General features: G+C 76.2%; 46 protein-coding genes (1 of these 46 only partly in view). 24 read left to right on the top strand and 22 right to left on the bottom strand.

Annotated elements, in window-relative coordinates; translation table 11 throughout:
- The 3 genes from ACI79O_RS05530 to ACI79O_RS05520 all read left to right on the top strand — a co-directional run.
- On the top strand, positions 1 to 1208 hold a 1208-nt coding region (locus ACI79O_RS05530), incomplete at its 5' end, for an HNH endonuclease signature motif containing protein (protein WP_456913534.1).
- Positions 1209 to 1658: 450 nt separating this feature from the next.
- Positions 1659 to 1919 (top strand): hypothetical protein, encoded by a 261-nt coding sequence (locus tag ACI79O_RS05525; protein ID WP_456887430.1) that lies wholly within the window; start codon positions 1659 to 1661, stop codon positions 1917 to 1919.
- A 10-nt stretch (positions 1920 to 1929) separates the two neighbouring features.
- Positions 1930 to 2331 carry a hypothetical protein gene (locus ACI79O_RS05520; protein ID WP_456913533.1) on the top strand — a complete coding sequence of 134 codons (402 nt, stop codon included), beginning with the start codon at positions 1930 to 1932 and terminating at the stop codon, positions 2329 to 2331.
- Between the two features lie 52 nt (positions 2332 to 2383).
- Here the strand turns inward: ACI79O_RS05520 and ACI79O_RS05515 are convergent, their stop codons facing one another.
- Both ACI79O_RS05515 and ACI79O_RS05510 read right to left on the bottom strand, forming a co-directional pair.
- Positions 2384 to 4069, bottom strand: coding sequence for a DNA repair helicase XPB (locus tag ACI79O_RS05515; protein ID WP_456913532.1), 1686 nt, complete (start codon positions 4067 to 4069; stop codon positions 2384 to 2386).
- 37 nt (positions 4070 to 4106) lie between these two features.
- Positions 4107 to 6368 (bottom strand): helicase-associated domain-containing protein, encoded by a 2262-nt coding sequence (locus tag ACI79O_RS05510; RefSeq protein WP_456913531.1) that lies wholly within the window; start codon positions 6366 to 6368, stop codon positions 4107 to 4109.
- Positions 6369 to 6432: 64 nt separating this feature from the next.
- Between ACI79O_RS05510 and ACI79O_RS05505 the strand changes: the two genes are divergently transcribed.
- Together ACI79O_RS05505 and ACI79O_RS05500 are read left to right on the top strand one after the other, a co-directional pair.
- Positions 6433 to 6963, top strand: coding sequence for a hypothetical protein (locus ACI79O_RS05505; protein WP_456887426.1), 531 nt, complete (start codon positions 6433 to 6435; stop codon positions 6961 to 6963).
- A gap of 97 nt (positions 6964 to 7060) precedes the next feature.
- Positions 7061 to 7288: a hypothetical protein gene (locus ACI79O_RS05500; protein ID WP_456874903.1), complete on the top strand. Its 228-nt coding sequence runs from the start codon at positions 7061 to 7063 to the stop codon at positions 7286 to 7288.
- 52 nt (positions 7289 to 7340) lie between these two features.
- Here the strand turns inward: ACI79O_RS05500 and ACI79O_RS05495 are convergent, their stop codons facing one another.
- Entirely contained in the window at positions 7341 to 8120 is a 780-nt protein-coding gene (locus tag ACI79O_RS05495) for an endonuclease/exonuclease/phosphatase family protein (protein WP_456887425.1), read from the bottom strand.
- Between the two features lie 26 nt (positions 8121 to 8146).
- Between ACI79O_RS05495 and ACI79O_RS05490 the strand changes: the two genes are divergently transcribed.
- Positions 8147 to 8716 (top strand): nucleotidyltransferase family protein, encoded by a 570-nt coding sequence (locus ACI79O_RS05490; protein WP_456887424.1) that lies wholly within the window; start codon positions 8147 to 8149, stop codon positions 8714 to 8716.
- Here the strand turns inward: ACI79O_RS05490 and ACI79O_RS05485 are convergent.
- Together ACI79O_RS05485 and ACI79O_RS05480 are read right to left on the bottom strand one after the other, a co-directional pair.
- On the bottom strand, positions 8706 to 9005 hold the full coding sequence (locus ACI79O_RS05485) for a DUF202 domain-containing protein (protein WP_456913530.1): 300 nt from the start codon (positions 9003 to 9005) through the stop codon (positions 8706 to 8708). The genes ACI79O_RS05490 and ACI79O_RS05485 overlap by 11 nt on opposite strands.
- Positions 9002 to 9361: a YidH family protein gene (locus ACI79O_RS05480; RefSeq protein WP_456913529.1), complete on the bottom strand. Its 360-nt coding sequence runs from the start codon at positions 9359 to 9361 to the stop codon at positions 9002 to 9004. The genes ACI79O_RS05485 and ACI79O_RS05480 overlap by 4 nt, the downstream gene beginning before the upstream one ends.
- 102 nt (positions 9362 to 9463) lie before the next feature.
- Here ACI79O_RS05480 and ACI79O_RS05475 point away from each other — a divergent pair, with 102 nt between their 5' ends.
- Positions 9464 to 9859, top strand: coding sequence for a cold-shock protein (locus ACI79O_RS05475; RefSeq protein WP_456872889.1), 396 nt, complete (start codon positions 9464 to 9466; stop codon positions 9857 to 9859).
- An 8-nt stretch (positions 9860 to 9867) separates the two neighbouring features.
- Here the strand turns inward: ACI79O_RS05475 and ACI79O_RS05470 are convergent, their stop codons facing one another.
- The gene (locus ACI79O_RS05470; protein ID WP_456887421.1) at positions 9868 to 10374 is read right to left on the bottom strand and encodes a DUF2771 family protein; all 507 of its coding nucleotides are present in this window, start codon (positions 10372 to 10374) and stop codon (positions 9868 to 9870) included.
- The gene (locus ACI79O_RS05465; protein WP_456913528.1) at positions 10371 to 12017 is read right to left on the bottom strand and encodes an MFS transporter; all 1647 of its coding nucleotides are present in this window, start codon (positions 12015 to 12017) and stop codon (positions 10371 to 10373) included. The genes ACI79O_RS05470 and ACI79O_RS05465 overlap by 4 nt, the downstream gene beginning before the upstream one ends.
- 97 nt (positions 12018 to 12114) lie before the next feature.
- Here ACI79O_RS05465 and ACI79O_RS05460 point away from each other — a divergent pair, with 97 nt between their 5' ends.
- Complete coding sequence (locus ACI79O_RS05460) at positions 12115 to 12927, top strand: DUF3027 domain-containing protein (RefSeq protein ID WP_456887419.1); 813 nt, start codon at positions 12115 to 12117, stop codon at positions 12925 to 12927.
- Between the two features lie 15 nt (positions 12928 to 12942).
- Here the strand turns inward: ACI79O_RS05460 and ACI79O_RS05455 are convergent, their stop codons facing one another.
- Positions 12943 to 13380, bottom strand: coding sequence for an Lrp/AsnC family transcriptional regulator (locus ACI79O_RS05455; protein WP_456913527.1), 438 nt, complete (start codon positions 13378 to 13380; stop codon positions 12943 to 12945).
- 131 nt (positions 13381 to 13511) lie between these two features.
- Between ACI79O_RS05455 and ACI79O_RS05450 the strand changes: the two genes are divergently transcribed.
- Positions 13512 to 14825, top strand: a complete 1314-nt coding sequence (locus ACI79O_RS05450) for an ArgE/DapE family deacylase (protein ID WP_456887417.1) — start codon at positions 13512 to 13514, stop codon at positions 14823 to 14825.
- A gap of 3 nt (positions 14826 to 14828) precedes the next feature.
- Here ACI79O_RS05450 and ACI79O_RS05445 read toward each other — a convergent pair whose 3' ends face one another.
- Positions 14829 to 15062, bottom strand: a complete 234-nt coding sequence (locus ACI79O_RS05445; protein ID WP_456887416.1) for a DUF2530 domain-containing protein — start codon at positions 15060 to 15062, stop codon at positions 14829 to 14831.
- Between the two features lie 108 nt (positions 15063 to 15170).
- On the opposite strand from ACI79O_RS05445, the gene ACI79O_RS05440 reads away from it, so the two are divergent.
- From ACI79O_RS05440 to thpR, 5 genes are all read left to right on the top strand, one after another.
- Positions 15171 to 16724, top strand: a complete 1554-nt coding sequence (locus tag ACI79O_RS05440) for an NCS2 family permease (RefSeq protein ID WP_456913526.1) — start codon at positions 15171 to 15173, stop codon at positions 16722 to 16724.
- A 32-nt stretch (positions 16725 to 16756) separates the two neighbouring features.
- Positions 16757 to 17191, top strand: coding sequence for a MarR family winged helix-turn-helix transcriptional regulator (locus ACI79O_RS05435; RefSeq protein WP_456874915.1), 435 nt, complete (start codon positions 16757 to 16759; stop codon positions 17189 to 17191).
- Positions 17188 to 18474 carry an MFS transporter gene (locus ACI79O_RS05430; RefSeq protein ID WP_456887414.1) on the top strand — a complete coding sequence of 429 codons (1287 nt, stop codon included), beginning with the start codon at positions 17188 to 17190 and terminating at the stop codon, positions 18472 to 18474. The genes ACI79O_RS05435 and ACI79O_RS05430 overlap by 4 nt, the downstream gene beginning before the upstream one ends.
- 65 nt (positions 18475 to 18539) lie before the next feature.
- Positions 18540 to 18947: a hypothetical protein gene (locus ACI79O_RS05425; protein WP_456887413.1), complete on the top strand. Its 408-nt coding sequence runs from the start codon at positions 18540 to 18542 to the stop codon at positions 18945 to 18947.
- A gap of 23 nt (positions 18948 to 18970) precedes the next feature.
- The gene (gene thpR, locus ACI79O_RS05420) at positions 18971 to 19519 is read left to right on the top strand and encodes an RNA 2',3'-cyclic phosphodiesterase (RefSeq protein ID WP_456913525.1); all 549 of its coding nucleotides are present in this window, start codon (positions 18971 to 18973) and stop codon (positions 19517 to 19519) included.
- On the opposite strand, the gene ACI79O_RS05415 is transcribed toward thpR, so the two are convergent.
- Entirely contained in the window at positions 19488 to 20456 is a 969-nt protein-coding gene (locus tag ACI79O_RS05415; RefSeq protein ID WP_456887411.1) for an aldo/keto reductase, read from the bottom strand. The genes thpR and ACI79O_RS05415 overlap by 32 nt on opposite strands.
- A 28-nt stretch (positions 20457 to 20484) precedes the next feature.
- On the opposite strand from ACI79O_RS05415, the gene ACI79O_RS05410 reads away from it, so the two are divergent.
- Complete coding sequence (locus ACI79O_RS05410) at positions 20485 to 21297, top strand: thioesterase family protein (RefSeq protein WP_456913524.1); 813 nt, start codon at positions 20485 to 20487, stop codon at positions 21295 to 21297.
- On the opposite strand, the gene ACI79O_RS05405 is transcribed toward ACI79O_RS05410, so the two are convergent.
- The 5 genes from ACI79O_RS05405 to ACI79O_RS05385 form a co-directional block, all read right to left on the bottom strand.
- Positions 21294 to 21854, bottom strand: coding sequence for a TetR/AcrR family transcriptional regulator (locus tag ACI79O_RS05405; protein ID WP_456874921.1), 561 nt, complete (start codon positions 21852 to 21854; stop codon positions 21294 to 21296). The two genes, ACI79O_RS05410 and ACI79O_RS05405, sit on opposite strands and share 4 nt — an antisense overlap.
- A 56-nt stretch (positions 21855 to 21910) precedes the next feature.
- Complete coding sequence (locus ACI79O_RS05400) at positions 21911 to 22687, bottom strand: ABC transporter permease (protein ID WP_456887409.1); 777 nt, start codon at positions 22685 to 22687, stop codon at positions 21911 to 21913.
- Positions 22684 to 23406: an ABC transporter ATP-binding protein gene (locus ACI79O_RS05395; protein ID WP_456913523.1), complete on the bottom strand. Its 723-nt coding sequence runs from the start codon at positions 23404 to 23406 to the stop codon at positions 22684 to 22686. The genes ACI79O_RS05400 and ACI79O_RS05395 overlap by 4 nt, the downstream gene beginning before the upstream one ends.
- 114 nt (positions 23407 to 23520) lie before the next feature.
- Complete coding sequence (locus ACI79O_RS05390; RefSeq protein WP_456887407.1) at positions 23521 to 24921, bottom strand: MFS transporter; 1401 nt, start codon at positions 24919 to 24921, stop codon at positions 23521 to 23523.
- A 97-nt stretch (positions 24922 to 25018) separates the two neighbouring features.
- Positions 25019 to 25975, bottom strand: coding sequence for an NAD(P)/FAD-dependent oxidoreductase (locus tag ACI79O_RS05385; RefSeq protein WP_456913522.1), 957 nt, complete (start codon positions 25973 to 25975; stop codon positions 25019 to 25021).
- Positions 25976 to 26025: 50 nt separating this feature from the next.
- Here ACI79O_RS05385 and ACI79O_RS05380 point away from each other — a divergent pair, with 50 nt between their 5' ends.
- Positions 26026 to 26826 (top strand): TrmH family RNA methyltransferase, encoded by an 801-nt coding sequence (locus tag ACI79O_RS05380; protein ID WP_456887405.1) that lies wholly within the window; start codon positions 26026 to 26028, stop codon positions 26824 to 26826.
- 90 nt (positions 26827 to 26916) lie between these two features.
- Here the strand turns inward: ACI79O_RS05380 and ACI79O_RS05375 are convergent, their stop codons facing one another.
- The gene (locus ACI79O_RS05375; protein WP_456887404.1) at positions 26917 to 27390 is read right to left on the bottom strand and encodes a general stress protein; all 474 of its coding nucleotides are present in this window, start codon (positions 27388 to 27390) and stop codon (positions 26917 to 26919) included.
- A gap of 92 nt (positions 27391 to 27482) precedes the next feature.
- Positions 27483 to 28364 carry a septation protein SepH gene (gene sepH / locus ACI79O_RS05370; RefSeq protein WP_456874928.1) on the bottom strand — a complete coding sequence of 294 codons (882 nt, stop codon included), beginning with the start codon at positions 28362 to 28364 and terminating at the stop codon, positions 27483 to 27485.
- A 200-nt stretch (positions 28365 to 28564) separates the two neighbouring features.
- On the opposite strand from sepH, the gene ACI79O_RS05365 reads away from it, so the two are divergent.
- Entirely contained in the window at positions 28565 to 29818 is a 1254-nt protein-coding gene (locus ACI79O_RS05365; protein ID WP_456887403.1) for an osmoprotectant NAGGN system M42 family peptidase, read from the top strand.
- A gap of 3 nt (positions 29819 to 29821) precedes the next feature.
- On the opposite strand, the gene serC is transcribed toward ACI79O_RS05365, so the two are convergent.
- Positions 29822 to 30937 carry a phosphoserine transaminase gene (gene serC / locus ACI79O_RS05360; protein WP_456913521.1) on the bottom strand — a complete coding sequence of 372 codons (1116 nt, stop codon included), beginning with the start codon at positions 30935 to 30937 and terminating at the stop codon, positions 29822 to 29824.
- Positions 30938 to 30950: 13 nt separating this feature from the next.
- A complete protein-coding gene (locus ACI79O_RS05355) occupies positions 30951 to 32081 on the bottom strand; it encodes a citrate synthase 2 (RefSeq protein ID WP_456887401.1) in 1131 nt (376 codons plus the stop codon).
- 158 nt (positions 32082 to 32239) lie between these two features.
- Here ACI79O_RS05355 and pdxH point away from each other — a divergent pair, with 158 nt between their 5' ends.
- The gene (gene pdxH / locus ACI79O_RS05350) at positions 32240 to 32887 is read left to right on the top strand and encodes a pyridoxamine 5'-phosphate oxidase (protein WP_456874932.1); all 648 of its coding nucleotides are present in this window, start codon (positions 32240 to 32242) and stop codon (positions 32885 to 32887) included.
- Positions 32884 to 34143 (top strand): MFS transporter, encoded by a 1260-nt coding sequence (locus ACI79O_RS05345; protein ID WP_456887400.1) that lies wholly within the window; start codon positions 32884 to 32886, stop codon positions 34141 to 34143. The genes pdxH and ACI79O_RS05345 overlap by 4 nt, the downstream gene beginning before the upstream one ends.
- Positions 34144 to 34259: 116 nt before the next feature.
- Here ACI79O_RS05345 and ACI79O_RS05340 read toward each other — a convergent pair whose 3' ends face one another.
- A complete protein-coding gene (locus ACI79O_RS05340) occupies positions 34260 to 34937 on the bottom strand; it encodes a UdgX family uracil-DNA binding protein (protein WP_456887399.1) in 678 nt (225 codons plus the stop codon).
- A 138-nt stretch (positions 34938 to 35075) separates the two neighbouring features.
- On the opposite strand from ACI79O_RS05340, the gene ACI79O_RS05335 reads away from it, so the two are divergent.
- The 3 genes from ACI79O_RS05335 (at position 35076) to ACI79O_RS05325 (ending at position 38153) form a co-directional block, all read left to right on the top strand.
- Entirely contained in the window at positions 35076 to 36002 is a 927-nt protein-coding gene (locus ACI79O_RS05335) for an ABC transporter ATP-binding protein (RefSeq protein WP_456913520.1), read from the top strand.
- On the top strand, positions 35999 to 37177 hold the full coding sequence (locus ACI79O_RS05330; RefSeq protein ID WP_456913519.1) for an ABC transporter permease: 1179 nt from the start codon (positions 35999 to 36001) through the stop codon (positions 37175 to 37177). The genes ACI79O_RS05335 and ACI79O_RS05330 overlap by 4 nt, the downstream gene beginning before the upstream one ends.
- Positions 37178 to 37292: 115 nt before the next feature.
- The gene (locus tag ACI79O_RS05325) at positions 37293 to 38153 is read left to right on the top strand and encodes a tetratricopeptide repeat protein (protein ID WP_456887396.1); all 861 of its coding nucleotides are present in this window, start codon (positions 37293 to 37295) and stop codon (positions 38151 to 38153) included.
- A gap of 8 nt (positions 38154 to 38161) precedes the next feature.
- On the opposite strand, the gene ACI79O_RS05320 is transcribed toward ACI79O_RS05325, so the two are convergent.
- Positions 38162 to 39061: an SMP-30/gluconolactonase/LRE family protein gene (locus ACI79O_RS05320; RefSeq protein WP_456887395.1), complete on the bottom strand. Its 900-nt coding sequence runs from the start codon at positions 39059 to 39061 to the stop codon at positions 38162 to 38164.
- Between the two features lie 56 nt (positions 39062 to 39117).
- On the opposite strand from ACI79O_RS05320, the gene ppc reads away from it, so the two are divergent.
- A complete protein-coding gene (gene ppc / locus ACI79O_RS05315; protein ID WP_456913518.1) occupies positions 39118 to 41925 on the top strand; it encodes a phosphoenolpyruvate carboxylase in 2808 nt (935 codons plus the stop codon).
- On the opposite strand, the gene ACI79O_RS05310 is transcribed toward ppc, so the two are convergent.
- The gene (locus ACI79O_RS05310; protein ID WP_456887393.1) at positions 41922 to 42854 is read right to left on the bottom strand and encodes a glycosyltransferase; all 933 of its coding nucleotides are present in this window, start codon (positions 42852 to 42854) and stop codon (positions 41922 to 41924) included. The two genes, ppc and ACI79O_RS05310, sit on opposite strands and share 4 nt — an antisense overlap.
- Positions 42855 to 42922: 68 nt before the next feature.
- Between ACI79O_RS05310 and ACI79O_RS05305 the strand changes: the two genes are divergently transcribed.
- On the top strand, positions 42923 to 43839 hold the 5' portion of the coding sequence (locus ACI79O_RS05305) for an inositol monophosphatase family protein (RefSeq protein ID WP_456887392.1). 148 nt of this gene lie beyond the right edge of the window; only the first 917 of its 1065 coding nucleotides appear in the window; it begins with the start codon at positions 42923 to 42925; the stop codon falls past the right edge of the window.

Genomic DNA, 43839 nt, shown 5'->3' with positions numbered 1-43839 from the left:
CGGTGCAGGTCACCCTGACCGTGGTCGCGCCGGTCGGGGCGCTGCTGGGCGGGGACGCCGCGTGCGAGGTCGACGGGCAGGTGGTGCCCGCCGAGCTGGTCCGGGCGCTGCTGGCCGCCCTCACCGGTCACCGGACCGACGCCACCACCAGTGACACCGACATCGGCGACACCGCGGCCGATGGCGAGGCGGCCGACACCACCGCGGCCGACACCACCGCGGCCGACACCACCGCGGCCGATGGCGAGGCGACCGGCACCACCGCGGCCGGCACCGAGCCAGCCGGCACCGACGCGGCCCTGGGGGTCGATGCGGTCGGAGCCGGGGCGTTCCTCACCGAGGACGAGCACTTCGCCCGGTGGGCCGAGGAGCTGGAAGCGCGGATCCTGGCCGGGGAGTTCGATGCCCGCCCCGGGCCCTGCTACCTCGATGAGAACCTGCCACCGGACGATCCGCCCGACGCGCACGACACGGCCGATGCGGATGACACGGCCGACGCCGACGCCGACGCCGATGAGGTGGCCGCACCGGACGCCGATGGCTGGTGGGCGCGCGCCGACCGCGCCGTCGACCACGCGAGCACCGCCCTGCTCGGGCTGCAGCGCGCCCTCGGTCACGCCCGCCGCACGGTGGCCACCGCGCGGCGCGCCGACGCCGCCGACGAGGCGGCCTGGGCCGCGAGCCCCGCCGGCCGGATCACCGCCGCGAGCGACGTCCTCACCCAGCTGGCCGCGGCCACCGACACCGCCCGCACCGACCTCGCCGCGCTGCTCGCCGCCACCGCCGGGGGCGGGCTGACCGACCGACCCCGGATCGCACTCACCCACGCGGCCGGCGGTGCGCTGCTCGCCCTCACCGACCTGCCCGCCCTGCACCGCGCCCACCGACGCGGCCACGGCCTGGCCGCTCCCGGACCCACCGCCGGCTACCGGCCGAGCGCCGCGCTGAACCGGCACGTCCGCGCCCGCGACCGCCGCTGCCCCTTCCCCGGCTGCCGCCGCCGCGTCCCCCGCGGCGGCGAGCTCGACCACGCCACCCCGTGGCCGGCCGGACCCACCACCGCGGCCAACCTCACCGGCTACTGCACCGGCCACCACCGCGGCAAGCACCAGGCCCCCGGCTGGACCCACACCCTCGCCCCGGACGGCACCCTCACCGTCACCACACCCACCGGGCTCACCGCCGCCACCACCCCACCGCCCTACTGACGGGTGACCGGCTTCAGGACCGGGCGGTCGAGCGGATGGTCCACAGCGTGATCATCGCCAGCCGCGAGGACATCGCCGAGATGCTCTGGCTCCGGGACGAGCCGGACCTGCCCGCGCCGTGCTGGACACGGACGACGCGACGTACCGGCGCATCATGGAGGTCGCCGCGCGCCCGGGCACCGGGTCGTGGCTGCACGACCGGGTCGACGAGCTCCTCTCGGCGGCCGCGGTCCGGGTGCTCACCGGAGGTGCACGCCGCCGGGCCCGTCGCTGGCGCGCCCGTTCCCGCGGAGCGTCTGCCCGCTCTCTGGCAGGAGGTGGGGCCGGAGCGGGACCGCCGGCGTGAACGCGACCCGGTCCTCGATGCCCTCCACATCCTGGACGACCACTTCCCGGGCGGGGACTGACGTCAGGGCCCCCGCCGGCCGGCCGCGGTGGGATCCTGCCGCCATGACCGAGCCCGAGTACGCCGCGCTCCGCGAGCGCGTGGCGATGGGGGACCGCGACGCGGCCGACGAACTCATCGAGCTCGCCGGCGAGCGGGGCGACCTGGCGGAGCTGCGGCGGCTGGCCGACCTCGGCAACCGCGACGCCGTCGACGAACTCGTGCAGCGGGCCAGCGAGCTGGGCGACCTCGCCGAGCTGCGGCGGCTGGCTGAGGAGGGCAACGCCGACGCCGCCGACGTCCTGCACGAGCTGACCGAGGACTGACGCGCCCGGCATGACCCGCTTCGTGATCGACGCGCCCACCCTGCTGCACCTGGTGACCGAACGCCTCGACGTGTCACCCGCACACCAGCTGGTGGCGCCGCAGGTGCTGCGCTCGCAGGCCCTCGACCTGCTCCTCGCCGCCGTGCGGCGCGGTGAGCTCGACGAGACCACCGCCCTCGACCGCCACGAGGCGATGACCGCCGTCCGCATCCGGCTCCTGGGCGACCGGGTGTCCCGCCGGGTCGCCTGGGGCCTGGCCGTCGACCACGGCCTCGAGTCGACCACCGTCGCCGAGTACCTGGCCCTCACCCGCCTGCAGGCCGACGCCTTCGTCTCCGTCGACGCCGCGGCGCGGGCCCGGGCGGAGGACATCGTCCCGGTCGGCACGGTCGACCGGCTCACGGCCGGCTGAGACGGCCGCGGCCCCCGGGTCACGAGGACCAGGGGGCCGCGGGAGAACAGCGTCAGTCGGCGGGCTCGTCCACCCAGTCGGGGCCGTTGACCTCGCCCGGACCGGCCAGGTCGGCGGCGTCGACGATCGTGTACGCGTAGCCCTGCTCGGCGAGGAACCGCTGCCGGTGCGCGGCGTACTCGGCGTCGAGGGTGTCGCGGCTGACCACCGTGTAGAAGTGCGCCTGCCGGCCGTCGGCCTTGGGGCGCAGCACCCGGCCCAGCCGCTGGGCCTCCTCCTGCCGCGAGCCGAACGTCCCCGACACCTGCACGGCGACGGCGGCCTCGGGCAGGTCGATCGAGAAGTTGGCGACCTTGGAGACCACCAGCGTCCTGACCTCCCCGCGCCGGAAGGCGTCGAAGAGCTTCTCCCGCTCCCGGTTGGTGGTCGAGCCCTGGATCACCGGCGCGTCGAGCGCCCGCCCGAGCTCCTCGAGCTGGTCGAGGTAGGCCCCGATCACCAGCGAGGGCTCCTCGGGGTGCCGCTCGAGCACCCGCCGGATCACCGGCAGCTTCGACGACGCGGTGGCCGCGATCCGGTACCGCTCCTCGGGCTCGGCGACGGCGTAGGTCATCCGCTCCTCGTCGTCGAGGCCGACCCGCACCTCGATGCACTCGGCCGGGGCGATGTAGCCCTGCGACTCGATGTCCTTCCACGGCGCGTCGTAGCGCTTGGGCCCGATGAGCGAGAAGACGTCGTCCTCGCGGCCGTCCTCGCGGACCAGCGTCGCCGTCAGCCCCAGCCGCCGGCGGGACTGCAGGTCGGCGGTCAGCCGGAAGATCGGCGCCGGCAGCAGGTGCACCTCGTCGTAGACGATCAGGCCCCAGTCCTGGGCGTCGAAGAGGTCCAGGTGGCGGTACTCGCCCTTCCGGCGGGTGGTCATCACCTGGTAGGTCGCGATGGTGACCGGACGGATCTCCTTGCGCTCCCCGGAGTACTCGCCGATCTCCTCCTCGGTGAGCGACGTGCGCGCGATCAGCTCGCGCTTCCACTGCCGCCCCGAGACGGTGTTGGTCACCAGGATCAGCGTGGTCGCCTTGGCCTCGGCCATCGCCGCGGCCCCGACCAGCGTCTTGCCCGCGCCGCAGGGCAGGACGACGACGCCCGAGCCGCCGGCCCAGAAGCCCTCGACGGCCTCCCGCTGGTAGTCGCGCAGGTGCCAGCCCTCCTGGGCCAGCTCGATCGGGTGCGCCTGCCCGTCGACGTAGCCGGCGAGGTCCTCGGCCGGCCAGCCCACCTTGAGCAGCGCCTGCTTGAGCCGGCCGCGCTCGGAGGGGTGCACGACGACGGTGTCGGGGTCGATCCGCGCCCCGAGCATCGGCGCCACCCGCTTGGAGCGGACGACCTCCTCGAGCACCGCGCGGTCGGTGGTGGTGAGCACCAGGCCGTGCACCGGGTTGTTGACCAGCGTCAGCCGGCCGAAGCGGTCCATCGTGTCGGCGACGTCGACCAGCAGCGCGTGCGGCACCGGGTAGCGCGAGAAGCGCACCAGCGCGTCGACGACCTGCTCGGCGTCGTGCCCGGCGGCGCGCGCGTTCCACAGCGCGAGCGGGGTGACCCGGTAGGTGTGCACGTGCTCGGGGGAGCGCTCGAGCTCGGCGAACGGTGCGATGGCCGCGCGGCAGTCGCGGGCCTGCGGGTGGTCGACCTCGAGCAGCAGGGTCTTGTCCGACTGGACGATGAGGGGTCCGTCGTTCACGGGATGGGGGGCCTCTCCTCGGCGGGCGTCTGTCTGGTCAACCGTTGCCGGCGGCCGCTGCTTCCTCGTCGGCCAGCGCCACCGAGGTGATCCGGTGCACCGCGAAGGTGCGGTTCTCCTGGCGGCGCTCGTCCCAGCCCTGGAGGAAACCACCGGCCAGTGACACCGGCTGGACCACGCGCTGGCTGCCGCTGCCCTGCGCGTCGACGTAGCCCAGCCACACCGGCACGCCGTCACGGATCGCCCGGGACAGCAGCTCCAGCGTCCCGGCCGTGGTGACCCCCGGGACCTGCCGCACGGGCGCGGACGGGCGGGCGGCCAGCGCGGCGTCGCCGGCCCGGATCTCCCGCACGGTCGCCGCGGCCTCCGCCTCGGTGAGGGGCCGGGCCGCGGCCGACGGCGGCGGCCCGGGTCGGCGGCCGGCCGCGCGGGGCCGGGCCGGCGGGCGGGTGAGCACCGCGCCGCCCGGCGACTCCCCGGCCGGGGCGTACCCCGCGGCCCGCAGCACCGTGAGCACCTCGTCGGCGCCGAGCCCGCTGACCAGCACGCCCGGCGCCAGCCGGCGCAGCTCCGCGGCCGCGGTGCGCCGGTCGCCGAGCACCTGGGAGAGCAGGCCGTGGTCGTCGGAGCGCACGTAGCACTCGATCGAGCCCACCCGCAGCCGGCCGTGCTGCCGGGCGACGTCGTCGACGAGGTAGTCCAGCGCCTGCGGCACCGGGGTGCGGGAGGCGCGGGAGAAGAACTCGTGCAGGTCGGTGGCCGACCACCCGGCGTCCAGCGCCCTCCGCACGGAGGACTCCGACACCCGGAACACCGTCGCCCCGCCCGAGGACTCGACGTCGGCGACGACCGACAGCGTGTCGGCGAGCCCGGCCACCAGCGGCCCGGGCGCGACCAGCGTGAGGTCGGGCTGGGCGAGCACGTGGTCGACCGGCTCGGGCAGCAGGCCCTGCACGCCGTCGGCGGCCCCCTCCTCACCGCCGGCCAGCAGCCCCCGGCCGCCCGAGGAGAGCACCCCGCCCACCAGCACGCCGATCCGCGCCGCCTCGGCGAGCATGTCCGGCACCGGCGCGAGCCGGTCGGCGCGCCGCGGCGTCCGCCAGCGCAGCAGCGCCACCAGGTCGTCGGGCGCCAGCCCCGAGCCCGGCGGGGAGGCGGCCAGCGCGGCCAGCGCCGCGCGGCGGATCGCCGGCGCGGTGTGCCGCACCAGGTCGGGGGACAGCGGGTTGACCGCCTTGCCCGCCACGTCGCGCTGGCCGACCAGCGAGGGCAGCCGGGTGCTGTCCAGCCAGCCCGCGGCCAGCGACGCCCACCGGTCGGGGAGCGGCTGCTCGCGCCAGACGTCGTAGCCGCGGGTGGGCAGCCACTCGTCGCGGTGCGGGCCGCCGACGTCGAGCAGGCCGGCGGCGAAGGCCAGCTCCAGCAGCCAGGCGGCGTCGGACTCGGACACCGACAGGGCCCGGGCCAGCCGCTTGCGGTCGCGGACGGCGACCCCGCCGCTGCGCAGCAGCCCGGCCGGCTCCTCCTCGAGCACGGCCAGCAGCTCACCGACCCGTCCGACCGCCTCCAGCGCGGCACCGGCGGCCTGCCGGTCGACGGCGGCCCGGTCCCGCTCGACGACGGCGGGCCGCGGCTCGGGGCGCGGCGGGCCGTAGGGCAGGTCGCCGCGCAGCAGCAGGCCGATCTCGCGCGGCAGCTCCACGTTGAGCGCGTCGATGCGCGCCAGCAGCCCCGCCTGCAGCAGCCGCCGCGCCGGGGAGCCCCCGGCGCCGCCGGTGTCGGGCAGGTGGCCCACCGGCCGGTCGCCGGCCAGCCGCTCGAGCACCTGGCGCTCGGCGGGGTCGAGCGCGCCCACCGCGGCGGGCAGGTCGGCCGGCAGCGACACCCGCAGCTCGGCGGCGCGGCGGCCGAGCCCCGCGGGGTACCGGACGGCGCGGCGCACCTGATCGGGGGCGTGCAGGACGTCGTCGCCCCACAGCAGCGCCCGCGTGGTCAGCCGCTCGACCGCCGCGGCGACGACGTCCTCGGGCAGCCCGGGCAGGGACGCGGCGACCTCGGCGGCCTCCAGCCCGTCGGTGGGCGCGAGCAGCACGACGTCGAGCACCTGCAGCGTGGCGGCGTCGAGGTCGTCGAGCGCCCGGTCCACCGACACCGGCACCGCCAGCCGGCCGGCCAGGGCGACGACGTCCGACGGCGCGGGCCGGGCCACGTCGGGACGGGCGGCCAGCAGGTCCGCCAGCTGGGCGTCGCTGCGGGTGCGCAGCCACGCGGACAGCGTGGCGGGACGGTCGGCAGGCATCCGGACCACGTTACGTCCGCCGCGCAGGTGCCGCCCCCGAGGCCGCGGGTGCCAGCATGGATGCGTGCAACCGGCCGCCGACGACCCCCACACCCGCGTCGCGCTCGAGGGCTACCGCGCCGGTGCCCTGCGGTGGCTGGCCGGCGGGGTGATCGCCGTCGTCCTGGCCGTCCTGCTCGGCGCGGTGGCGGTCAGCCTGGCCGAGGACCGGGGCCGGCCGCTGCCGCTGGCCGGGCTCGTGGTGGTCGGGCTGGTCCTCGGTGGGCTCGTCGCCGCCGCCGCGGGCCTGGGCGCGCTGACCCGGGCGCTGCGCTGGCGGCGGGCGCTGGCCGCCGTCCCCTGGCAGCGGGGGCTGCTGCGCATCGCCGGCCCGGCGATCGTCGCCTTCGAGCCCGAGGGCTACGACGAGTGGGACCCCGACGACGAGCCGGTGCGGCTGACCCTGGTGAGCACCTCGGTGTGGCGGACCCGCCAGGTGCAGAACCTCGACGGCGGCGAGGTGCGCGCGGCGCCGGTGGGCAGCGGGCAGTGGGTGCTCACCGCGGAGGGGCTGCCGACGCTCTACGGCGCCCGGGCCGCCCGCCGTCCCCGCTGAACCCGTGTCGCAGGCGGGCCTCGTGCGGGTAGGAGCAGGCGCGCGAGAGGATGGCGCCGAACGCGCACCCCGGGGTGCGCCCGAGCACGGAGGCGAGATGGCCAAGCGCAAGGAGAAGCACGCCCACCTGGTCGAGCCGACCTGGGGGCAGTCGGAGAACGCCGGCCCGCCGGTGACCGAGTTCCTCGGCGAGATGGCCGGTCCGCTGTCCCCGTTCGGCGAGGACCACAGCTTCCCGCTGCCGCCCGAGCGCATCCGCTACGCGCACCCCACCGACAAGCCCAACCGCGCCGGGGTGCAGCTCCCCGAGAACCGGCGCCGCTGACCGCCGCCCGTGCCGCCGGCCGCCGGGGCCGGTGGCACGGGTGCCCGCCGGGTCAGGTGGGCTCGACGTCGACGACGAGTCCCCGGTGGTCCGACAGGGGCAACCGCACCGACTCTGCCGGGCCGGTGGTGGCCAGCCGTCCGCGGACCAGAACGTGGTCGAGCTGGCGGGTCGGCCGCTCCGCCGGGAAGGTCAGCCCCCGGGCGAGGGGGCGCATCCCGCTCACCAGCGTGGCCTTCCGCGGCTCCATGTTGAGGTCGCCCATCACGACCAGCGGCTCGCGCGTCCCCCGCAGCGCCCGCACCAGCCGCCGCAGCTGCACGGAGTTCCAGTACGGCACGAACGACAGGTGCGTGCAGGCGACGGTGAACTGACCGTGCGGGCCGTCGAGGACGGCCGCGACGGCCACCCGCGGCTCCTCGCTGACCAGCATCGGCCGCCGGGCACCGCGGAACCACACCGGCACCCGCCCGGGCAGCGCCGGCAGCCGCACCACCCGCCACGACACTACCGGGTGGCGGGAGAGCAGCGCGATGCCGTAGCTCGCCGCGCCGGGCTGCTCGTCGCCGGTCGCCGCCATCCAGGTGCCGCCGGGCGTCCCCGACAGCGCGGCGACGAACTGCGAGTCGACCGCGCCCATCGCCTCGGCGGCCACGGCCGTGAGGTCGGCGTTCATCGAGCGGGGCTGGTCGCGGTCGACCTCCTGCAGCCCGAGCACGTCGGCGTCGAGCGTCTTGACGGCCGAGGCCAGCCGGTCGACGTCGACCCGGTCGTCCTCCGGGGTGCGGCCGTGCAGGATGTTGAAGGTCGCGATGCGCACGAGGAGTGCCATGCCCGCGCCCGGGTAGCTGCACGCGCGTGCAGCCATCCGACCGCGACGAGATCCGGGACCTCCTCAAGCGCGTCGCCGTGGCCCTCAAGGAGGGCGGCGTGCCCTTCGCCCTGTGCGGCGGCTATGCGGCCTGGGTGCGCGGCGCCCCCGAGCCCGACCACGACGCCGACTTCCTCGTCCCCGCCGCCGAGGCCGAGCGCACGGTCAAGGTGCTGCACGACGCCGGCCTGCAGGTGCAGGACCCGGCCGAGGACTGGCTCACCAAGGTCGTGCAGGGCCAGTCGTTCGTCGACGTCCTGTGGCGCACCTGCGGCCGGCCGGTGGAGACCGACCTCATCGAGCGCGCCGAGGACCGGGCGGTGCTGTCCGTGCACATGCCGGTGCTCGCGGCCACCGACATCCTGGTCACCAAGCTCATGACGCTCGACGAGCACTACTGCGACTTCTCCCGGCTGTTCCCGGTGGCGCGGGCGCTGCGCGAGCAGGTCGACTGGAGCACCGTCCGGCGGGAGGTCGCCGACAACGACTTCGCCGTCGTCTTCCTCGACCTGCTCGGCCGACTCGGCGTGCTCGACCCGGAGGTCGTCAGCGGCTGAGCACGCCCGCGGCGGCGGCCAGGGCCGCGACCATCACCGCCGCACAGGCCAGGGCCACGGGCACCGGTGCCGACGCCGGTGCCCGGTCCAGCGCCCGGGCCCGCCACGGCGCCAGTCCGAGCAGCACGGCGAGCCCGCAGAGCCCGGCCACCGCGGCCGTCACGAAGGGGACCACCGCGCCCGACCGCAGCCCGTGGTGGCCGAGCAGTCCCGCGACCGCCAGCAGGCCCAGCCCGGTGCGCTGCCACGCCAGCCCGGTCCGCTGCGGCTGGGTCTCCGGCCCGCTCACCCGCCGGTGACCTCGACGGCGAGCAGCACGCCGACGAACAGCACCACCAGCACCACCCCGACGGTCAGGGCCGTGGTGGCCGGTCCCGTCGGCAGCGGACGGTCCGCGGCGATGGCCCGCTCGTTGCCGCGCCAGCGCGCGTAGCCGGCCAGCGCGGTGCCCAGCCCGGTGGCGACCAGCGCGAGGCCGACCGCGCCTCCGCCCCACGCCGTTCCGAGGGAGGGCACGTAGGAGGCCACCGCCACGCCCCCGGCGACCAGCGCCAGGCCGGTGCGCAGCCAGGCCAGCAGCGTGCGCTCGTTGGCGAGGGTGAACCGGTAGTCCGGGTGGCCGGGCGGACCGTCGGCGGGTGGCACCCGGCCAGGCTAGGGGCGCGGGGCGGCTAACCTGGGGACAGGCAGCAACACCGTCCGCCGGCCGCCCGGCCGGACCACCCCCGAGCGACCGAGGGATCCAGCGTGCCCACCGGCAGAGTCAAGTGGTTCAACCCCGAGAAGGGGTTCGGCTTCCTCTCGCGCGAGGACGGGCCCGACGTCTTCGTGCACAAGGACGCCCTGCCCGCCGGCACGGCCGAGCTCAAGCCCGGCCAGCGGGTGGAGTTCGGCATCGTCGCCGGTCGCCGGGGCGACCAGGCGCTGCAGGTCCGCGTCCTCGACCCGCTGCCGTCGGTGGCGGCGAAGGTGGCCGAGTCGCGGCGGAAGAAGCCCGACGAGCTGGTCCCGATCATCGAGGACCTCATCAAGCTGCTCGACGACGTCTCGAACTCGCTGCGCCGCGGCCGCCACCCCGACCGCGCCGAGTCGCGCAAGGTCGCGGCGGTGCTGCGGGCGGTCGCCGGCGACCTGGAGGCCTGAGCGGCGGGTCAGCCCGCAGGCGTCGCCGACGGCGTCGTCGGGGTCGGCTCCCCGAGGTCCCCACCGGCGCGCAGGAAGCCGATCGGCCAGGACCCGGTGAGCAGGCACTCGCCGTGCCGGTCCTCGACGACGACGAGGTAGAACGCCGGCGGGACGACGTCGGAGCTGTTGATGCCGTCGAACTCGGTCGTCCCGGTCTCGACGTCGACCTCGCCGAGCTTCTCCTCCAGCGTCTGGTCGAAGACCTGCACCGACCAGCCGTTGGCCGCGACGTCGTCGGGCACGGTGAGGGTGATCGTGGTGTCGGGGGAGACCTCGATGATGGGCGGCGTCGCCCGGTAGGCCTGGCCCTGGCCCTCGGCGCAGTACTGCGTGGGCCGGACGGCGACCTCCTGCGGCCCGGCGCTGACCGTGACGTCGGGCGGGTCACCGGCCGCCGACGAGCCGCACCCGGCCAGCACGGCGGGGAGCGCGCCGGCGAGCAGGACAGCGGCGGCGCGGGGGGACGTCCTCACGGGCGGGGTGCCTCCGGCACGGTCGGGGCGTCGGGCGCGGGCGCGCCGGGGGCGGTGGGCACGCCGGGGACGGTGGGCGCCCCGGGGTCGACCGCGGCCCAGCGGCGGCGCGGGGTCCAGAGCACCAGGCCGACGGCGAGCACGAGCAGCGCCGCGGCGACGGTGAAGCCGAGCCAGCCGATGGGCGGCAGCGCGATGCCGATGGCGCCGCCGACCACCCAGGCCAGCTGCAGCACCGTCTCCGAGCGGGCGAACGCCGACGCGCGCAGGCTCTCGGGCACCTCGCGCTGGATGATCGCGTCGAGCGCCGACTTGCCCAGCGCGTTGGCGACCGCCGCGACACCGGCGACCGCGGCCGCCGTCGCCAGGCCGAAGAAGACCGCGGCGAGCACGGTGACCGCCGCGGCCGCGCCGGCCGACCAGACCACCACCCGGTCGGGGTCGGCGGCGTGCAGCCGGGACCCGATGCCGGTGCCCAGCACGCTGCCGGCGCCGGCGGCCCCGGCGATGGCGCCGAGCGCCAGGGTGGACTCCCAGCCGCCCTCGACGGTGGCCTGCACGAGGAACGCCGAGAAGATGGTCAGGAAGCCGCCCAGCCCGCGCAGCGCCGCGTTGGCCCGCAGCGCCAGCACCACGTGCGGGTTGACCGGGCGGCGCCGCCGGCCGGTGACCGGCACCTCGCCGGTGCTCAGCACGTCGGCGGGCTGCTCGCCGGTGGGGACGTCGACGTGGCGGGGCAGCCGCACCGCCAGCACCCCGGTGACGGTGAACACGAGGGCGATGACCCACAGCAGCGGCGGGAAGCCGAACGCCCACGCGATGCCCGCGCCGAGGGCGCCGAAGACGCCCGCGGTGACCAGGCCGAACACCGACAGCCGGGCGTTGGCGGAGGTCAGCGACATCGCGCCGGGCAGCACCCGGGGGACGACGGCGGCGCGCAGCACGTTGTGTGCCTTCGACAGCACGAGGACGCCGAGCGCCGCGGGGTAGAGCCACAGGTCGTCGTGGTGCGCGGCCATGACCAGCGCCAGGGCCGCCCGGCCGAAGGAGGCCGCGCCGAGCGCCCAGCGGCGGCCCCGCTGCAGCCGGTCGAGCAGCGGGCCGATGACCGGCGCGACCACGGCGAACGGCGCCATCGTCACCAGCAGGTAGAGGGCCACGTTGCCGCGCTGGGCGTCGGAGGCGGCGGCGAAGAACAGCGTGCCGGCCAGCGAGACCGCGACCAGGGCGTCGCCGGCCATGTGCAGGGCGTTGACCCAGAGCAGCTGGCTCAGCCCGCTGTCCCCGGCACCGTCGGCGCGGCTGGCGGCCCGCACGCGGGCGACCCCGGCACGGGTCAGTTCGCGGCTGCGGGCCACGGCGACCCGGGTGACCGTGACCCGCGGCTCGGCGGCGGGCTCGGCCGCAGGCGGCGGCGCGGGGGGCAGGGCCGGCTGCCCGTACGCGGGCGGCGGCGGGCCGTACCCGGGCGGTGGCGGGTACGGCGGCGGGCCGTACCCCGGCGGCGGCTGCGTCACCCGCCCGGGCAGGTCGAGCGGCGCGGTGTCCATCCGGTCGGGGTCGGTGCGGTCGGGCGGGACCGCCCCGGACCGCGCCCGGCGCAGCCGACCCCGGCGGGACCCGGGCGGGCGCGAGGACGGCACGCCCCCATGGTGCCGTACCTCCCTGGCAGTCCGGGGCACACGTGATCACCCCGGCGGCCGGGTCGGCCGGCGCCCCGCCGTCTGGGACGATGGCCCGGTGCACCCGGACCCCGAGACCGCCCCCGCGGGCAGCGACGTGCTGACCGCCGCCGTCGACCCGGCCCGCGCCGCGGCCGAGGAGACCGCCGGCGACCCCGGCCTGGTCGGCGAGCACCTCGGCGCCACCGCGGAGCCGCTGGGCACACCGGCCGCGGGCGTCGACGCCGGCACGCTCGGCGCCGTGGTCACCCACTCCTTCGCCAGCCGCCTGCCCGGCTACGTCGGCTGGCACTGGGCGGTCACGCTGGCCGCCGTCCCGGGCAGCGACCGGGTCACCGTCGACGAGGTCGTGCTGCTGCCCGGCGACGCCGCGCTGCTGGCCCCGGCGTGGGTGCCGTGGCACGAGCGGCTGCGCCCCGGCGACCTGTCGGTCGGCGACGTGCTGCCGGCCACCGAGGACGACCCCCGCCTGGTGCCCTCCTACACCGCGCAGGACGACGCGGCGGACGACCCGGAGGGGCAGGCGCTGGCCGCCGAGATCGGCCTGGGCCGCGAGCGGGTGATGTCGGCCGAGGGGCGCGGCACGGCCGCCGCCCGCTGGCTGGCCGGCGACTTCGGCCCCCGCGCCCCCATGGCCCGGCAGGCGCCCGGACCCTGCAGCACCTGCGGCTTCTTCCTCCCGCTGGCCGGCTCGCTGCGCACGCTGCTGGGCGCCTGCGGCAACGAGTACTCCCCGGCCGACGGGCGCGTGGTCGCCGTCGACTACGGCTGTGGCGCGCACAGCCAGGCCACCCTCGCCGCCGGCGAGCCCGCGGAGGTCGTGACGTCGGCCCGCTACGACACCGCCGACTTCGACGTCCTCACCGACTAGGGGCGCCCGGCCTCCCTAGGTCCGCGGCCGGTCGATGAGCCGCGAGAGGACCACCGCGCTCTCGGTCCGCGCGACGGTGGGCAGCGCCCGCAGTCGGCGGACGGCGCGCTCGAGCTCGCCGGTGTCGCGTGCCTGCAGGCGCACCACGACGTCGGCGGTGCCGGAGATCGTCGTCGCCCGGACCACCTCGGGCACGTCCTCGAGCTGACGGCGCACCTCGTCGGGGTCGGGAGCGCCCTCGCAGTACACCCAGACGTAGGCCTCGACGTCCCACTCGAGGACGGCGGGGTCGAGCACGGCGGTGAACCCCCGGATCGCGCCGCTGCGCACCAGCCGGTCGACCCGGCGCTTGACGGCGGGCGCGCTCAGCGACACCTCCGCCCCGATGCGGCCGTAGGTGGTGCGTGCGTCTCGGAGGAGCTGTTGCACGATCGCCCGGTCCAGGTCGTCCACCGCGGTCCTCCGTTGCGTCCAGGCGGGCTGTGACGCAACGGATCGTAGGCAGGACGCAGCCCTGGGGCCTTCCGCCGGCGGTTGCGGCTCCCTAGCGTCTGCTTCCCACACCTTCGAGAAGAGGAGGGGTCGTGACGCTGACGAGTTCCTGGGTGCAGGCAGCCGCGGAGCCCGGGCGGCCGGGTGGGCTCGGCGCTGCCGAGCAGGCCGTCCTCGACGCGCTCGACGTCCCGGCGCTGCACCGCACGCTGGCCGACCTGATGCGCGTGCCCAGCGTCACCGGCAGCGACGCCGAGTCCGACCTGCTCGGCCTGCTCGCCGACCGCACCGCGCGCGCCGGGATGGCCGTCGACCACTGGCGGATCGACGTCGCGGAACTGGCCGCCCGGCCCGGGTTCCCGGGCACGGAGGTGCCCCGGCGTGAGTCCTGGGGGCTGGTGGCCGCCACCGGGGACGACGCGGGGCCGACGGTGGTGCTGCAGGGCCACGTCGACGTCGTCCCCCCGGGCGACCTGCGGCGGTGGACCGGTGACCCGTGGACGCCGCGGGCGGCCGGCCCGCGGCTGTACGGGCGCGGCGCGTGCGACATGAAGGCCGGGGTGGCCGCGAACCTCGCCGTCGCCGAGGCGGTGCTGGCCAGTGGCCTGCGGTTCCCCGGCCGGCTGGCCCTGCACCTGGTCGGGGGTGAGGAGGACGGCGGCCTGGGCGCCTTTGCGACGCTGGCCCGCGGGCACCGGGGTGACGCCTGCGTCATCACCGAGCCGACGAGCGGCACGCTCACCACCGCGGCCGGCGGGGCGCTGACCTTCCAGCTGGTCGTCCCCGGTGAGCCGGCGCACGGCAGCGCTCGCTGGGCCGGCCGCAGCGCCGTGGAGCACTTCACCCATCTCGACGCCGTGCTCCGCGAGCTGGAGGCCGAGCGCAACGCCGCCGTCGACCCGCTGATGGCCGAGTACCCGATCGCGCACACCATCTCGGTGGGCACCGTCGTCGCCGGCGACTGGGCGAGCACCGTGCCCGACACGCTCACCGCCACCGGACGCCTGGGCGTCCGCCTCGACGAGGACCCGGCGCAGGCGCGCGCCGCCGTCGAGGAGCGCCTGGCCGCCGCCTGCGCCGGGCACCCGTTCCTGCGGGACCACCCGGTGGAGGTCACCTGGCCCGGCGGGCAGTTCGCGCCGGGGCGGACCCCGGCCGGGGCGCCCCTGCGGCGCGTCGTGACCTCGGCGCAGCAGGACCTGACCGGCACCGCGCCCCGCGAGCGGGGCGTGCCCTACGGCAGCGACCTGCGGCTCTACACCGCCGAGGGGGTCCCGACGCTGCACTACGGCCCCGGCGACGTCGTGCATGCGCACTCCTACGAGGAGTACGTCGACCTCACCGAGCTGACGGCGGTCACCCGGGTGCTGGCCGTGGCGACGGTGCGCCTGCTGCAGGCCGGCTGAGCGCTACCGGTCGTCGCGGTCCCGCCGGCCGAGCTGGCCCTGCCAGCGCATGATCGCCAGCCCGACGAAGGGCAGCACGATCCCCGCCACGCAGGTCCAGGTCCACACCCGCGCCACCCGGTCGCCGAGCAGCAGCACGACCACGAGCGCGACCGCCCACAGCGCCGTGCCGGCGAGGACGACGCGGGCGGTGTCGACGCGCAGCGGGGGAGGGGCCGGCTTCAGCGGGCGGGGCACGTCGCCGACCCTAGGCGCCGTGCGGCGCCGACCGGCGGGGAGCGCGCGCCGCCGTGTGGCACGCTGTCGCCGCTCACCGCCCGGCAGCCGCAGTCCGCAGGAGCCCGCATGCCCGAGAAGTCCCGCCCGTCCCGGAGCACCGGCGCGACCACGGCGGCGGGCGCCAGGTCCGGCACCGCCGGCGACACGCCCGCCGACGTCGCGGCGTCCCCCACCCGGCCCCGGCGCAGCGAGGGCCCGCAGCTGCGGCCGCGCAACGGGCTGGACCGCTACTTCGGCATCAGCGCCCGGCGCAGCACGGTCGGCCGCGAGGTGCGCGGCGGCCTGACCACCTTCTTCACGATGGCCTACATCGTGGTGCTCAACCCGATCATCCTGTCGGGGGCCGACGTCACCGGCGCCACGCTGCCCTTCGGTGCCGTCGCCGCGGTCACCGCGCTGGTCGCCGGCGCGCTCACCGTGGCCATGGGCGTCGTCGGCCGCTACCCGTTCGCGGTGGCCACCGGCCTGGGCATCAACGCGATCGTCGCCGTCTTCGCCGCCACCCAGCTGTCCTGGCCGGAGATCATGGGCCTGGTCGTGCTCGAGGGCCTGCTCATCACCGTGCTGGTGCTCACCGGATTCCGCCGGGCGGTGTTCGAGGCGATCCCGCCGCAGCTGAAGACCGCGATCGCGGTCGGCATCGGCTTCTTCCTCACCATCATCGGCCTGGCCGACGCCGGCGTGATCCGGCCGGGCGCGCCGCTGATCAGCTTCGGCGTGGGCGGGCAGCTCGCCGGGTGGCCGCTGCTGGTCTTCGTCGTCGGGCTGCTGTTGACCGCCGTCCTGGTCGTCCGCCGGGTCCGGGGGGCGCTGCTCATCGGCATCGTCGTCTCCACCGTGCTGGCGATCGTCGTGGAGGCGGTGGCCGACATCGGCCCGCGGATCGGCCCCGACGGCACCGAGGCCGACGCGCGGGGCTGGGCGCTGCAGGTGCCCACGCTGCCCGACACGGTCGTCGCCACACCCGACCTGTCGATCGTCGGGCAGTTCTCGCTGTTCGGCGGCTTCGAGCGGATCGGCGTCGTCGCCGCGCTGCTCATCGTGTTCTCGATCATGATCGCGGACTTCTTCGACACCGTCGGCACCGTCACCGCCGTCGGCGCCGAGGGCGGGCTGCTCGACGAGGACCGCAACCTGCCCGGCTCCCAGCCGGTGCTGCTGGTCGACTCCCTGGCCGCCGCGGCCGGCGGCGCGGCCAGCGTCTCGTCGAACACGACCTACATCGAGTCCGCCTCCGGGGTGGCCGACGGCGCCCGCACGGGCCTGGCCAGCATCGTCACCGGCGCGCTGTTCCTCGTGGCCATGTTCTTCACGCCGCTGGTGCAGGTGGTCCCCTCGGAGGCGGCGGCCCCGGCGCTGGTGATCGTCGGCGCGCTGATGATCAGCCAGATCCGCACCCTCGAGTGGGACGACATGACCCTGGTCATCCCGGCATTCCTCACCATCGCGCTCATGCCGTTCACCTACTCGATCACCAACGGCATCGGCGCCGGCGTCGTCACCTACGTGCTGCTGCGGGCGGTGACCGGCCGGGCCCGCGGCATCCACCCGCTCATGTGGGTCATCGCGGCGCTGTTCCTCGTCTACTTCGCCCTGGAGCCGCTCCAGCAACTGTTCTGAGCACTGCTAACGACCCGGGTACGCTGGTGAGCGTGACGAGGTCGACGCTGGACACCGCGGCGCTCGCCCACGACCTCCGGCTGGCCGTCATGCGGTTCTCCCGGCGGCTGCGCAACCAGCGGGTCGACACCTCCGTCACGCTCACCCACCTGGCGGCGCTGTCCACGCTCAAGCGGCACGGGCCGATGAGCCCCGGTGAGCTCGCCGCGCACGAGCGGGTGCAGCCGCCGTCGATGACCCGCGTCGTCGTCGCCCTCGAGGCCCGGGGCCTGGTCACCCGTACCCCGCACCCGACCGACGGGCGGCAGGTGGTCATCGGCCTCACCGACGCCGCCGAGGAGCTGCTGACCGAGGAGGCCCGGGCCCGGGAGGCGTGGCTGTCGAACCGCCTGCACCTGCTGACGCCGGAGAAGCGGGCCACGCTGCGCGAGGCCGCCGAGATCATGGAGGAACTCGCCGGTGGGTGAGGTCCACGGCCGCTGACCCGACCGCGGCCGGGCGCGGCGCCTTCCGGTCCCTGCGGGTGCACAACTTCCGGCTCTACGCGTCGGCGAACCTGGTCAGCCTGACCGGGACGTGGATGCAGCGGATCGGCCAGGACTGGTTGGTGCTGCAGCTCTCCGGCGACAGCGGCGTGGCCCTCGGCCTGGTGACGGCACTGCAGTTCGGGCCCACGCTGCTGCTGGGCCTCTACGGCGGGGTCCTGGCCGACCGCTACGACAAGCGCCGCGTCCTGGTCCTCACCCAGGTGCTGATGGGCCTGCTCGCGCTCGTCCTGGCCGGCCTCGTGGCCGCCGACGCGGTCGCGCTGTGGCACGTGTTCGTGCTCGCGGCCGGCCTCGGGTCGGTCTCGGCCGTCGACGCCCCGGTCCGCCAGGCGTTCGTATCGGAGATGGTCGGCCGCGAGCTGCTGCCCAACGCCGTCGGGCTCAACTCCACGATCTTCAACGGCGCCCGGCTGGTCGGGCCCGCGCTCGCCGGCCTGCTCATCGGCGCCTCCGGGGGGGACACCGCGCCGGCCTTCGCCGTCAACGCGGCGTCCTTCGCGTTCACGATCGGGGCGCTGCTGGCCATGCGGCCGGACGAGCTGCGGCGCAGCGACCCGGTCGCGCGCGGCCGCGGCCAGCTCCGCGAGGGGCTGGCCTACGCGTGGCACCGGCCCGACCTGCGCCTGGCGATGGTCCTGGCCTTCGTCATCGGCACGTTCGGCTTCAACTTCCAGGTGACCATCGCGCTCATGGCCCGAGAGGTCCTCGGTCTGGGAGCGGAGGGCTTCGGCTTGCTCTCGACGCTGTTCGCGGTGGGCTCGCTGACCGGGGCGCTGCTGTCGACCCGCCGCAGCGCCCGGCCGCGGCAGCGCTTCCTGCTCGTCTCCGCGGGGGTGTTCGGCCTGCTCACCGTGGCCTGCGGGCTGGTGCCCGGCTCCTGGCCGTTCGCCGTCCTGCTGGTGCCCACCGGCGCGGCCGCCCTGGTGTTCAGCGTCGCCAACAACAGCTTCGTGCAGCTCGGCGCCGACCCGCAGATGCGGGGCCGGGTGATGGCGCTGTACTTCACCTGCTTCCTCGGCGGCACGCCGCTGGGCGCCCCGCTCATCGGCTGGGTGTCCGAGCACCTCGGCGCGCGGTGGGGCCTGGTCCTCGGTGGCGCGGTGGTGGTCCTGGCCGCGTCGGTGGCCGCGTTGGCGCTGGTCCGCGGACGGCGGGTGCGGGCGGCGGCGGCCCCCGCCCGGCGGGTGTCGACCGCCACCTGAGCCGTGACCTGGCGGACGCCGCCGCGCCCACGTACCGTCGCGCCCACCGGCTCCCCGGAGTGACGATGACCTCCTCCCTGCTGCAGCTCGCCGGCATCACCGCGATGCTCGTCGGCGCCTTCGCCCTGATGGGCCTGGCCTTCCGCCTGTTCTCCGGGCAGTTCCTGCTCGACCTGCGGGCCCGCCGCCGGGCGCGGGAGCCGGAGGTCCCCCTGGCGCCGGTGCACCGGCCGGTCGAGGCGGTCGCGGCCGACCTGCGCCGGCTGGCCCGCCAGCTCGAGGTCGTCCCCGCCGGGTCCCCGCAGGCGCGGCGGCGCGGGTTCCAGGCCGCCTACGACGACGTCCTGTGCGAGGCGGCCCGGCAGTTCGCCGTCCCGACGACGCTGGCCGGCCTGCCCCCGGGCTTCCCGCGCGACGTCGAGCGGCTGCGGGTGCAGACGGCCCTGACCGACGCCGGCATGGTCGTGCGCTGAGCGGGCCGCCGCTGCGGCTGTTCATGGCCGTGACCCCGCCCGCGGACGCCCGCGACCACCTCGCCGCCGCGCTCGCGCCGCTGCGGGACGCCCCCGGCGCGCCGCGCTGGGGGAACCCGGCCCGCTGGCACCTGACCCTGCTGTTCCTCGGCGCGGTGCCGCCGTCGCTGCTTCCCGCCCTCACCGCCGGGGTGGGCGAGGCGGTCACGGCGACCCCGCCCGCGGTGCTGCGGCTGGCCGGTGCCGGTCGCTTCGGCTCGCGGCGCCGACCCCAGGTGTGCTGGGCCGGGGTCGACGGCGACGTCGCCGTCCTCTCCGGGCTCGCCGGCCGGCTGGCCGCCGCGGCGCGGGGGCTGGGGCTCCCGGTCGAGGACCGGCCCTTCCGCCCGCACCTCACCCTCGGCCGGTGGCACCCGCGCCGGGCCGCCGACGGGGACCTGCCCGACCGGCTGGCCGACTACCGCGGGCCGGAGTGGCCGGTGCGCGAGGTGACGCTCGTGCGCAGCACCGGCGGCCGGCACGAGCCGCTCTCCTCCCACCTCACCAGGCGTACTCCATCGGAGCGGCCCTGAAGCCGGGGAAGACCTCGTCCAGCCGGTCGAGCTGGGCCTGCTCCAGGCGGATGTCGAGTGCCGTCAGGGAGCCCTCGAGCTGGTCGGCCGTGCGCGGGCCGACGATCGGCGCCGTCACGCCGTCCTGGTGCAGCAGCCAGGCCAGCGCGACGTCGGCAGGCGCCAGTCCCCACTCGCGGCAGGCGTCCTCGTAGGCCTGCAGCGCCGGGCGGTGCTCCTCGATGCGCCTGCGGTTGCGCTCCTGGTGCCGTCGGTCGCCCTTCTGCTCGCCCAGCACACCGGCCAGCAGCCCCTGGGCCAGCGGGCTCCACGGGATGACGCCGACGCCGAGGTGCCGGGCGGCCGGCAGCACCTCGAGCTCCACGTGCCGGGTCAGCAGGTTGTAGTGGGACTGCTCGCTGACCAGGCCGAGGAAGTGCCGGCGCGCGGCGGCCTCGTTGGCCGCGACGAGCTGCCAGGCGGCGTGGTTGGACGAGCCGACGTAGAGGACCTTGCCCTGGGCGACGAGCGTCTCGCAGGCCTGCCAGATCTCCTCCCACGGCGTGGCCAGGTCGACGTGGTGGAACTGGTAGAGGTCGATCCAGTCGGTCTGCATGCGGCGCAGCGACGCGTCGCACGCGCGCACGATGTTGCGGGCGGACAGGAAGGTGTCGTTGGGCCAGTCGGTCATCGACCCGTAGACCTTGGTGGCCAGCACCGTGCGCTCCCGGCGCTCGCCGCCCTGCGCGAACCAGGTCCCCAGCACCTCCTCGGTGCGGCCCTTGCCGGCCTCGAAGCCGTAGACGTTGGCGGTGTCGACGAAGTTGATCCCGGCGTCGAGCGCGCGGTCCATCACCGCGTGCGCGTCGGCCTCCTCCGTCCGCCAGCCGAAGTTCATGGTGCCCAGACAGAGCCGGGAGACCGACAGGCCGCTGCGTCCGAGGTGCGTGTACTCCACGTCCGCCCACCCTGGCACCCTGGCGGCCGTGCCGCAGACCGACACCGGACAGTCCGCCTTCGACCGGGCCACCGCCGTGTACCGCACGGAGGGCGGCGGCGTCCGCGCCGAGCTGGACCGGGGCTGGGACGTCGGCAACGGCGTCCTCAACGGCGGCTACCTGCTGGCCGTCGTCGCCCGGGCGGCGCTGCTGGACAGTCCGCACCCGCACCCGGTGGCGCTGTCGGCGAGCTACCTGCGCGCCACCTCCGGTGGTCCGGCCGACCTGGCCGTCACCGCGGGGCCGGCCGGGCGCACGCTGGCGCACTCCGCGGTGCAACTCACCGGCGCGGCCGGTCCCACGCTCGCCGTCCAGGTCACGACGGCGACCCTCGGCCGGGACGGGGCCGACTACACGGTCAACCCCGCGCCGGAGCTGCCCGCCCCCGACGACTGCGTGGCCACCCGCACCACCGAGGGCGGCCCGGCGGTGGGGCTGGCCCGGCACCTCGACACCCGGCTGGACCCCGCGACGGCGGGCTGGGTGGCCGGCCGGCCCTCGGACACGCGGCTGCTGCGGGCCTGGATCCGGCTGGCCGACGGCCGCGTTCCCGACCCGCTGGCCCTGCTGCTGTTCGCCGATTCCCTGCCGCCGACCGCGTTCGCCGTCGGCCGGCCCGGGTGGGCGCCCACCGTGCAGCTGCAGGTCCTGGTGCGCGCGCTGCCGGCGCCGGGCTGGTGCCTGGTCGAGTCCCGCTCCACCGAGGTGACCGGCGGGTGGTCGGACGAGGAGTGCCGGATCTGGGACGCCACCGGCCGGCTGGTCGCCCAGGCCCGGCAGCTCGCCCGGGTGGCGCGCTAGTCCCGCCGGCCGAGCAGGGGGACGTCGCCGGTGAGGTAGCGCTGCAGGGTCGGGCCGACCGCCGCCACCACCTCCTCGTGGGAGGCCGACGCCAGCGGTTCCAGCCGCAGCACGTAGCGCATCAAGACCAGCCCGGCCACCTGGGAGGCGACCAGCGCGCCCCGGGCCTCCCGCTCCTCGACCGGCGTGTCCGCCGAGCCGACCACCCGGCGGACGATCTTCGCCAGCACGAACTCGCGCAGCAGCCGGGCCGACCACTCGTGGTTCACCGCGGAGCGGACCAGCGCCAGCACGGCCGGGCGGCCGGGCCCGTCCCAGACGCGCAGCACCATGCGCACGACCGCGGCGCCCCGCTCGTCCAGCGGGGTCTCCAGCACCTCGGGCAGGAACTCGTCCGGGTCCGCCGGTGCCTGCACCGCCGCCAGGAACAGCGCGTCCTTGGTGCCGAAGTAGTGGTGCACGAGCGCCGGGTCGACCCCGGCGGCGGCGGCGATGCCCCGGATGGAGGCGCCGTCGAACCCGCGCTCGGCGAAGGCGGTGCGGGCCGCGGCCAGCACCGCCTCGCGGGTGTCGGGGTTGCCCGGCCGCCGGCCGGTCGGCCGCCGTGCTGTGCTCAGCTGCTCCTCCTCCGCAGGGTGGCCGCCGCCAGCGCGAGGGCGAGGACGGCGGCGCCGGCGACGATGCCGACGTCCCGCCACATCGTGCCCGTCTCCGCGGCCGACCGCCCGACCTCCTGCAGGGCCTCCACGGCGTAGGTCAGCGGCAGGACGTCGCTGATCGCCTGCAGCCAGCCGGCCATCTGCTCGCGGGGCACCAGCAGCCCGCAGAGGAAGAACTGCGGCAGCACGACGACCGGCATGAACTGCACCGCCTGGAACTCGCTGCGGGCGAACGCGCTGGCCAGCAGGCCCAGGGCGACGCCGAGGACGGCGTTGGCGACGGCGATGAGCACCACCAGCCACGGCGCCCCGGCGATGTCGAGGTCGTAGAGGGTCGTGGCCACCGTGACCGTGACGACCGCCTGCGCCGCCGCGGCCAGGCCGAACGCGGCGCCGTAGCCCAGCAGCAGGTCCAGCCGGGACAGCGGGGTGGTCAGCAGCCGCTCGAGCGTGCCCGAGGTGCGCTCCCGCAGCATCGCGATGCTGGTGACCAGGAACATGACGACGAACGGGAAGACGCCGAGCATCGTCAGCCCGACGCGGTCGAAGACGCCCTGCTGCCCGGGCAGGGTCGGCACGTCGCGCCACAACAGGTACAGCAGGCCCAGCAGCAGGCTGGGCAGCAGCAGCATCATCGCGATGGTGCGGTGGTCGTGGCGCAGCTGGCGCAGCACCCGGGCGGTGGTCACGCCCGTGAGCCGCGGGCTGAGGACGGCCGTCGGGACGCTCACGCCGCCACCTCCTGCTGTGCCCGCACGAGGCGGAGGAAGGACTCCTCGAGGTCGTCGGTGCCCGACGCGGCGCGCAGCTGCGCGGGCGTGGAGTCGGCCAGCAGCCGGCCCTCCCGGAGCAGCAGCAGCCGGTCGCAACGGCCGGCCTCGTCCATGACGTGGCTGGAGACCACCAGCGTGGTGCCGGCCGCGGCGAGGGCGTGGAAGCGCTCCCACAGCTCCACCCGCAGCACCGGGTCCAGGCCCACCGTGGGCTCGTCGAGGACCAGCAGCTCGGGTTCGCCGACCAGCGCGCAGGCCAGCGAGGCCCGGCCCTGCTGGCCGCCGGAGAGGTCGCGGACCAGCTGCCCGGCGGCGTCGGCCAGCCCGACGGCGGCCAGCGCGTTGTCGGCGGCCCGGGCGTCGCGACCGTGGAGCGCGGCGAAGTGGCGTGCGTTCTCGCGCACGGTGAGGTCGGGGTAGACGCTGGGCGCCTGGGTGACGTACCCGACCCGCCGGCGCAGGCTGGGGGAGCCGGCGGGCTCGCCGAGCACGGTCACCGTGCCCGAGCGGACCCGCTGCACTCCGACCAGCGCGCGCATCAGCGTCGTCTTCCCGCTGCCGCTTGGCCCCAGCAGGCCGGTGACCCGGCCGGCCGGGACCGCGCAGGACAGGCCGTGCAGCACCCGGCGGCGCCCGCGGTCGACGACGAGGTCGGTGACGGTGACGGCGTCGGTCATGTCGGCCTCCCGGTGGCGAGAACTCAACGCCTGATGAACTCAACGCTAGGTGAGTTCATCGGGGACCGTCAACGGGTTCTCGCACGCTGGGAAGCGGACGAGGGGAGGTGCAGGTCAGCGGCGGGTGCCGCGTCGTGCGTCGCCCGGGGACACCCCGGCCGTCGGGTCCCCCGTGGTGTCGCGGGTGACGTTGCCGCGGACCTCGTACCGCGGACGGGTCTCGCGCAGGGCGAGGGCGGCGAGGAACGTGACGACGCCCATGAGGCAGATGTACACCGAGACCCACGCCGAGGTGCCCGTCGCCGCCAGCAGCGCGGTCATGATGAACGGCGTGGCCCCGCTGACCAGGATGGCGGCCAGCTGGTAGGCCAAGGAGGCCCCCGAGTACCGGATCCGCGGCTCGAACAGCTCGGCGAGGTAGGCCGCCAGGGGTCCGTAGGTGAGCGACGACCCGATCAGGCCTCCGGTGAGGGCCACGAAGATCAGCGGCAGCGACCCCGTGTCGATGAGCCAGAAGAAGGGGAAGGCCCACAGGGCGATGATCGCCGCGCCGAGCAGGATCGGTGGCCGGCGACCGATCCGGTCCGACAGCGACCCGCTGAAGTAGATGACGAAGACCGAGAGCGCCGAGGTGATGAGCGTGACGGTGAGCAGCGCGTCGCGGTCCACGCCGAGGTCGCGGGTGGCGTAGTCGAGCACCCCGGCGATGCTGATGTAGAAGATCGCGTTGGTGCCGAACAGCAGGCCCGCACCGAGCAGCACCGGCCGGCGGTGCTTGCGCACCACCTCCTTGAGCGGAGCCTGCGCGACCTGGGCCTCGGGGGCGTGCTCGTGCTGGTCCTGGAGCCGGCGGAAGACCGGGGTGTCCTCCACGCGCAGCTGGATGAACATCACGACGGGGAGCAGCACGGCGCTGGCGAGGAACGGGATGCGCCAGCCCCACGAGACGAAGGCCTCGGGGCTGACGCTCGCGCTCACGGCCAGGAAGGCGACGTTGCCCAGGATGACCCCGATGGGGACGCCCATCTGCCCGAAGGTCCCCGCGCGCCCCTGGTGGTCGCGCCCGGCGTTCTCGGTGAGCAGGAGGATGACCCCGCCCCACTGCCCGCCGACCGCGATCCCCTGCAGGAAGCGGAGGGCGACGAGCGCGATGGGGGCGAGTACGCCTATCGAGTCGGCCGTGGGCAGCAGGCCGATGAGGAAGGTCGCCGACCCCATCAGCACGAGGCAGGTGACGAGGGCGGGCTTGCGGCCGACCTTGTCCCCGAAGTGACCGAAGACCAGGCCACCGATGGGGCGGGCGATGAACCCCGCCCAGAAGGTGCTGAAGGCCAGCAGCGTGCCGATGAGCGGGGAGGCGTTCGGGAAGAACAGGTCGCCGAACACCAGCGCCGCCGCGGTGGCGTAGATGAAGAAGTCGTACCACTCGATCGAACTGCCGATCAGTCCCGCTGCCATCAGCTTGCGCAGGGACCGTCGGTCGAGGGCGGGTGCTTCCTGGGGTGAGGTGGACATCGCCGTCCCTCCGGACGTCGCGTAGGGCGGAACTGACCCGTCCGAGATGTGTTCACCCGATCGGGCGCCCGCAAACGCCCGGGACGGCGTGGCTCCGTCAGGGGGCGGCGGCCAGGGCGCTCCCCAGCAGGTGCCCGGAGGTCCAGGCGCTCTCCACCTTCGACGGCGCCCGCCACCCGTCCCCGCACGCGCCGACGCCGTCGACCAGGCTGAAGGGCTCCCCGCGCGGCGCCGCCGGCCGGGCGGAGGTCCACCGGTGCACGTGGCTCCACGCGGGTGCGGCGTCGACGCCCAGCGCGCGGCGCACCGCGGTGGTCACCTCGGGGACCGACCGGTCGGGGTCGTCGAGGTGCGCGGCGGCGGTGCCGGGCGTGGTGTGGGCGACGAGGACCGGCGCGCCGTCGCCGCGCCGGTCGCCGTCGTCGGCGATCCACTCGACCACCGGGTCGTCGTGCACGAACGCGCCGTGCAGGTCGGCCGGCCAGCGCCGCCGGTCGAAGCCCAGGACGACGGCGAGGGCGGGCTGCCAGGCGTGCGCGTCCTCCCCGCCCAGCAGCCGGCCGGCGAGGTCCTCCGGGAGCAGCCGGCGGGCCTGCGGGTCGGGCAGGGCCAGGACGACGGCGGACGCGTCCGCGCCGTCGACGCGCGGGCCCGACTCCACCCGCTGCACCGTGTGCTCCTGCGTGACGTCGAGCCCCGCGGCGAGGTCGGCGACCAGCGAGCGCAGGCCGCCCGGCGCGGCGTACCGCACCGGCCCGCTGCGGCTGTCGCGGATCCCGTCGGGCCCGGCGACGGCGAACGTGTCGGTCCACGGCCGGGCCAGGCCGCGCTCGACCCAGCCGGCGACGACGGCGGCGAACGGCGAGCCCTCCGCGGCGGTCAGGTAGCTGGCGCCGGTGTCGGCGACCCGTCCGGACAGCGTGCGGGAGGCCATCCGCCCGCCGGGGCGGCGCCCGCGGTCGAGGACGCGCACCGGCACGCCCGCCTCCCCGAGCGCGCGGGCGCAGGCCACGCCGGCGATGCCGGCCCCGACGACGACGATCCCGTTGGACACCACTGGATCCTGCGGGCAGCGCGGCTCCGCCGCTCGGGGAGGATCGGGTCGTGCCCGAGCCGATCACCGACCCCGCCGACCCGCGGGTCGCCGACTTCCGCGACCTGCACGCCGGCGACCGGCCGGCCGGTCGCGAGCGGGGGACCGGGCCGGTGGTCGTCGAGGGCGTCCCCGCCGTGCAGCGGCTGCTGGCCTCCCCGTACCGGGTGCGGGCGGTGCTCGGCGTCCCCGGGCGGCTGGCCGCGCTGGACCTGCCCGAGGGCGTGCCGGCCTACGAGATGGACAAGTGGCTGCTGTCGGACCTGATCGGGTTCCGCCTCACCCGCGGCGTGCTCGCCTCCGCCGACCGCCGCCCGCCGGCCGACGTCGGGGAGCTGCTGGCCGGCCCGGACCCGGCCGCGCCGCGCCGGCTGGCGGTGCTCGAGGCGCTCAACGACGCGGAGAACCTCGGCTCGATCGCCCGCTCGGCGGTGGCCCTCGGCGTCGACGGGCTGCTGCTGGACCCGCGCTGCGCCGACCCGCTCTACCGCCGGGCGGTGCGGGTCTCGATGGGCCACGTGCTGGCGCTGCCGTTCGCCGTGCTGCCCGACTGGCCGGCCGGGCTGGCCCGGCTGCACGAGGCCGGCTACCTCACCGTGGCGCTCACCCCGGCCCCCGACGCGGTCGACCTCGCCGACGTCGACCCGCGGGCGCACCCGCGCACCGCCGTGCTGCTGGGCGCCGAGGGCCCGGGCCTCACGCCGGAGGCGCAGGCCGCGGCGCGGGTGCGGGCCCGCATCCCGATGCGGGCCGGCGTCGACTCCCTCGGTGTCGCGGCAGCGGCCGCCGTGGCCTTCGCGACGCTGAGGTGAGCTGGGCCCCTCCGGGTCCGCTGGTGGTCCGGCCCCCTCGCAGGGGCCCGCGGCGAGCGTGCGAGCGGTGGGGGCGAGGGGGTCCTTCGACTACTGCCGCAGCGACCAGCGGGCCAGGATCACCCGCGCCTCCTCGGCCCGCGAGGGGTCGCACATCACGTCGTAGCGGCTGGCGGTGATCTGCGAGGTGCTGGTGAAGTCCCGACGGCCGCCGGTGGCCGCGTAGCCCACCGCCCCGAACAGCGCGCCGAACAGGATGCCGATCAGGAGGCCGGTGAGCACGGAGGTGATCCAGCTCGTGCCGGTGGGCGCGAAGATGCCGAGCAGCAGGCCCACGAACAGGCCCCACCAGGCGCCGCCGGCGGCACCCGCGCCGATCGCGCGGCCCCAGGTCAGCCGGCCGGTGACCCGCTCCACCATCCGCAGGTCCGAGCCGATGATCGTGACGTTCTGCACCGGGAACTTCTCGTCGGACAGGTGGTCGACCGCGGCCTGGGCCTGCTGGTAGGTGTCGTAGGACCCGACCTGGACACCGCCCAGGGGCATCGACACGGACATCGACATGTGTGGCTCCACTCCCGCACTCGTTCGGTTGTGGACGACGTACCCGCGAGCCCCCGGACGGACACGTCGGTCCGGTGCGGCGAGCGTACTGCTCAGCGGTTGCGGCGGACCCCGAACACGATGTCCTCCCAGGCCGGCACGCGGGCCCGCGGGTCCTCGTCCTCGCCGTCGGTCTCGCCGGTGCGCAGCACGACCGTGTCGTGCTCCGAGACGTCCTCGTCGTCGGCGGCGTCGGTGGCCGCGGGGTCGGTGCGGCGCTCGGCCGGGGCGGGACGCGGCTCGTCGGCCGGCGGCACGGGCCGCTCGGGGACCGGCCGCTCGGGCACGGCGGCGGCGCGGTGCACCGGCAGGACCGGGCGCTCGGCGGGCACCCCGGGCACGACGCGGACCAGGCGGGTCCCCTCGGCGAAGTCGCGGGTGGCCGCGTCGAGCGGGGCGACCGTGCGGGCCGGGACGTCGTAGACCCAGTTCGTGGTGCCCTCCTTGGTGCCGGCGCGCCAGGCGGCGGTGACCACCCACGTGCCGTCCTCGGAGCGGGCGGCGTCCCAGCGGACGGCGTCGAGGTCGGCGCCCAGCAGCCGCAGCCGCTCGGCCATGAACTGCTGCAGCGGCGCGCCCGGCACGCCCTCCGACAGCCGCACGCGGGCCTCGCGGGCCTGCTCGGCCAGGCGGGAGCGCTCCTGCAGCACCGTGTGGGCGAAGCGCATGATCCGCTCGACCCGGGTGCCCGAGGCGGCCGCGACCTGCTCGGGGGTCTCCCCGGCGCGGATGCGGGCCTGGATCACCCGGGGGGAGAGCCCGCCGTCGGACTCGATCTGGCCCAGCCGCCGGGTGTCCCCGCGGGCCGCGGCGCGCAGCCGGTCGTCGATCGGCAGCTCGAAGCGCTCGCCGTCGTCGCTGCCGTCGCCGCCGTCGACGGTGAGCACCAGGCTCCGGCCGTCCTCGGACAGCCCCACGAGGCGCAGCGTGCGCACGGGAGACCTCCCTCGGGCGGCGGTGGCGGGGGCCCGGGGTGCACCGGAGCCACGGGCGAGGCTATCCGCGGACGCGCCCGCGCGCCGGAAGGACGCCCGGCGTGGCGGACCGAGATCACCTCCGCGGGCGCGGGCGGCACCGCCCCGGAGCGGCCCGCTCCGCCGTGCCCGGATCCGGCCCGCCCCTAGACTCGGGCTCCATGCTGACCGGTCCCCGGGACGACGCCGGCCTCGTCCGTGACGAGACACGTGACGACGCCGAGCCCAACGAGCGCTTCCTGCCCTCGCCCGTCGACGCCGGCCAGAAGCGCCTGCCCATCGACATGGACTACGTCCAGCGCGTGATGGTGGAGCTGCTCACCATCCCCAGCCCGTCGGGGCGCACCGACCACGCGATGCAGCTGATCGGCGGTGAGTTGCGCGACCTCGGCCTGGACTTCGAGGTCACCCGCCGCGGCGCGCTGATCGCCGAGCTGCCCAGCCGCTCGCCCGGCGCCGACCGGACCGTGGTCGTGCACGCCGACACGATCGGCTGCATGGTCAGCGGGCTCAAGGACAACGGCCGGCTGGCGATCGTGCCGGTGGGCACGCACAGCGCCCGCTTCGCCGAGGGCGCGCGGGTGACGATCTTCAGCGACGACGTCTCCGGCGACTACTGGCACACCGGCACGATCCTGCCGATCAAGGCCAGCGGGCACCGCTTCGGCGACGAGGTCGACGAGCAGGGCGTGGGCTGGGACCACGTGGAGGTCCGCGTCGACGAGGTGGTGCACAGCCGGGCCGACCTCGAGCGCCGGGGCATCCAGGTCGGCGACTTCGTCGCCATCGACGCCCAGCCGGTGATCACCTCCAGCGGGTTCGTCAACTCCCGTCACCTCGACGACAAGGCCGGCATCGCGGCCGCGCTCGGTGCGTTCAAGGCGATCCTCGACCACGGCATCGAGGTCCCGGTCACCGCGCACCTGCTGGTCACCATCGCCGAGGAGGTGGGCCTGGGCGCCAGCCACGGCCTGGACGCCGACGTGGCCGAGCTGGTGTCCATCGACACCTCGGTGGTCGCGCCGGGGCAGTCCTCGTCCGAGCACTGCGTCAACGTCGCGATGCAGGACTCGACCGGGCCGTTCGACTACCACCTGACCCGCCACCTGATCGACCTGTGCCGGGTGCACGACGTGCCGCACCGCCGCGACGTCTACAAGTACTACCGCTCAGACGCCGCCTCCGCGCTGGAGGCCGGGGCCAACACCCGCGCGGCGCTGATCGGCTTCGGCATCGACGGCAGCCACGGCAACGAGCGCACCCACCTCGACGGCATCCGCGCCACCGCCGAGCTGGTCGCGCTGTACCTGCAGACCGACCTCACGTTCCGCAGCTGGGACCGCACGCCCACCGGCGACCTGCGCGACTTCCCGAGCACCGCCGTCCAGCCCGCCGACGGCGAGCAGGCCCGCTGAGGCCTAGAGCCGCTCGACCACGTAGTCGATGCAGGCGGTCAGCGCGCTGACGTCGTCGGGGTCGACGGCGGGGAACATGCCCACCCGCAGCTGGTTGCGGCCGAGCTTGCGGTAGGGCTCGACGTCGACGACGCCGTTGGCCCGCAGCGTCGAGGCCAGGGCCGCGGCGTCGACCGACTCGTCGAAGTCGATCGTGCCCACGACCAGGCTGCGCTGGTCGGGCTCGGTCACGAACGGCGTCGCGTACGGCGACTTCTCCGCCCAGCCGTAGAGCCGGCCCGAGGACTCCTGGCTGCGCGCGACGGCGCCGCGGAGCCCGCCGAGGCCGAGCATCCAGCGCACCTGGTCGGCCAGCAGGAACAGCGTGGCGACGGCGGGGGTGTTGTAGGTCTGGTCCTTGACGGAGTTCTCGACGGCCGTCGACAGGTCGAGGAACCCGGGGATCCACCGGCCCGACGCCTTGACCTCGCCGACCCGCTGCAGGGCGGCCGGGCTCATCAGCGCGATCCAGAGCCCGCCGTCGGAGGCGAAGGACTTCTGCGGGGCGAAGTAGTAGACGTCGGCCTGTGAGACGTCGACCGGCAGGCCGCCGGCGCCGCTGGTCGCGTCGACGAGCACCAGCGCGTCGTCGTCGGCCCCGGCCGGGCGCACCACCGGCGCCATCACCCCGGTCGAGGTCTCGTTGTGCGCCCAGGCGTAGGCGTCGACGCCGGGCTGCGCCTCGGGCAGGGCGAGCGAGCCCGGCGCGGCCGTCACGACGACCGGCTCGGCGAGGAACGGCGCCCCGGCCACCCCGGCGGCGAACTTGGCGGAGAACTCGCCGTAGCTGCCGTGCGCGCTGCGCTCCCGGATGAGGCCGAACGTCGCGACGTCCCAGAACGCGGTGCTGCCGCCGTTGCCGAGCACCACCTCGTAGCCGTCGGGCAGGCCGAACAGCTCGGCCAGCCCCTCGCGCACCTGCCGGACCAGACCCCGGACCGGCGCCTGGCGGTGCGAGGTGCCCATGATCCCGGCGCCGTCGGAGGCGAGCGCCCGCAGCGCCTCCGGGCGGACCTTCGACGGGCCGCAGCCGAACCGGCCGTCGGCGGGGAGGAGGTCGGCGGGGACCTGGATGCTCACGGGCGCCCTCCGACTAGGCCGGGGTGGCCTGGCTGACGGACTTGACCTGGATGGTGTCGAAGCCGTCGACCTCCTCGGGCCGGCGCGCCGGGGGGCCGACGTAGCGGGCCGACGGGCGCACGAGGCGGCCGGTCTGCTTCTGCTCGAGGATGTGCGCGCACCAGCCGGCGGTGCGGGCACAGGTGAACATCGACGTGAACATGTGGCTCGGGACCTCGGCGAAGTCGAGGACGATCGCCGCCCAGAACTCGACGTTGGTCTCGATCGGCCGGTCGGGACGGCGCTCGCGCAGCTCCTTGAGCGCGGCGTTCTCCAGCGCCAGCGCGGCCTCGAAGCGCGGGGCGGCGAGCTCCCTGGCGGCCTTGCGCAGCGTGCGGGCGCGGGGGTCCTCGGCCCGGTACACCCGGTGCCCGAAGCCCATCAGCCGCTCCTTGCGGTCGAGCAGGTCCTTCACGTACTTCTCCGCGTCGCCGGCCTGCTCGACGCCGTCGAGCATGTGCAGCACCCGGGAGGGGGCACCGCCGTGCAGCGGGCCGGACATGGCGCCGATCGCGCCGGACATCGCCGCGGCGACGTCGGCGCCGGTGGAGGCGATGACACGGGCGGTGAACGTGGAGGCGTTCATGCCGTGCTCGGCGGCCGAGGTCCAGTAGGCGTCGACGGCGGCGACGTGGCGGGGGTCGGGCTCGCCGCGCCAGCGGACCATGAACCGCTCGACGATGGTCGAGGCCTCGTCGATCCGGCTCTGCGGCACGGCCGGGACGCCGATGCCGCGCGCGGACTGGGCGACGTAGGACAGTGCCATGACCGCGGCCCGGGCGAGCTGGTCGCGGGCCTCCTCGTCGCTGATGTCCAGCAGCGGGCGGTAGCCCCAGAACGGTGCCAGCATCGCCAGCGCGGCCTGCACGTCGACGCGCACGTCGCCGCTGTGCACCGGGATCGGGAACGGCTCGGCCGGGGGCAGCCCCGGGCCGAACTTGCCGTCGACCAGCAGCGCCCACACGTTGCCGAAGGTGATCTTGCCGACCAGGTCCTCGATGTCGACCCCGCGGTAGCGCAGGGACCCGCCGTCCTTGTCGGGCTCGGCGATCGTGGTCTCGAAGGCGATGACGCCCTCCAGGCCGGGTACGAAGTCGTCGGCCATCTCGCGTGCCTCCCTGGTGCGGACCGCGTGCGCGCACAGGCCATGCCGCACGACTGCACCGCGACCCTAGGCCCCGCCTGCGGCTGTGCTCCACGGGGGGCTGCCGCCCAGCGGAGGCGCCGGGCACCGGCTCCCGGGCGCGGTGTCAGCATGGCGGGGTGGCCGACCTCTCCCGCATGCGCAGGGACTACGACCGCCCCGGACTGCGCGAGGAGGACCTCGCACCCACCTGGGTCGAGCAGTTCGACCGCTGGTTCCGCGACGTCGTCGCCGCCGGGGTCCCCGAGCCCAACGCGGTCGTGGTGGCCACCGCCGACGCCGACGGCGCCCCGGACGCCCGCATCGTGCTGCTCAAGGGCTACGACGAGGCCGGGTTCGTCTTCGGCACCAGCTACGCCTCGGCCAAGGGCGCGCAGCTGGCGGCCAACCCGCGCGCGGCGCTGGTCTTCCCGTGGCACGCGCTGCAGCGGCAGGTCCGGGTGACCGGCCGGGTCGAGCGGATCGGCGACACCGCCTCCGACGACCTGTGGGACCCCCGCCCGCGCGAGGCCCAGCTGTCCGCCGTCGCCTCGGTGCAGTCCACCGTCGTCGACTCCCGGGAGGAGCTCGAGGCGCGGGTGCGGCTGCTCGACGAGGGGACGACGACGGAGAAGGTGCCGCGGCCGCCGGTGTGGGGCGGCTACCGGGTGGTGCCCGAGCGGGTGGAGTTCTGGCAGGGCGGCGCAGGCCGGCTGCACGACCGGCTGCGCTTCGTCCGCGACGACGAGGAGGGCGGCGGCTGGGTGCTCCAGCGGCTGGCCCCGTGACGGCACCACCCCGGCGCTCCTGGGCGATCGACACCTCGCCGCTGCGCGACCCCGGCTACCGGCGGCTGTTCTGGGGCGTCGCGGCCACCATGCTCGGCCAGCAGATGACGCTGGTCGCCGTCCCCTTCCAGGTCTACGACCTCACCGGCTCCTCGCTGCTGGTGGGCGTCACCTCGGTCGTCGCGCTCGTGCCGCTGGTCGTGTTCGGGCTGCTCGGGGGCGCGATCGCCGACGCGATGGACCGCCGCCGGCTCCTCCTGGTCACCGGTGCCGGGTCGGCGGTGACCAGCGCACTGCTGGCGGTGCAGGCGCTGCTGCCCGGCGGCGGGAACCTCGTCCTGCTGTGGGTGCTGGTGGCCGCGGTCTCGGGCTTCAGCGCCGTCAACCAGCCCACCCGCAGCGCGGTCATCCCCGCGCTGGTCGGCCCCGGGCAGGTGCCGGCGGCCAACGCGCTGGCGATGACCGTGCGGCAGGTCGGGGTCATCGCCGGGCCGCTGCTGGCCGGCGTGCTCATCGGCGTCGGGGACCTGTTCCTCGCCTACGCCGTCGACGCGCTCGGGTTCCTGGTCGCCGTCCTGCTGCTGCGCGGCCTGCCGGCGCTGCCGCCGGGCGGGCGGACCGGGCCGCTGCGGCTGGGCGCCGCCGTCCGCGGGGTGGGGGAGGGGTTCACCTTCCTGCGCACCCAGCCGGTGCTGCTGATGACCTTCGTCGTCGACGTCGTCGCGATGCTCTTCGCCTGGCCGCAGGCGGTGTTCCCGGAGCTGTCGCAGACGCGGTTCGAGGGGTCGCCCAACAGCCTGGGCTGGCTGTTCGCCGGCGTCTCCATCGGCGCGCTGCTCATGGGGCTGACCTCGGGCTGGGTCTCGCGGGTCGACCGGCAGGGCGCCGTCGTGCTGGCCGCCATCGTCGTGTGGGGCATCGCGATCATCGGGTTCGGGCTCGCGCCCACGCTGTGGCTGGCCGTGCTGTTCCTCGCGGTCGCCGGCGCCGGCGACATGGTCAGCGCCGTGCTGCGCTCGTCGATGCTGCAGACGGCCGCGCCCGACGAGATGCGCGGGCGCATGCAGGGCGTCTTCCTCGTGGTGGTCGCGGGCGGCCCGCGGCTGGGCGACCTGCGCGCCGGGGCGGTGGCCAGCGCGGCGGGTGTCAGCGCGGCGATGGTGTCCGGCGGCGTCGTCGTGGTGGTGGCGATGGCGGTCGTGGCGCTGCTGGTGCCCTCGTTCCTGCACTTCCGCGCCTCGCGCGCGGTCCCGTAGCCGTCGGCTTGCCCGGGGCGAGTGAGCACTGGCGGTCGCCACACCCGGCGAGTCGTCGCGCGTCTCCGACCACGACTGCCCACTCGACCGGCGGCAGGCCCGGCGGTGGGGCACGGCTACGCGAGCGCCCCGGCCACCACGCGCAGGTCGGCCACGAGCGCGTCGTAGGCCTTCGGCCGGTCCTCCTCGGGCACCCGCAGCACCGCCGAGGGGTGCGCGGTGGCCAGCATCCAGGTCTGGTGCGGCGCGTCCTCGTCGGGCTCGTCGACGCCGTCCTCGGCCCGCGCGACGCCCGGCGGCGTCCAGGGCATGAGCTTGCCGCGCTCCTTGGTGATCCGGAACGACGGCGAGATCAGCGCCTTGGCCGCGGTCGCGCCCAGGCAGACGACGACCTCGGGCTTGAGCACCTCGAACTCGGCCTCCAGCCACGGGCGGCAGGCGCGGATGTGCTCGGCGCCGGGCGACTGGTGGATCCGCCGCTTGGCCGTCGGGGTGAACCGGAAGTGCTTGACCGCGTTGGTGACGTAGGCGTCCCGGCGCTCGATGCCGGCCTCGGTCAGCGCCCGGTCGAGCAGCCGGCCGGCCGGGCCGACGAACGGCTCGCCCTTGCGGTCCTCCTGGTCACCGGGCTGCTCGCCGACGAACACGATCCGCGCCGTCTCCGGGCCCTCGCCGAACACCGTCTGGGTGGCCGGCTCCCACAGCTCGCAGGCGCGGCAGCCGGCCGCCGCGGCGCGCAACCCCTCGAGCCCGACACCCGACGGTGGGTGTGCGGGGTGGTTCTCCTGGCTCATGGACCGATGACACCGCAGGTCCGGCGGGCGCGCGAGGTGGATCACGTTCCGATCCCGTCCCGGGCCGGAACCTGTCGGCGGCGGCGCGGGCCCCGATAGCGTCGGCGGCGCACGGGGCTGACGACGGGATGAGGAGCGGTGCTCGAGTTCGACGGGCTCCACAAGAGCTACGGGGACAACCACGTGCTGGAGGGCGTCGGCTTCACCGTCGCCCCCGGCTCGATGTTCGGCTTCTGCGGGTCCAACGGGGCCGGGAAGACGACGACCATGCGGATCGCGATGGGTCTGGCCCGGGCCGACGCCGGAGAGGTCCGCTGGCGCGGGCGGCCACTGGACGAGGAGACGCGTCGCCGCGTCGGGTACATGCCCGAGGAGCGCGGCCTCTACCCGAAGATGCACGTCGGCGAGCAGCTGACCTACTTCGCCCGGCTGCACGGGCTCGACGCCGCCGCGGCCGCCCGCGCCGCCGAGGAGTGGGCCGGCCGGCTGGGGCTGGGCGAGCGTCGCCGGTCCCGGGTCGAGGAGCTGTCGCTGGGCAACCAGCAGCGCGTGCAGCTGGCCGCCGCGCTGGTCAGCCGGCCCGAGGTGCTCATCCTCGACGAGCCGTTCAGCGGGCTGGACCCGGTCGGCGTCGACGCGCTGGCCGACGCGCTGCTCGAGCAGTGCCGCGCCGGCGTGCCGGTCGTCTTCTCCAGCCACCAGCTCGACCTGGTCGAGCGGCTGTGCGACTCGGTCGGCATCCTCGCCCGCGGCCGCATGGTCGCCACCGGCACCGTCGAGGAGCTGCGCCGGCGGGAGGCCGGCCGGGTGCTGCGGGTCGTCGTCCCCGACGCCGCGCCGGGCTGGGCCGCCGCGCTCCCCGGCGTCCGCGTCGTCTCCGAGCAGGCCGGAGACACGCTCCTCGAGCTCGCCGACGGCGCCGACGACCAGGCCGTGCTCGCCGCCGCGCTGCGCACCGGCCGGGTCGGCCACTTCGCCTGGCGCCAGGCCACCCTGGTCGAGCTGTTCCGCGAGGCCGTCGCCGACCCGGCGCAGCAGCGGGCCCGCGAGGAGGTGGCCGCGTGAGCGCGCCGCTGTCCAGCGGCCGGCTGGTCCGGCTGGTCGCGGCCCGCGAGGTCTCCACCCGGCTGCGAGACAAGACCTTCATCGTCAGCTCGGCGGTGATGGTCCTGCTCATCGTCGGCATCCTGGTGTTCCAGGTGGTCGTCAACTCCGGGGAGGACACGGCCCGGATCGGCGTCGCCGGCGACGACGGGCAGGTCGCTGCCGCCATCGAGGCGCAGGCGACCGCGCTCGACGTCGACGTCGCCGTCGAGCCCTTCGGCGACGACGCCGCCGCCCGCGCCGCCGTCGAGGACGAGACCGTCGACGCGGCCGTGCTCGCCGGCGCCGGCGCCGGCACCGAGCTGGTGGTGCGCGAGCCCGACCCGACGCTCGAGGCGGTGGTGTCCGGTGCGGTGTCGAGCGTGGCGCTGGGCGCCGTGCTGGCCGAGGCCGGGGTCGACCCCGCCGACCTGCCGCAGGTCACGGTGACCGCCCTCGACGACGCCGAGGGGGACGGCCAGCGCACCGTCGTCGCGATCATCGGCGTGGTGGTGCTCTACAGCCTGCTGATCCTCTTCGGCCAGTTCGTCGCGCAGGGCGTGGTGGAGGAGAAGGCCAGCCGGGTGGTCGAGCTGCTGCTGGCCACGATGCGGCCGTGGCAGCTGCTGGCCGGGAAGATCCTCGGCCTCGGCGTGCTGGGCCTCGGGCAGATCGCGGTCATCGCGGTCGTCGGCGTCACCGGCGCGCTGGCCTTCGACGTCGTGGACCTGCCCGGGGAGCTGGTCGGCACGGTGCTGTGGCTGCTGTTCTGGTTCGTCCTCGGCTACGCGCTCTACGCCTCGCTGTTCGCCGTCGCCGCCTCGCTGGTCAGCCGGCAGGAGGACCTCGGCAGCGTGCTCACCCCGGCGTCGCTGGTGCTCATCGTCGGCTTCTTCATCGCCGTCCAGGCCGCCGGCGACCCGGCCGGCACGCTGGCCGTGGTGACCTCCTACGTGCCGGGCCTCTCGCCGATGGTCATGCCGGTGCGGCAGGCCGCCGGGGACGTGGCGCTGTGGGAGGTCGGTCTCGCCGTCGCGCTCATGCTCGTGGCCATCGCGCTGGTGGTCCGGCTGGGTGGGCGGGTCTACTCCGGCGCCCTGCTGCGGACCAGCGGGAAGACCAAGCTGAAGGAGGCCCTGCGGGCCGGCGGGGCGTGAGCCGCGGGCCCGTCGCGGGCGGGGGACACCCGCGGGGACGAGCGCCGGACACGTTGGGGTGACCTCACCCCCAGGGAGGGCGTGCGCCCAGGTCAGGGCCGACATCATCGGCGTCATGACGGAGGACCTGGACGCGCGCCTCTGGCGGCTGCAGGCCTCCGAGGACGCCGACGAGCTCATCGAGCTGGGCTGCGACCTCGCCGAGGCCGGCCGGCAGACCGACGCCGAGTGGTGCTTCCGCCGCGCGGCGGCCCTCGGCGACGTCACCGGCTACTACGACCTGGGCAACAGCCTCGCCGCGCAGGAGCGCTGGACCGAGGCCGCGGAGGCCTACCAGGTGGCGCTGTCCGGCGGCGAGGACGACGCCTGGCGCAACCTCGGCCTGGTGCTCGAGCAGCTCGGCGACCTCGCCGGCGCCATGGCCGCCTACCGGGGCGCCGCCGAGGCCGGCGACACCGAAGGCGGCCTGCAGCTGGCGTTCCTCCTGCGCGAGCAGGGCGAGCGGGAGGAGGCTCTGGCGGTGGCCCGGGAGCTGGCCGAGGCCGGCGACGAGGAGGCCGACGCCGTCGCGGCCTGCTGGCAGTGGTGCGCCACCCTCGACCCGGCGCTGGAGGACCGGCTGCGCGCCGGTGCCGCCCACTTCGCCGCGGCCCGGGCCGACCTCGCCGCGCTGCTGCTGCAGACCGGCCGCGCCGCCGAGGCCCGCTCGGTGCTCGAGCGCGGGGCCAAGCTCGGCGAGCAGGTGGCCTGGCTGCCTCTGGGCAACCTCTACCGCGAGGAGCTCGCCGACGACGAGGCGGCCGAGGAGGCCTACCGCGCCGGCATCCAGGCCGGTGACGCCTACTGTCACCACAACCTGGGCGTGCTGCTGGCCGACCGCGGCGACCTCGCCGGCGCCGCCGAGGAGTTCCGGCGCGGCGCCGACGCCGGCGACCAGCTGGCCGCCGCCGCGCTGGCGCTGCTCCAGGACAGCTGACCCCGGGTCTACGCCACCTGGCGGAGGCCCGCCAGCGGGCCGCGGTAGGGCTGCGCGGGCGGGCCGGAGACCCCCGGCCGGACGGTGAACAGCCGGCCGGCGTCGGGCTCGTCCTCCTCGCCCCGCGCGGTGCTCACCACCAGCAGGTCCCCGGCGAACGCGCAGCTCGACGTGTGGGCCACCCCCACCTCCACGACGGCGAGCAGGTCGCCCTCGGGGGACCAGCGGCGCACCTGCCCGCCGCCCCACATCGCCGTCCACAGGCAGCCCTCGTCGTCGACGGTCAGCCCGTCGGCGACGCCGTCGGGACCGCCGGTCTCCAGCAGCACCCGGCCCTCGCCGAACGCGCCGGTGCCGGGGTCGTAGGCGAAGGCGTGCACCAGGCCGGGGCCGGAGTCGGCGAGGTAGACCGTGCGGCCGTCGGGCGACCAGCCCAGGCCGTTGGAGACGGTCAGCCCGTCGCGCACGGTGGTGACGGTGCCGTCGGTGTCGAGCCGGTAGAGCGTGCCGGCGCCGGGCCGGTGGTCGAAGGCCATCGTGCCGGCGTAGAAGCGCCCGGCACGGTCGCACTTGCCGTCGTTCATGCGCGTCCCGCCGTCGGCCTCGCCGCCGCCCTCGCCGGCCAGGTCCACCAGCACCCGCGCGGTGCCGTCCTCGGTCAGGTGGGTGAACCCGCCGCCGGCGCCGGCCAGCCAGCCCCCGGACGCGGCGGGGACGGCGACGCCCACGGTGTCTCCGGCGTGCAGCGAGCCGGTGGCGCGCACGTCGTCGCCGTCGACGACGCCGCGGTGCACCGTGCCGGCCGAGATGTCGACCCACAGCAGCTCGCCACGGGCGTCGTCCCAGGTGGGGCCCTCGCCGTGGTCGGCGGGCGCGGGGGAGGCGGGGGTGGCGCGCAGCGTCAGCACGGTCGCCGGGGTGCCCGCGACACCTGCCCGTCACACGGACGGTCGATACTGCGGCCATGTCGGAAGCCACCGTCGACGTCGCCGACCTCCGCCTGCCCGGGCGCGTCCCCGAGGGGAACGGCCGGGCCGACGACGCCCCGCTGCGCGAGGACATCCGGTTGCTGGGCCGGGTGCTCGGCGAGGTCATCCGCGAGCAGTCCGGCGACGACGTGCTCGACCTGGTCGAGTCCACCCGGCTGCAGGCGTTCGCGGTGCGCCGCTCGGAGGCCGACCGCGCCGGCCTCGCGCACCGCCTGGGCGACCTCGACGTGCGGGCCGCCAACCACGTCATCCGCGCGTTCAGCCACTTCTCGCTGCTGGCCAACCTCGCCGAGGACCTGCACCACGAGCGCCGCCGCCGGCACCACCGCCGCGCCGGGTCACCACCCCAGCCCGGCAGCCTGGCGGCCACCTTCGCGCTGCTCGACCGCGCCGGCCTCGACCCCGACGTCGTCGCGCGCGAGCTGGCCGGCGCGCTGGTGGTCCCGGTGGTCACCGCCCACCCCACCGAGGTGCGGCGCAAGACGATCTCCCAGGTGCAGCACCAGGTCACCGAGCTGATCCGGCAGCGCGACCGGATGGCGCCGGGCGAGGTCGACGAGGCCGCCTGGTCCGGGGCGCTGGAGCGCTCGGTGCTCACGCTCTGGCAGACGGCGCTGCTGCGGCTGTCGCGGCTGCGACTGACCGACGAGATCGACGAGGCGCTGCGCTACTACGACCTGTCGCTGTTCCGGGTGGTGCCCGAGATCAACGCCGACCTGCGCCGGGAGCTGGGCGCACGCTGGCCCGGCAGCGGCCTGCCCACCCGGCCGGTGCTGCAGCCGGGCTCGTGGATCGGCGGCGACCGCGACGGCAACCCGTTCGTCACCGCCGACGCCGTCCGCCGGGCCAGCACCCGGCACGCGGAGACGGCGCTGTCCCACCACCTCGCCGAGCTGGTCGAGCTCTACCGCGAGCTGTCGATGTCCGACCGGCTGGTGACGCCGACGCCGCAGCTGGCGCACCTGGCCGAGGCCTCCCGCGACGACTCGCCGTTCCGCGCCGACGAGCCCTACCGGCGTGCGGTCAACGGCATCCACGCCCGGCTGGCGGCCACCGCGCGGCGGGTCCTCGGGCGGGTGCCGGGCGTCCCGCCGGTCGCCGACCTGCCGCCCTACGACGACCCGGACGAGCTGCTCGCCGACCTCGCCGTCGTCGACGCCTCGCTGCGCAGCCACGGCGCCGGGGCGCTGGCCGACGACCGGCTGGCGCGGCTGCGCGACGCCGTCGAGGTCTTCGGGTTCCACCTCGCCGGGCTCGACATGCGGCAGAACTCCGCCGTCCACGAGGAGGTCGTCGCGGAGCTGCTGGCCTGGGCCGGGGTGTGCGCCGACTACGCCGCGCTCGACGAGGCGGCGCGGGTGGAGCTGCTCGCCGGTGAGCTGCGGATGCGGCGGCCGCTGGTGCGCCCGGACGCCCAGCTCTCCGAGCTCGCCCGCGGAGAGCTCGACCTGCTGGTCGCCGCGGCCGAGCAGGTGGCGCTGCTGGGTCCGCGGGCGATCCCGAACTACGTGATCAGCATGTGCGAGTCGGTCAGCGACGTGCTCGAGGTCGCCGTCCTGCTCAAGGAGGTCGGCCTGCTCGACCCCGACGGCGAGGACGGGCCCAGCTGCCCGGTCGGGATCTCGCCGCTGTTCGAGACGATCGCCGACCTGCAGGGCGCCGGCGAGACGATGACCGCCGTGCTCGCCCAGCCGCTGTACCGGGCGCTGGTGGCCGCCCGCGGCGACGCGCAGGAGGTCATGCTCGGCTACTCCGACAGCAACAAGGACGGCGGTTACCTCGCGGCGAACTGGGCGCTGTACCGGGCCGAGCTCGCGCTGGTGGACGTGGCGCGGCGGGAGGGCGTGCGGATCCGGCTGTTCCACGGCCGCGGCGGCACGGTCGGCCGCGGCGGCGGGCCCAGCTACGAGGCCATCCGCGCCCAGCCGCCCGGCGCGGTGGCCGGCGCGCTGCGGATCACCGAGCAGGGCGAGGTCATCGCGGCCAAGTACGGGGAGCCCGACCTCGCGCGGCGCAACCTCGAGGCGCTGGTCGCGGCCACCCTGGAGGCCACGCTGCTCGACGTCGAGGGCCTCGGCGACGACGCCGAGGAGGCCTACGCGCTGCTCGACGACCTCGCCGCCCGCGCGCAGGCCGCCTACCGGGCGCTGGTGCACGAGACCCCCGGCTTCGTGGACTGGTTCCGCGCCGCGACGCCGATCCGCGAGCTGGCCGAGCTCAACATCGGCAGCCGCCCGCCCTCGCGCAAGGCCGGTGACCGCATCGCCGACCTGCGGGCCATCCCGTGGGTGTTCAGCTGGTCGCAGGCGCGGATCATGCTGCCCGGCTGGTACGGCACCGGGACCGCGCTGGAGGCGTGGATCGACGGCGACCCGGCGCGCCTGGCCCGGCTGCAGGAGCTGCACCGGCGCTGGCCGTTCCTGCGCACGGTCCTGTCGAACATGGGCATGGTGCTGGCCAAGACCGACCTCGACCTCGCCGCCCGCTACGCCGGGCTGGTGCCCGACGAGGAGCTGCGGGCGCGGGTGTTCGACCAGATCACCGCCGAGCACGAGCGCACCTGCCGGGTGCTGCTGGCCGTCACCGGCGACGACCACCTGCTGGCCGACAACCCGTCGCTGGTGCGCTCGATCCGCAACCGCTTCCCCTACCTGGAGCCGCTGCACCACCTGCAGGTGGAGATGCTGCGCCGTCGCCGCACCGGCGACGACGACGAGCTGGTGCGCCGCAACATCCAGCTGACGATCAACGGGATCGCGACGGCGCTGCGGAACTCGGGCTAGAGCCCGGTCAGCGGCAGGCGGTGGCGGTCGAGCCAGGCGGCCAGCCGGTCGCCGTCCCACGGCCGGCGGCGCCGGGCGGCGGCGAGGACCAGTGCGCGGGGGAGCTCGAGGAGGGCCAGCGCGATGCCGGCGGCGCCGGCCGGGTCGCCCTCGCGCAGGTGTTCGGCGACCGCCCGGGGCCGCCGGGCGAGGAAGGCCGCCGTCCCGCGGACCGGGCGGCGGGCGTGCAGGGGCACCAGCACCTGCGCCGTGCGGGCGTAGTGCCACTCGCGCAGCAGCCCGGCCCGCGGCCCGTCCTTGCCGTGCCGGAAGCGGGTGCCGGGGACGCGCAGCAGCAGGTGCCCGGCGGCGCGCAGCCGCAGCGAGGCGTCCCGGTCCTCGTTGTAGAAGAAGTACAGCGGGTCGAACCCGCCGGCGGCGAGGAACTCCGCCCGGCGGACCAGCAGGGCGGTGCCCGGGAGGTCGTCGGCGGCGAACGGCGGGCCGGGCGGGTCGTCGTCCTCGCCGGGGCCCTCGACGGCGGGGGCCGCCCAGACCGCGCGGGGCTCGGCGTCGAGGACCTCGGCGAGCCGGTGCAGCATGCCCGGCTCCGGCTCGCCGTCGGAGTTCAGCAGGGCGACGTAGCGGCCGCGGCAGGCGTCGAGCGCGAGGTCCATGGCGCGGGCGAAGCCGAGGTTGCGCGGCGAGCGGAGCACCCGCCGGTCGGCGCCGGGGTGGTCTGCGCGCAGGTGCCGCCGCGCCGCGGCGGAGGTCTCCGGCGCGGGGTCGTTCTCCACGAGCACCGCGCGGCCGCACCAGCCCGGGCCGGTGGCCGCCACCAGCGCCGCGTGGTGGCGGGCGAGCAGCTCGGGCGGCTCGCGGTGCACGAGGAGGACGACGTCGACGTCGTCGATGCCGGTGCGCGCCGGCCGGGGCGGGGAGACGGTCACCGGGGCGCCCTACCCGGCGGGCCCCGGTGGCCTACCGTGCCGGTCAGGGGTCGGACGGCGGGGGGACCGTGACGGACACGATGCGGACGGCGGCCTCGGGGGCCGACCTGCGGGCCGCCGCGGCGCTGCTCGGCGTGAGCCCCGCGGCGCTGGCCGCCGAGCTGCTCGACCCGGGGGCCCGCCTGCTGGTCGCCGACTCCTCCGCGGCGCACCTGCGCCGGCGCTGGACCGACGAGGGCACCACCGAGGCCGTCGTCCTGCACCGGTCCACCGCGGTGACCGGCCGGGCCGCACTGCTCGCCGTCGCCTCCGCCTGGGGGTGCTCGTCGGTCCGCGACGCCGGCACCGGCCGGGTGCTCGAGGTCGCGGCCCCGCCGGAGGACGCGCCGTTGACCGAGCGCTTCGCGCACGCGGCCGCGCTCGCCGCCACCCGGGTGGAGATGGCGGTGGCGCTCGCCCGCGACACCGGGCGCGACCAGCGCAAGGACGACGGCAGCTGGTCGATCGCCGCCGACGAGGCCGCGCACGCCGCCGCGGCCGGGGTGCTGGCCCCGCTCGGCGTGCCGGTGCTGTCGGAGGAGCGGGTCGACCCGTCGGTGCGCGAGGACCAGCCCTGGATCGTGCTCGACCCGCTCGACGGCACCGGCAACTTCCGCGCCGGCCTGCCGCCGTGGGCCTTCTCCGCCGCGCTGGTCCACCGCGGGGAGGCGGTGGCCGGGCTGGTGGTCGACCTGTCGTCGGGACGGCGCTGGTGGGCGACCGCGGGCGCGGGGGCCTGGCGGGACGGGGTCCCGGCGCGGGTCCGGGAGGGCAGCACCGTCGTCGCCCCGTCGGGCCGGGTGGTGCGGGTGCCGGCGACCGCCGCGCGGGTGCGGATCACCGGCTGCACCGCCGTCGACCTGTGCCTGGTCGCCGACGGGTCGGCCGGCGCGTGGCACGACCTCGACCGCAGCGGCACGCACGTGCACGACGTCGCCGGCGCCCT

The sequence above is a fragment of the Geodermatophilus sp. SYSU D00696 genome (assembly GCF_054050235.1).
This window is presented reverse-complemented; position numbering and strand designations above follow the sequence as displayed.

Coding starts and splice junctions, on each gene's coding strand:
- ACI79O_RS05525 (WP_456887430.1), top strand. CDS start 1,659: ATGACCGAGCCCGAGTACGCCGCGCTCCGCGAGCGCGTGGCGATGGGG.
- ACI79O_RS05520 (WP_456913533.1), top strand. CDS start 1,930: ATGACCCGCTTCGTGATCGACGCGCCCACCCTGCTGCACCTGGTGACC.
- ACI79O_RS05510 (WP_456913531.1), bottom strand. CDS start 6,368: ATGCCTGCCGACCGTCCCGCCACGCTGTCCGCGTGGCTGCGCACCCGC.
- ACI79O_RS05500 (WP_456874903.1), top strand. CDS start 7,061: ATGGCCAAGCGCAAGGAGAAGCACGCCCACCTGGTCGAGCCGACCTGG.
- ACI79O_RS05495 (WP_456887425.1), bottom strand. CDS start 8,120: ATGGCACTCCTCGTGCGCATCGCGACCTTCAACATCCTGCACGGCCGC.
- ACI79O_RS05440 (WP_456913526.1), top strand. CDS start 15,171: ATGCCCGAGAAGTCCCGCCCGTCCCGGAGCACCGGCGCGACCACGGCG.
- ACI79O_RS05425 (WP_456887413.1), top strand. CDS start 18,540: ATGACCTCCTCCCTGCTGCAGCTCGCCGGCATCACCGCGATGCTCGTC.
- thpR (WP_456913525.1), top strand. CDS start 18,971: ATGGCCGTGACCCCGCCCGCGGACGCCCGCGACCACCTCGCCGCCGCG.
- ACI79O_RS05395 (WP_456913523.1), bottom strand. CDS start 23,406: ATGACCGACGCCGTCACCGTCACCGACCTCGTCGTCGACCGCGGGCGC.
- ACI79O_RS05390 (WP_456887407.1), bottom strand. CDS start 24,921: ATGTCCACCTCACCCCAGGAAGCACCCGCCCTCGACCGACGGTCCCTG.
- ACI79O_RS05375 (WP_456887404.1), bottom strand. CDS start 27,390: ATGTCGATGTCCGTGTCGATGCCCCTGGGCGGTGTCCAGGTCGGGTCC.
- ACI79O_RS05365 (WP_456887403.1), top strand. CDS start 28,565: ATGCTGACCGGTCCCCGGGACGACGCCGGCCTCGTCCGTGACGAGACA.
- ACI79O_RS05355 (WP_456887401.1), bottom strand. CDS start 32,081: ATGGCCGACGACTTCGTACCCGGCCTGGAGGGCGTCATCGCCTTCGAG.
- ACI79O_RS05340 (WP_456887399.1), bottom strand. CDS start 34,937: ATGAGCCAGGAGAACCACCCCGCACACCCACCGTCGGGTGTCGGGCTC.
- ACI79O_RS05325 (WP_456887396.1), top strand. CDS start 37,293: ATGACGGAGGACCTGGACGCGCGCCTCTGGCGGCTGCAGGCCTCCGAG.
- ppc (WP_456913518.1), top strand. CDS start 39,118: ATGTCGGAAGCCACCGTCGACGTCGCCGACCTCCGCCTGCCCGGGCGC.